This window comes from Chryseobacterium sp. AG363, assembly GCF_003610675.1.
GTDB lineage: Bacteria > Bacteroidota > Bacteroidia > Flavobacteriales > Weeksellaceae > Chryseobacterium > Chryseobacterium cucumeris.
This window is the reverse complement of sequence record NZ_RAQF01000002.1, coordinates 1851848-1909518: the sequence shown is the minus strand read 5'-3', so window position 1 is coordinate 1909518 and position 57671 is coordinate 1851848. Positions and strand designations below refer to the sequence as shown.

General features: G+C 35.7%; 58 protein-coding genes and 1 pseudogene (1 of these 59 cut by a window edge). 48 read left to right on the top strand and 11 right to left on the bottom strand.

All coding sequences use genetic code 11. From position 1 onward, the window contains the following. Positions 1-99: 99 nt before the first annotated feature. From DEU39_RS08775 to DEU39_RS08740, 8 genes are all read left to right on the top strand, one after another. Positions 100-1518 carry a TolC family protein gene (locus tag DEU39_RS08775; RefSeq protein WP_120231659.1) on the top strand — a complete coding sequence of 473 codons (1419 nt, stop codon included), beginning with the start codon at positions 100-102 and terminating at the stop codon, positions 1516-1518. 11 nt (positions 1519-1529) lie between these two features. Continuing rightward, complete coding sequence (locus tag DEU39_RS08770) at positions 1530-2486, top strand: HlyD family secretion protein (RefSeq protein WP_120231658.1); 957 nt, start codon at positions 1530-1532, stop codon at positions 2484-2486. Between the two features lie 63 nt (positions 2487-2549). Next, complete coding sequence (locus tag DEU39_RS08765) at positions 2550-3758, top strand: ABC transporter permease (protein WP_120231657.1); 1209 nt, start codon at positions 2550-2552, stop codon at positions 3756-3758. 288 nt (positions 3759-4046) lie between these two features. Continuing rightward, positions 4047-4502 (top strand): DUF1569 domain-containing protein, encoded by a 456-nt coding sequence (locus DEU39_RS08760; RefSeq protein ID WP_062671753.1) that lies wholly within the window; start codon positions 4047-4049, stop codon positions 4500-4502. Between the two features lie 10 nt (positions 4503-4512). Beyond that, positions 4513-4983 (top strand): hypothetical protein, encoded by a 471-nt coding sequence (locus DEU39_RS08755; protein WP_120231656.1) that lies wholly within the window; start codon positions 4513-4515, stop codon positions 4981-4983. A gap of 71 nt (positions 4984-5054) precedes the next feature. Further along, on the top strand, positions 5055-5426 hold the full coding sequence (locus tag DEU39_RS08750) for a VOC family protein (protein ID WP_120231655.1): 372 nt from the start codon (positions 5055-5057) through the stop codon (positions 5424-5426). A 17-nt stretch (positions 5427-5443) separates the two neighbouring features. After that, positions 5444-5992, top strand: a complete 549-nt coding sequence (locus DEU39_RS08745) for an SRPBCC family protein (RefSeq protein WP_228432203.1) — start codon at positions 5444-5446, stop codon at positions 5990-5992. Between the two features lie 31 nt (positions 5993-6023). Further along, on the top strand, positions 6024-6473 hold the full coding sequence (locus DEU39_RS08740) for a VOC family protein (RefSeq protein WP_062671761.1): 450 nt from the start codon (positions 6024-6026) through the stop codon (positions 6471-6473). A gap of 91 nt (positions 6474-6564) precedes the next feature. Here DEU39_RS08740 and DEU39_RS08735 read toward each other — a convergent pair whose 3' ends face one another. Beyond that, positions 6565-7410, bottom strand: a complete 846-nt coding sequence (locus DEU39_RS08735) for a T9SS type A sorting domain-containing protein (RefSeq protein WP_120231653.1) — start codon at positions 7408-7410, stop codon at positions 6565-6567. 316 nt (positions 7411-7726) lie between these two features. On the opposite strand from DEU39_RS08735, the gene DEU39_RS08730 reads away from it, so the two are divergent. From DEU39_RS08730 to DEU39_RS08655, 16 genes are all read left to right on the top strand, one after another. Then, positions 7727-8053, top strand: a complete 327-nt coding sequence (locus tag DEU39_RS08730) for a hypothetical protein (protein WP_062671765.1) — start codon at positions 7727-7729, stop codon at positions 8051-8053. An 18-nt stretch (positions 8054-8071) separates the two neighbouring features. Then, entirely contained in the window at positions 8072-8704 is a 633-nt protein-coding gene (locus DEU39_RS08725) for a hypothetical protein (RefSeq protein ID WP_062671767.1), read from the top strand. A 21-nt stretch (positions 8705-8725) separates the two neighbouring features. Beyond that, positions 8726-9502 carry a sensor histidine kinase gene (locus DEU39_RS08720; protein ID WP_120231652.1) on the top strand — a complete coding sequence of 259 codons (777 nt, stop codon included), beginning with the start codon at positions 8726-8728 and terminating at the stop codon, positions 9500-9502. Between the two features lie 11 nt (positions 9503-9513). Continuing rightward, on the top strand, positions 9514-10203 hold the full coding sequence (locus tag DEU39_RS08715; protein ID WP_120231651.1) for a response regulator transcription factor: 690 nt from the start codon (positions 9514-9516) through the stop codon (positions 10201-10203). Positions 10204-10344: 141 nt separating this feature from the next. After that, on the top strand, positions 10345-10737 hold the full coding sequence (locus DEU39_RS08710) for a DUF1398 domain-containing protein (protein ID WP_120231650.1): 393 nt from the start codon (positions 10345-10347) through the stop codon (positions 10735-10737). Positions 10738-10868: 131 nt separating this feature from the next. Next, complete coding sequence (locus tag DEU39_RS08705) at positions 10869-11546, top strand: DUF2490 domain-containing protein (protein ID WP_120231649.1); 678 nt, start codon at positions 10869-10871, stop codon at positions 11544-11546. Positions 11547-11623: 77 nt separating this feature from the next. Then, the gene (locus DEU39_RS08700; protein WP_062671777.1) at positions 11624-12628 is read left to right on the top strand and encodes a bestrophin family protein; all 1005 of its coding nucleotides are present in this window, start codon (positions 11624-11626) and stop codon (positions 12626-12628) included. Positions 12629-12763: 135 nt separating this feature from the next. After that, positions 12764-14377 carry a Na+/H+ antiporter gene (locus DEU39_RS08695; RefSeq protein WP_062671779.1) on the top strand — a complete coding sequence of 538 codons (1614 nt, stop codon included), beginning with the start codon at positions 12764-12766 and terminating at the stop codon, positions 14375-14377. Between the two features lie 219 nt (positions 14378-14596). After that, a complete protein-coding gene (locus tag DEU39_RS08690; RefSeq protein ID WP_120231648.1) occupies positions 14597-15022 on the top strand; it encodes an SRPBCC family protein in 426 nt (141 codons plus the stop codon). Positions 15023-15025: 3 nt separating this feature from the next. Continuing rightward, a complete protein-coding gene (locus DEU39_RS08685) occupies positions 15026-15532 on the top strand; it encodes a GNAT family N-acetyltransferase (protein ID WP_120231647.1) in 507 nt (168 codons plus the stop codon). Continuing rightward, entirely contained in the window at positions 15529-15912 is a 384-nt protein-coding gene (locus tag DEU39_RS08680; protein WP_120231646.1) for a VOC family protein, read from the top strand. The genes DEU39_RS08685 and DEU39_RS08680 overlap by 4 nt, the downstream gene beginning before the upstream one ends. 35 nt (positions 15913-15947) lie before the next feature. Continuing rightward, complete coding sequence (locus DEU39_RS08675; RefSeq protein WP_120231645.1) at positions 15948-16970, top strand: glutaminyl-peptide cyclotransferase; 1023 nt, start codon at positions 15948-15950, stop codon at positions 16968-16970. Between the two features lie 102 nt (positions 16971-17072). After that, a complete protein-coding gene (locus DEU39_RS08670; protein ID WP_120232224.1) occupies positions 17073-18098 on the top strand; it encodes a glutaminyl-peptide cyclotransferase in 1026 nt (341 codons plus the stop codon). A 143-nt stretch (positions 18099-18241) separates the two neighbouring features. Further along, a complete protein-coding gene (locus DEU39_RS08665; protein ID WP_120231644.1) occupies positions 18242-19204 on the top strand; it encodes a hypothetical protein in 963 nt (320 codons plus the stop codon). 27 nt (positions 19205-19231) lie between these two features. After that, a complete protein-coding gene (locus DEU39_RS08660) occupies positions 19232-19846 on the top strand; it encodes a deoxynucleoside kinase (RefSeq protein ID WP_002977952.1) in 615 nt (204 codons plus the stop codon). A gap of 86 nt (positions 19847-19932) precedes the next feature. Further along, the gene (locus DEU39_RS08655; protein WP_120231643.1) at positions 19933-20283 is read left to right on the top strand and encodes an arsenate reductase family protein; all 351 of its coding nucleotides are present in this window, start codon (positions 19933-19935) and stop codon (positions 20281-20283) included. A 55-nt stretch (positions 20284-20338) separates the two neighbouring features. Here DEU39_RS08655 and DEU39_RS08650 read toward each other — a convergent pair whose 3' ends face one another. The 3 genes from DEU39_RS08650 to DEU39_RS08640 form a co-directional block, all read right to left on the bottom strand. Beyond that, complete coding sequence (locus tag DEU39_RS08650) at positions 20339-20812, bottom strand: hypothetical protein (RefSeq protein ID WP_120231642.1); 474 nt, start codon at positions 20810-20812, stop codon at positions 20339-20341. A gap of 62 nt (positions 20813-20874) precedes the next feature. Beyond that, the gene (locus DEU39_RS08645; RefSeq protein WP_047433612.1) at positions 20875-21180 is read right to left on the bottom strand and encodes a DUF493 family protein; all 306 of its coding nucleotides are present in this window, start codon (positions 21178-21180) and stop codon (positions 20875-20877) included. A 40-nt stretch (positions 21181-21220) separates the two neighbouring features. After that, on the bottom strand, positions 21221-21892 hold the full coding sequence (locus tag DEU39_RS08640; protein ID WP_120231641.1) for a DUF4197 family protein: 672 nt from the start codon (positions 21890-21892) through the stop codon (positions 21221-21223). A gap of 364 nt (positions 21893-22256) precedes the next feature. Here DEU39_RS08640 and DEU39_RS08635 point away from each other — a divergent pair, with 364 nt between their 5' ends. From DEU39_RS08635 to DEU39_RS08545, 19 genes and pseudogenes are all read left to right on the top strand, one after another. Beyond that, complete coding sequence (locus tag DEU39_RS08635) at positions 22257-25106, top strand: SusC/RagA family TonB-linked outer membrane protein (RefSeq protein WP_120231640.1); 2850 nt, start codon at positions 22257-22259, stop codon at positions 25104-25106. Positions 25107-25110: 4 nt separating this feature from the next. Further along, the gene (locus DEU39_RS08630) at positions 25111-26577 is read left to right on the top strand and encodes a RagB/SusD family nutrient uptake outer membrane protein (protein ID WP_120231639.1); all 1467 of its coding nucleotides are present in this window, start codon (positions 25111-25113) and stop codon (positions 26575-26577) included. A gap of 77 nt (positions 26578-26654) precedes the next feature. Next, positions 26655-28046 carry a glucoamylase family protein gene (locus DEU39_RS08625; RefSeq protein WP_120231638.1) on the top strand — a complete coding sequence of 464 codons (1392 nt, stop codon included), beginning with the start codon at positions 26655-26657 and terminating at the stop codon, positions 28044-28046. 95 nt (positions 28047-28141) lie between these two features. Then, complete coding sequence (locus tag DEU39_RS08620) at positions 28142-28849, top strand: prolyl oligopeptidase family serine peptidase (protein WP_120231637.1); 708 nt, start codon at positions 28142-28144, stop codon at positions 28847-28849. Positions 28850-28929: 80 nt separating this feature from the next. Continuing rightward, entirely contained in the window at positions 28930-31257 is a 2328-nt protein-coding gene (gene bglX, locus DEU39_RS08615; protein ID WP_120231636.1) for a beta-glucosidase BglX, read from the top strand. Positions 31258-31351: 94 nt separating this feature from the next. Next, positions 31352-31750, top strand: coding sequence for a hypothetical protein (locus DEU39_RS08610; protein ID WP_110011040.1), 399 nt, complete (start codon positions 31352-31354; stop codon positions 31748-31750). A 113-nt stretch (positions 31751-31863) separates the two neighbouring features. Beyond that, entirely contained in the window at positions 31864-32274 is a 411-nt protein-coding gene (locus tag DEU39_RS08605; protein ID WP_120231635.1) for a hypothetical protein, read from the top strand. 787 nt (positions 32275-33061) lie between these two features. Beyond that, positions 33062-33565 carry a hypothetical protein gene (locus DEU39_RS08595; protein ID WP_120231633.1) on the top strand — a complete coding sequence of 168 codons (504 nt, stop codon included), beginning with the start codon at positions 33062-33064 and terminating at the stop codon, positions 33563-33565. A gap of 321 nt (positions 33566-33886) precedes the next feature. Continuing rightward, a pseudogene (locus DEU39_RS08590) lies at positions 33887-34422 on the top strand (RHS repeat-associated core domain-containing protein); the annotation flags it as partial. 275 nt (positions 34423-34697) lie between these two features. After that, positions 34698-35072 carry a hypothetical protein gene (locus DEU39_RS08585; RefSeq protein ID WP_120231632.1) on the top strand — a complete coding sequence of 125 codons (375 nt, stop codon included), beginning with the start codon at positions 34698-34700 and terminating at the stop codon, positions 35070-35072. Positions 35073-35506: 434 nt separating this feature from the next. Then, positions 35507-35650: a bacteriocin-like protein gene (locus DEU39_RS24340; protein WP_156121528.1), complete on the top strand. Its 144-nt coding sequence runs from the start codon at positions 35507-35509 to the stop codon at positions 35648-35650. A gap of 1511 nt (positions 35651-37161) precedes the next feature. Beyond that, positions 37162-38589 carry an adenylosuccinate lyase gene (gene purB, locus DEU39_RS08580; protein WP_047421604.1) on the top strand — a complete coding sequence of 476 codons (1428 nt, stop codon included), beginning with the start codon at positions 37162-37164 and terminating at the stop codon, positions 38587-38589. Positions 38590-38640: 51 nt separating this feature from the next. Beyond that, positions 38641-39612 carry a WG repeat-containing protein gene (locus tag DEU39_RS08575; RefSeq protein WP_228436709.1) on the top strand — a complete coding sequence of 324 codons (972 nt, stop codon included), beginning with the start codon at positions 38641-38643 and terminating at the stop codon, positions 39610-39612. Between the two features lie 199 nt (positions 39613-39811). Beyond that, positions 39812-40843 carry a YhcG family protein gene (locus DEU39_RS08570; protein WP_062671838.1) on the top strand — a complete coding sequence of 344 codons (1032 nt, stop codon included), beginning with the start codon at positions 39812-39814 and terminating at the stop codon, positions 40841-40843. Between the two features lie 26 nt (positions 40844-40869). After that, positions 40870-44565, top strand: a complete 3696-nt coding sequence (locus DEU39_RS08565; protein WP_120231630.1) for a phosphoribosylformylglycinamidine synthase — start codon at positions 40870-40872, stop codon at positions 44563-44565. Next, positions 44546-44959, top strand: coding sequence for a hypothetical protein (locus DEU39_RS08560; protein WP_062671903.1), 414 nt, complete (start codon positions 44546-44548; stop codon positions 44957-44959). Before DEU39_RS08565 ends, DEU39_RS08560 begins: the two co-directional genes overlap by 20 nt. 436 nt (positions 44960-45395) lie before the next feature. Continuing rightward, complete coding sequence (locus DEU39_RS08555; protein ID WP_082798730.1) at positions 45396-46025, top strand: SGNH/GDSL hydrolase family protein; 630 nt, start codon at positions 45396-45398, stop codon at positions 46023-46025. Then, on the top strand, positions 46025-46357 hold the full coding sequence (locus DEU39_RS08550; protein ID WP_120231629.1) for a gamma-glutamylcyclotransferase family protein: 333 nt from the start codon (positions 46025-46027) through the stop codon (positions 46355-46357). Before DEU39_RS08555 ends, DEU39_RS08550 begins: the two co-directional genes overlap by 1 nt. A gap of 266 nt (positions 46358-46623) precedes the next feature. Further along, the gene (locus tag DEU39_RS08545; RefSeq protein WP_120231628.1) at positions 46624-47082 is read left to right on the top strand and encodes a GyrI-like domain-containing protein; all 459 of its coding nucleotides are present in this window, start codon (positions 46624-46626) and stop codon (positions 47080-47082) included. 133 nt (positions 47083-47215) lie between these two features. Here DEU39_RS08545 and DEU39_RS08540 read toward each other — a convergent pair whose 3' ends face one another. Further along, positions 47216-47572 (bottom strand): diacylglycerol kinase family protein, encoded by a 357-nt coding sequence (locus DEU39_RS08540; RefSeq protein ID WP_120231627.1) that lies wholly within the window; start codon positions 47570-47572, stop codon positions 47216-47218. A 183-nt stretch (positions 47573-47755) separates the two neighbouring features. Here DEU39_RS08540 and dnaN point away from each other — a divergent pair, with 183 nt between their 5' ends. Further along, positions 47756-48886, top strand: a complete 1131-nt coding sequence (gene dnaN, locus DEU39_RS08535; RefSeq protein ID WP_034699704.1) for a DNA polymerase III subunit beta — start codon at positions 47756-47758, stop codon at positions 48884-48886. A gap of 69 nt (positions 48887-48955) precedes the next feature. On the opposite strand, the gene DEU39_RS08530 is transcribed toward dnaN, so the two are convergent. After that, positions 48956-49789, bottom strand: a complete 834-nt coding sequence (locus DEU39_RS08530; protein ID WP_120231626.1) for a GLPGLI family protein — start codon at positions 49787-49789, stop codon at positions 48956-48958. A 48-nt stretch (positions 49790-49837) separates the two neighbouring features. Then, a complete protein-coding gene (locus DEU39_RS24335) occupies positions 49838-50017 on the bottom strand; it encodes a bacteriocin-like protein (protein ID WP_120231625.1) in 180 nt (59 codons plus the stop codon). Positions 50018-50254: 237 nt separating this feature from the next. Between DEU39_RS24335 and DEU39_RS08520 the strand changes: the two genes are divergently transcribed. The 4 genes from DEU39_RS08520 (at position 50255) to DEU39_RS08505 (ending at position 55270) form a co-directional block, all read left to right on the top strand. Then, positions 50255-51085, top strand: coding sequence for an AraC family transcriptional regulator (locus DEU39_RS08520; protein WP_120231624.1), 831 nt, complete (start codon positions 50255-50257; stop codon positions 51083-51085). A gap of 63 nt (positions 51086-51148) precedes the next feature. After that, on the top strand, positions 51149-51766 hold the full coding sequence (locus DEU39_RS08515; protein ID WP_120231623.1) for a DUF417 family protein: 618 nt from the start codon (positions 51149-51151) through the stop codon (positions 51764-51766). 205 nt (positions 51767-51971) lie between these two features. Continuing rightward, positions 51972-54374 (top strand): phenylalanine--tRNA ligase subunit beta, encoded by a 2403-nt coding sequence (gene pheT, locus DEU39_RS08510; RefSeq protein ID WP_120231622.1) that lies wholly within the window; start codon positions 51972-51974, stop codon positions 54372-54374. Between the two features lie 485 nt (positions 54375-54859). After that, a complete protein-coding gene (locus tag DEU39_RS08505) occupies positions 54860-55270 on the top strand; it encodes an META domain-containing protein (RefSeq protein ID WP_062671854.1) in 411 nt (136 codons plus the stop codon). A gap of 48 nt (positions 55271-55318) precedes the next feature. Here the strand turns inward: DEU39_RS08505 and DEU39_RS08500 are convergent, their stop codons facing one another. The 4 genes in view from DEU39_RS08500 to bla-A are tightly spaced (at most 45 nt apart) and all read right to left on the bottom strand, a layout consistent with a single transcriptional unit that may run on beyond the window. Beyond that, entirely contained in the window at positions 55319-55558 is a 240-nt protein-coding gene (locus tag DEU39_RS08500) for a hypothetical protein (RefSeq protein WP_002977986.1), read from the bottom strand. A gap of 45 nt (positions 55559-55603) precedes the next feature. Then, positions 55604-56500, bottom strand: coding sequence for a 3-hydroxybutyryl-CoA dehydrogenase (locus tag DEU39_RS08495; protein ID WP_183037416.1), 897 nt, complete (start codon positions 56498-56500; stop codon positions 55604-55606). A 10-nt stretch (positions 56501-56510) separates the two neighbouring features. Further along, positions 56511-56921, bottom strand: a complete 411-nt coding sequence (locus DEU39_RS08490; RefSeq protein ID WP_062671860.1) for a hypothetical protein — start codon at positions 56919-56921, stop codon at positions 56511-56513. A gap of 31 nt (positions 56922-56952) precedes the next feature. Continuing rightward, on the bottom strand, positions 56953-57671 hold the 3' portion of the coding sequence (gene bla-A, locus DEU39_RS08485; protein ID WP_120231620.1) for a CGA/CIA family class A beta-lactamase. Its footprint extends 160 nt past the window's final position; the window shows 719 of its 879 coding nt (coding positions 161-879); the start codon falls outside the window, past its right edge; its stop codon occupies positions 56953-56955.

The following is a 57671-nucleotide window of genomic DNA, read 5'->3' as shown; positions in this document are numbered from 1 at the left end:
CTTAAACATATTTTAAACTTACTTTAAATTCACTACCTTGTTGAATTATCTTTAAGTATTTTATCTTTTTTTGCATTATATTTGTTATAAACATAAACCATGAAAAACAATTTATTGATTTTTACGTTTAGTTTTTTTGCTTTCCCCGCTTTTGGCTGGGCACAGTCTGCGCCGGATTTTAAAGAACTTCTGGATAGTGCTATGGTTCGGGACTCGAACCTTAAAATGCAGATTACCCAAAATAAGCTTACCGATCTTGACGAGCACAAACTGAAGGATATCTTTCTTCCAACCCTGGAATTGAGCGGTCAGGCCGGTTATCTTAACGGAACAGCAAGACTGACGTCCCCGGAATTCAATCTCGCTCCCTTTATCAATATTCCCGAAGGGACTTTCAACAATAATTTCAATGTATCCGGATTTTCAGGTATTGCCAAGGCAGATGCCAAAATGCTGCTGTATTCAGGAGGAAAGGTGAAGTACATGAAAAAAGCGGTGGAAGAAAAGAAAAAGTCTGAAGATATCCTTCTGGAAAAAACAAAAGATGAGGTGATTGCCACCATTTCCAAAGCCTATGATCAGTTAGCATTGATTCATCAGTCTAAAAAGGTTCTGGATGAAAGTAAAAAAAGATTGGATATCAACCGAAAAACAGCTGATAAAGCGCTTGGCTATGGTTTGATAACGCCTTATGACCATAAGAAAATTGAACTCGCCCAGGCTACTCTGGATGCTAAAATGGTAGAATATGAAGGGAAAAAAGAACTTCTTCTTACCCAGCTTTATATTTTGACAGGGATTCAAAGAGAAAGGCTCAGAATGATTGATCCTGTATTATCTCCTGTAGAATTGCTGGCTGCAGAAAAAGGAATTGAGCAGAGAGCTGAAATTAGAGCTCTGGAACATGGAATCAGTGCGGCAGACTATAAAATAAAAGCAGAAAGAACGTGGATGATTCCTAAAGTACAGCTGATGGCTTCTGCCTATTATATCGGATTGTACGGGAACAGAATAAAATCTTCGGAAAATGTAATCCCTGCTGTGCCAATTCTTGGATATGAAGGTAAAAAGCTGGATTGGAGACCCAATAATATCAATGTATTTCCATTGATTACTGCGGGGGTTGGTTTTAAATGGGAAATCTTTGATGGTAAAGAAGGAAAACATGCTGAAGAAACTGCCAAAGTAGGAAAAGAAGTATTGCAAAATCAGAAAGAAGATGCTTTGAAAAAGCTGACATTGAATCTTGCCAATAATCAAACCAATTATGATATCGCTTCTGCACAGATTACCCTGAAAGCCAAAGAAAAAGAGCTGGCTAAAAATGCACTCGTACAGGCAGAAAAAGAATTCAGATACGGAATGAGCAAATCTTCACAGCTTATTGATGCCGAAAATGATCTGGAAGTTGCGGAACTCGAATATCAGAATGCCATTTTCAACCAGAGAAGAGCGGGAATAGAACTGATGAGATCTACCCAGGAACTGGATATCACCAAATTTTATTTAATCCCTTAAAAATTTAAATGATGCATAAAAATATATCTATACTCTTCGCTGCTCTGTTTTTATTGGGGAGCTGTGACAAAAAAAACGAGAAAATCAAAGATCCGGAAGGAAAAACCAAAAAGGATGTGATCTCTTTTGCCCCTAAAGTTACCGGAAGGATTCTGAAAATATATGTTTCTGAAGGTCAGACTGTGAAAAAAGGAGATACCCTGGCTCAGCTTGATGTACCGGAAGTTTCTGCAAAAATTGCACAGGCGCAAGGAGCAGTAAGTGCGGCTACGGCTCAGGAACAGATGGCAAAAAACGGAGCGACAGCCGATCAGATGAGACAGCTTCAGGCCAAATATAAGGGATTGAAGGAACAATATGAATTTGCTCAGAAATCCTACAGAAGAGCCAATAATATGTTTCGCGACAGTTTAATGTCTCCACAGGCCCATGATGAAATCTACGCAAAGTTACAGGGCGCAAAGGCACAATATGATGCTGTAGTGGCAGAACTGGATGATGTGAAAAGAGGAACCCGTTTCGAAAAAGTAGAAATGGCAGCCGGACAGGCATCACAGGCTAAAGGCGCTTTACAGGAAGCGAATGTAGCCTATTCCGAAAGGTATATTATTGCCACCAACGATATGGAAATTGAGACCATCAGCTTAAATACGGGGGAACTGGCAACTGCTGGTTTTGCTCTGTTCAACGGATATATTCCGGAGAGTACGTATTTCAGATTTACCATTCCTGAAAGTGCTATTTCAAAGTACAAAAAAGGGCAGGAGGTTACCATGCAGGTAGTCTATAACAAAGAAAACCTGACAGGAAATATCGTATACATTAAGCAGTTGACAAAGTATGCAGATATCACTACGGCTTACCCGGACTATCAGTTACAAGACGCTATCTACGAGATCAAAGTAAAACCCAAAGACATGAATAAGGCTAAAAATATTTTAGTCAATGCCAATGTAATCCTGAAATAAATTGAAAAGAACTGATGAAGTTTCCTGAATTTCATTTCGTTCTCCACTTATAAAAATATACAGATGAAAGAATTTTTCCGTCTTTTAAAACGAGAGTTCAAACTTTTTATCGGCAATTCTACCTTAAGGACGGTGTTCTTTTTGGCACCGGTTTTCTATGCCACCTTGCTGGGGTTTGTCTACAAAAGCGGAAAAGTTGAAAATACACCTGTTTTGGTTGTTGATAGAGACAATACACCGTTATCCAACCAACTGACGGAAATGCTGGATGATAATAAAAGCATCAAAATTATCAGATATCTGCAGGAACCTCTCAGTATTAAAGATGAGGTGATCCGGCATGAGGCTGCTGCGGTAGTAATTATTCCCTCAAGATTTGAAGGAGATATGCTGCAGAAAAAATATCCGGAACTGAATGTTTATATCAATACAGGGAACGTTTTAACAGCAAATTTCGCATCGAAAGCGCTTCAGCTGACCATAGGAACATTTTCTGCCGGAGCTTCCATCAAAGCTCTTCAGAAAGCAGGAATGCCCGCTGTAAAAGCTGCAACACAATACGAACCTTTCAAAGCCAATTATATAACCCTTTTCAATACAACCGGAAACTATCTGATCTTTATGTGGCCTGCAATGCTGGCAGTAGTGTTACAGCAGGTTATTTTATTAGCAATGGCAGTGAGTTTTGCTGCAGAATTCGAAAGAGGATCTTTTGTGAAAGAATATCTGAAAATGAAAAAATGGGCCTTCCCGACCATGTTGATTAAAGTCATTCCGATCTGGGTGTTTTCTGTTCTTATTGTAGGTATTTATTACTTTATGCACATGATTTTCCATGTTCCGATGCCGGAAGGAATACTCAATTTTATTCTCCTCACAGCGGTATTTGTGGGATCGGCTTCATTTTTGGGAGTATTCATCAGTATTCTGATTCCGGATGCTTTGAAGGCGACACAAATCCTGATGGTCATTGCTTCGCCGGCTTTCATTATCAGTGGTTTTACATGGCCTTTAAATGCAATGCCTGCTTTTGTACAGTTTATCGCGAATATTATTCCGTTGACTCCCTTTTTACAGGCTTTCAAGATCTTATTGATTCAAAAAGGTTCGGTAGAGCTTACTTTCCCATATCTGAAACACTTAAGCATCCTTTTAGTAATATATGCGATCATAGGCTGGATTGCTTTAAAGATCAAACTATGGTTTATTTTCAAAAAATCTGCACCCCAGGAAATTACAACTGAGGATACTTCTCGGGAAGAGATAGAGTAGTTTTTGGTTAATTTGTTGCTGGTTTTTAAGTTAGAGGTTGATATGATGCTGGTTTGCTGGTTACTTTTGTAGTATATAGGCTGGCAGATGATCAGTATCTATACCCGACAAATTAAAGAGCAGGGAAAAATATGTAAAAAATAATCGAAAAATAGCCGAAAAACTTTCGAACTCGAATCCCGTACCCCGTAACTCGTATCTCATAACAAGCACCTCTCAATTTTTTCATTCAACAATAAAATCAAACAAAAAAACTGATATATTTGTCCATAGTAAAATAGAAATTATATGGAAAATGTATTTGATGCAAAAGATGCTCAAAACTATATAGATAGGATCAACAAATTGGTAGAAGATACTCACGGTTTGTGGGGGAAAATGACAGTAGACCAAATGCTGGCACACTGCTGTATTACCTATGAAATGATCTATGAACCGGAAAAACACAAAAAACCGGGAGCCATTGCAAAATTTATACTAAAAACTTTTGTAAAACCTAAAGTAGTGGGAGAAAAAGCATATCCAAGAGATTCTCCTACCGCTCCACAGTTTTTGATTACCACCAGAAAGAATTTTCACGAAGAAAAAACAAGGCTGATAGGGTTCATTCAAAAAACGCAGCAGCTAGGAGCGGACGCTTTCGATGGTAAAGAATCTTTTTCTTTCGGAAAACTGAATTCCCAGGAGTGGAATAATATGTTTGCCAAACATCTGAATCACCATCTTGCACAATTTGGCGTTTAAAACACACACTATGAAAAAAATTTTATTACTCCTCATTCTGACGGCTAATTTTGTATTAGGACAGATGCCGGATATCTCAAATACATGGCTGAACAATAGTAAACCTTATATAGGAACCATTGGAAATAAAGGCCAGGAACTGAAACTGAAGATCAATATTTCTGAACAGAATAAAAAGAATGATCAGGAATATTTCGTTTCAGGATATTCTCTTGTGGATACCAGTTATGCAAAATTTGAAGGGAAAATTACCATTTCAAAATATAAAGATTCCAAAAAACAGGGAACAGTATACGGAGAATATGAGCTGGCTGAAGAGAATAAAGGAAAACATTCCGGACTTTTCAAAGGGAAGTTTGTCTACAATTTCAAATGGAACAGAAAGACAGAGAAAATTGAAGAGCAGCACATCGAACTTACAGGCGATTGGAAAAGTTATGACGGAACCATTGAATTTAAGACCCATCTTAAAAATCAGTAAAACAACCTCATTATCTTCGACTTAACAATACCCCAGACCTCGGGGGCTTACTTTAAAAACTTACAAACATTATGAAACTAGGCGCATTTTCAATTAGCTTAAGCGTAAAAGATCTTCAGAAATCAAAAGACTTTTATGAGAAGCTTGGGTTTACAACTATGGCAGGAACAGAAGCACAAAACTATCTGATCATGAAAAACGGTTCTACACTGATAGGCCTTTTTCAGGCAATGTTTGATGGAAATATGCTTACCTTCAATCCGGGATGGGACGAAAATGCACAGAATCTGGAATCTTTTGATGATGTGCGTGAAATTCAGAAAAGATTAAAAGAAAACGGAGTAGAAATCGGTAGAGAAGCCGATGAAACCACCTCCGGGCCGGAACATATCTATCTGAAAGATCCGGATGGAAATATGATTCTTATAGATCAACACAGATAATAATTAAAAACACATTGATGATGAGAACATTTAAACGTATTTTTTTACTATTAGCCACATTACTAATCATTTTGCTGATTTGGGCTGCTTTTATTCCTGGTGACTGTCAATATGAAAAATCGATTTCGATTAATGCACCTGTGGAAAAAGTATGGCAGAATACCAATACCCTTAAAGCAATGGATCAATGGAGTCCATGGAATGATCTTGATCCGGGTATGAAAAAAGAGTGGACGGGAACAACCGGCCAGCACGGAGAAAAAGTTTGCTGGGATAGTAAAAATAAACAGGCAGGAAAAGGCTGCCAGGAATTGGAAAAAGTAGATGAAGCTGGTAAAAGAATAGATACGGCAATCAAATTTCTTACCCCTTATGAAAGTGAAGCAAATGCTTACGTAACAGTAGTTCCGGAAGGAAACGGTAGCAAGGCAACATGGGGATTTACTTCTGAGATTCCTTATCCGTTTACCTTGATGAAGCTGTTTATGAATATGGAGGATGCTGTTGGAAAAGATTATCAGAAAGGGCTTTCAAGATTAAAAACCTTATCTGAAAAACCTCAATAAAACAAACTCAACTTAAAAAAACAAAACAATTATGGCAACAGTAAACGTTTACCTGACATTCAACGGAAACTGCAGAGAAGCATTCGATTTTTATAAATCTGTTTTCGGGGGAGAATATCCTTATATCGGAACATTTGGAGAGATGCCGCCAATGGAAGGAAAAGAAACACCTGAAGAAGATAAAAACAAAATCATGCACGTCTCTCTTCCGATCTCTAAAGAAACGATTTTGATGGGAAGCGATACAGGAGGAGAGTGGTCTTCCAACTTCAAGGCAGGAAACAACTTCTCTATTTCTGTGAATGCAGAATCTAAAGAAGAGGCAGACAAATTATTCAGTGGTCTTTCTGCAGGCGGACAGGTAACAATGCCAATGGCTGATACCTTCTGGGGAGCTTATTTCGGAATGTTCAGCGATAAATTCGGAATCAACTGGATGGTAAATTATGACGATCCCGCTAAAATGCAGCAGCACCCATAAGATTCATATTGGAGTTCAAAATATTCAAAAACCGACAGATAGCTGTCGGTTTTTTTAATGATTGACTGTAAGTAATTTATAAGGAATTGCTTTATTTCTTTTTAATAATTTTGTAGCTTCCTGACGCTGTTGTGATGAGGTAAATTCCTTCAGGGAGTTCACTTATATCAAACTGATTTTTATCTTTTTCAGCTGCTGCAGATTTCATCAGTTTTCCAGATTGGTCGTATAATGAAACTTTTTCGTTTTTCCTTAGGTCATCCATATAGAAGATACCGGTAGTTGGATTCGGATAAATATTCTCTTTGCCTTTGAGTGAATTTTCTGAAGTTCCCAGTGTGGAAATTTTTGTCCATGTAAATGCATCAAGGCACATATAGACATATCCTCCGGTGGATTGCAGCTGGATTTCATCAATGGTAGTATTACTGTTATTCTGATTATTTAGGGTGGAAAGATCAATCAGGGTAAATCCGTTGTTGATACCTGTCGTTCCCGTAGTTGCATTAAATGTAGTGTTAAATCCGGATGTTTTTGTGGTGGTGAACTTTGTAACTCCCCCTAATTTTCCCGTAATAATAAGTGTTCCTGATGAGGTAGACTGGTTTAAAGCAGTATTGCTTAAAAATACCCAAAACTTTGACACCGTGAATGCAGAATTGCTTTTAACACTGAAAGAGGGAGAGCTGATATTGGTTGTTCCTGTATTGTCGATATAGACATTATCATTAGCTGTTCCGTTCCAGCCGGTGTTTGGATAATTGCCCTGAATTCTGAAAGTTCCGGCCTGTGATACGATATTGAAAGTATATCCGTTGCTGGTAAAGCTTGTGCTGCCGCCAGATGAAGTTTCAAAAGTCACAGTAGTTGTCTGTGCAGTGGTCATTGTAATATTGCTTAAGAAAGCAAAGATTCCAAAAAAGATAATTTTTTTCATGATACAGATTTTTTAATGTTTAAAGAAGATCATAAGCTTCCCGTACTGTTGATGTGCTCATGAGTTTTTTTCTGTAAAGGATACCACAAAGTAACCGAGAAATACAAAGTGACAACAGCGTATTAAAAACCGAATTGAAAAACAGGTAGAAATACGCAATTTCGTTGGTTTTTATTATTATAATTTTGAAAAAAGAATATTATGTTAATTAAAATGAATGTATTTCACAGTATGGTTAGTTTTTTTTCATAACTTGTAATGTGTAGCTGAAGTAACTTATTCTAAACCTATTATATAATTTAAAACGAGAAAAACTATGGAATTACCTAAACATGCAGTCTCATTAGATGATGCTAAAAAATGGATCAGCAATTGGCAGAATACAAAAATTATCGATGGAACATCTATCCGGGCTCATCTTATTCCGGCAAAGGATGTTCATGATATTTTTATTGACGACAAAGGATTTGCGAGATATCGGGGTTATAATGCCATTACCGATGAAGGCGAATTTAAATTTCTTCTGGTAGGAGTAGATGCAGATAACAATGATATTGTAAACTATGACAATGGAGATTATGTCTATGATATGACCACACCTTGTCCAAGCGTATGTTCTGCTGCAAAATGGTGGAACCTGTAATCTGAAAACTGGAGATCATTGGATCACTGGATTGAAATATTGTCGTTAATAGGAAAAGGCATTCTGCTGATTAATCTGGCAGTATACTGTATAGGCTTTTCCGGAGGAGGAAAAGCCTATACATACTTCATCAGCTATTTGGCCTGGATATTACTATGTGAAATTGTTTTCTATGTATTGAATTCACAGAAGATTAATAATCTGTTTTTTTCACATTATTATCTGATAGGCCAGTTTTTGTTACTGGGATTATTCTTTCATGAAATTGTAACGGAAAAATACCAGAAAAAAACAGCACGTACACTTTTAATTATCATTCCCGTAGTTCTTGTTATACAGTATATCATATACCCCGAAAAGTATTATGTTTTTAATCTTTTTGAAATTTTTGTCACATCTTATTCAATCATAATTCTGGCATTATTTCATTTATATAATATACTGGATACCCAAAAGAAATACAATTATATAAGCCTGGGACTTTTACTTTATCTGATAAGCAGTACTGTAATATTTTTGTCCGGAAACCTCTATACGGTGATGAATAGAAAACTGCATAAAGAGATCTGGGTTTTCAATGTTGTTATGTTTATTGTGTATCAGATTTTTATTCTGATAGATTATCTGTCTTCCCGCAAAAAAAATGTGTAATTACTGTTATGATTTTACAAAATGAATGAGAATACAATTATTTCCACTATCGTTTATACCTTTCTGGCATTTACCTTACTGGCCGTCACCCTGATCATATTTTATTATTTTTCGAATAAGAAGATAACAAGAAACCTTATTCAGAAAAAAGAACTGGAGGTGAGATATGAGAAAGATCTTACCCATGCTATCATCAGTGCTCAGGAAAAAGAAAGGTTGCGCATTGCTCAGGATCTGCATGACGATATCAGCTCAAAACTCAGTGTGGTTTCTTTAAATATCCATCTCCTGGATTTTGATAATCTGACAAGAGAAGAATACAACGATCTGAAAAATAAAATTATACATCTGGTCAACAAAACAGCAGAAAGTGCCAGACAGATCTCGCATGATCTCCTTCCTCCGATTTTAGAAAAATTTGGACTCCATGCTGCAATAGATGCATTGTGCTCAGAAATTAACCTGTCCAAAACCCTGCAGGTTACTTATTCCAACAGTTTATACTTTGCAAAAGCAGAAGAAGAAAAAAATTTACATATCTTTAGAATACTTCAGGAGCTCATTAACAATTCCATAAAACACGGAGAAAGTACGCATATTGATATAGAATTTTTTGGGAAAGACGGAAAAAATACCTGTCTCTACAAAGATGATGGTAAAGGATTTAATCTGAATGAAAATACTTTGAAAGAAGGATTAGGCTTAAGAAATATCAGAAGCCGTGTAGAACTGATCAATGGAACACTGAAAATTGAAAGTGAAAACAATAAAGGAATTACCGTAGAATTTACATTTTAAATCATTATAAAATGGAAAAGGATATAATTCGTGTCATAATTGTAGACGATGAAGCGCTCTTTCGTCAGGGAATTTCATTGTTGATACAGAGAGAAAAAGATATTGAACTGGTAAGTGATTTCAGCAATGGGAAAGAGCTGCTGGATGAGCTTGTAACCATGGAAGAACTGCCCGATATAATCCTGATGGATCTCAATATGCCTGAAATTAACGGAGTAGAGGCAACCAAACAAATCCATATCAAATATCCCCAGATTAAAATTATTGCCTTAACGAGCTATAACACGAAAGCATTTATTGTCAATATGATACAGTCAGGGGCCTGTTCCTTTCTTAAAAAAAACTCAAGTCCAGCTGAATTACTTACTGCAATCCGTGAAGTACACAGCAAAGGTTTCTTTTATAATAACGAGGTAATGGAAGCTTTACATCAAAACCTTACAGAACCTAAAAAGAAAGTTTCCAGTATTTTTGATGCCAATCATATTTCCAAAAGAGAAAAAGAAGTATTGGAACTCATCTGCAAACAATACAACACTTCTGAGATTGCTGATCAGCTTTTTATAAGTTCCAGAACCGTTGAAGGACATCGAAACAGCCTTCTGCTTAAAACCGGAGCCAAAAATACTGCAGGCTTAGTGGTATATGCCATAGAAAGTAAAATTGCAGATATGAATTATTTAAAAGATAGGTTCGAATAAATAGTCATACAGCTGTTTTCATTAAAAATTAATTGAAATTTATATTTTCTGATTAAATTAGCTTTTGTTTTGATAAACAGAACACAATGGATTGTTTATGAAAAAACAATAATTTATAGTTAAAACAGAAAATACAAAAGAATGAAATTTACAATTGAAAACATCAAAGCAGAGCACCAGAAAGTAAAAAGCGGAGCCGATTTTCCTAAATATATTCAGAATATAAAAACGTTGGGGGTTTCTCACTATAAGGCGTACGTTCAGGATGGAAACACAGAATACTTCAATCACGAAAATCAATCTGTTCATACAGGAAAAAAGTATGAGCCTCTTGCTGTTTCGGATACTTTAAATCTTGAAAATTTTAAAATAAGACTGAAACTTCATCAACAGGGAGGAACAGATTATATGACTTTCTGTAAAGAGTGTGCCGAAAACGGAATCGAAGGTTGGACGATGGATCTACAGGCGATGACCTGTACTTATTTTGACCAGAATGAAAGTGATGTTCTGACCGAACAGGTTCCAGGATAATCTTTTACAAAAAAACGGATGCAGACCATTGCATCCGTACTTCTTTCCATTAACTTATAAAATATTGTTTGCTATTATTGATTTAAAATATTAATTTTGTTAAAAACGATAGATAATAGTAATTGGTAAACATGAGAAAGGTTTTTACGAAGTTGGCATTCACTGTATTAGGTTTGGGATCCATTTTGACATTTGCTCAAAAAAATGATCTTGGAGCATGGTATATGTATTTTGGAAATAATAAGATCAGCAAGAAACTGAACTGGCACAATGAAATTCAGTACCGTAATTTCGACGCTGTTGGAGACCTGGAACAGTTACTGATCCGTACAGGAATCGGGTATGATCTTACAGAGAACAATAACAATGTTTTATTAGGATACGGTTTCATTCTCAGCCAGCCTTACGTAAACGGTGAAAAAAAAGAAAATATTGAACACCGAATCTTCCAGCAGTATATTACCAAGCAGAAATTCGGACGTTTCTATCTTCAGCACCGTTATCGTTTGGAAGAACGCTTTCTGGAAGATGATTTCAGAATGAGATTCCGTTATATGCTGGGAGTCAATATTCCGATTACTCAAAAAGAGATGCTGCCGAAAACCCTTTACGCATCAGTATACAACGAAATTTTTCTGCACTTCGATAGTCCGGTTTTCGACAGGAACAGAGTGTATGGAGCTTTAGGATATGTCATCAACAAAAATATGAGGATTGAAGCAGGGTATATGAACCAGATTCAAGAGAACAGAAACCGGGGACAGATTCAGATTGGTTTTTATAATAATATCCCATTCACTAAGAACTAATAAAACTGTTACTGAATGCTGTGAGGAAAACCATTATCTGAAAATAGATCATCATAAACATTATAAAATAAACACTTATGCATTCAGGAAAAAGATTCGGAGCCCGCGAGTTTATTATCTGGACCAGAAGAAGTATTTACGCTTTGGTCGTACTATCAGCCATTCCTACAGTCCTGTACTTTTTAGGCTGGAAGTTTCTTTCTGTTCCCTGGCAGCCGATTGCCATTATGGGAACAGCGGTTGCCTTTATCGTTGGATTTAAAAACAATGCCAGCTATAGCAGACTTTGGGAAGCAAGACAGATTTACGGAGCGATTATTAATGACAGCCGCAGCTTTGGATATATTCTGAGAGATGCATTGTTCTCAAAAGATCCCGGTAAAGTAAAAGAAATGTTTCTTCGGCATTATGCATGGCTTACTGCATTGAGATTTCAGCTCCGTGAACCGAGAGCATGGGAAAATATGGGAACAGATCAGTTTGATGAATATGCTAAAAAATATGACATTCCCGAGAGACTGGCCACACTGGATGAAGAATTGAAGAAATACCTTTCAGAATCTGAACTTCAGTATATTTTGAGCAAAAAGAACAGAGCGACTCAATTGATGGCAATGCAAAGTAAGGATTTGTCCGAAGCGTATGAAAAAGGAGAAATCAATGATTTTCAATGGACACAGATCAACCAGCAATTGGTGAAGTTTACCGATAATCAGGGAAAGGCAGAAAGAATTAAAAATTTTCCCTATCCAAGAAATTTCTCTTCCATCACCACGTATCTTTTGCTTTTATTCATTGTTTTTGTGCCTTTTGGATTATTGAAAGAGTTCGATAAATTAGGTGAAGGAACCATGGTAGAAGGCTGGACATTGTGGTTCAATATTCCATTTTCTTTACTGGTAACATGGTGCTTCCATACCTTGGACAGCGTGGGGGAGGCTTCGGTAAATCCTTTTGAAGGAAGTCCCAATGATGTTCCTATCACTCAGATCAGCCGTACCATTGAAATTGATATGAGAGATATGCTGGATGAATCTGATCTTCCGCCAGCCATTGCTCCAAAAAATAATATTGTGCTTTAGATTGATCTTTTATGATCTTAGATATAGATTAATGACAGACTTCAAATATATCTAAAACCTATAAGGTTTGGGTAATAATAAATATTTGATATCCCATACAAATAACACTTAAACTTAAAAAAAACTTACTTAAAAATGATTCACAGCTATGTTATAATATCCATTGCAGTACTGCTGTCTGTGATGATATTGGTAATGATCGGCCAGAAATTAAAAGTTGCTTATCCTATTTTCCTTGTTATTGCCGGATTGCTGATAAGCTTTGTGCCGGGCATGCCGCGTATTGAAATAGAACCTGATCTTGTCTTTCTGATTTTCCTTCCGCCTATTTTGTTCGAGGCCGCATGGTTTACTTCATGGCAGGATTTTCATAAATGGAGAAAACAGATTTTTTCGATGGCCTTCGGACTGGTGTTTTTAACATCCATAGTCGTTGCTTATCTTTCATCTTCCATTATTCCAGGGCTTACTGTAGCTATGGGCTTCTTGCTGGGAGGAGTAAATTCTCCGCCGGATGCTGTTGCAGCTACTTCGGTATTGAAGCATATGAAAATACCTAAAAAGATCACCAATATTCTGGAAGGCGAGAGTTTGATCAATGATGCTTCCAGTTTAATTGTATTTAAATTTGCTCTGGCCGCCGTTATTTCAGGACAGTTTATCTGGAGAGATGCCGTTCAGGATTTCTTTACCATGGCCATCGGTGGAATTGCTGTGGGAGTGGCAGTAGGCTTCCTGTTTGGAGCTCTATTAAAAGTTATCCCGACCAATTCCAATATAGATACCATTATTACCCTTATCGTTCCTTACATTATGTATGTGGGAGCAGAACATTTTCATTTTTCTGGAGTATTGGCAGTGGTTGCCGGAGGTCTGCTGATGTCCTATAATTCACATTGCTATTTAAGTCATACCTCCAGAATACAGTCCGGAAATGTTTGGAGTGTTTTGATATTTCTGATGAATACCATCATCTTTATCCTGATTGGTCTGGAACTTCCGATTGTAGTGGAAGGAATGAAAGAATATACCATTTCAGAAGGTATTTTCTACAGTGTAGTGATTGGCGGAGCGATTATCGGAACAAGAATTTTGTATAGTTACGCATTAATGTATTTCCCAAGAGTCTGCTCTAAAGAATTAAGATTAAAAGTTCCCAAACCGGATTGGAGAGAACCGTTTATCATCAGTTTTGCAGCAATGAGAGGAGTGGTTTCACTGGCTGCAGCCTTGTCAATTCCTGCTTTTTTACCAAACGGAGAAGCGTTTCCGCACAGGAATATTATTTTATTTGTCACTTTTGTGATCATATTGATTACCTTGGTAGGGCAAGGTTTATTGTTGGCTCCCATCTTGAAATTATTAAATATTCAGGATGCAGGAAGTGAATTACCGGAAGAAAAACAGGAAGTAATCCTTATGCGCAAACTGAAGGAAACAGCTTTGCACAAACTTGATAATGACTTTTCTGAACTAGCCGTAACCAACAGTCTGGTTCGTCATCAAAAGCACAAGTTGGAAAATGAAATGATGCTGATGGCTGATAAAGCACAGTGTATGGCTTCCACAGGAGATTATGTAACTGCTATCAATGAAAATAAAGATGTCCTCCGACAGATCATTCAGGCGCAGAGGAATGAATTGCACAGAATGAAAAGAGAAAAGATATTTGATGATCACGTGATGAGAACCATTGAAATGCAGTTGGATTTTGACGAAGCCAAAATCACAGGTTTTTCACATGGATAATTACAAAATAAGCCACAAAAGTCACAAAAGGATAAAAGTTAAAATGAACTTGCAGCAATAAAAAGTTCACAAAAGGAAAATTCTGAAATTTTGAAGGCTTACGTGTACTTCTCATGAGTAGAAATTTAAACTTAATAATTTAGTAGATAAAACTTTGTGACTTTTGTGGTTAAAGATTATAGGTAAAATGTGTACATTTAAACATATTAAACCTATAATATGAGTACATCCATCACTGTTCAGTACACCATAAATGCTCCGGCTGAAAAAGTCTGGAAAGCATTAACCGATAAAAATGAAATGAAATCCTGGTATTTTGATATCCAGGATTTTGTTTTGGAAACAGGTAAGGAATTCAACTTCTATGAACCGGGAGGTGAGAATAAATATCATCACCACGCACAGATTTTAGAAATAATACCCAATGAAAAATTAAAGCACACATGGTCCTATCCTGATTTTTCAGCCCTGAAGACCATTGTAACCTGGGAATTGTTGCCTGAGGGCGGACAAACTATGGTAAAGCTAACCCATGAAGATATTGAAAACTTTAAAGAGTTAGGAGAAGGCTTTTCAAGAGAAAACTTTACAGAAGGCTGGAACACGATTTTGGGACAGAGTTTAAAAGAATATTTAGAAAAATAGATCATGATCACATTACACCCTTTTACGATAGAAGATGCTCCACAACTGATTTCAAAGATAAAAGACGAAAGGATGCTTCTTCAGTTTGCCGGGCCCGTATACCGTTTCCCTCTCACAGAAGAACAGCTGGAAAAGGACTTATCTGATGAAAACAGAACTCTTTTTAAAATTACAGATCAGACCGGAAATACAATCGGGCATGCCCAGATATTTCTAAAAGAGAAGACATTCCTGCTGGGAAGAATTCTGATCTGGGATGAAAATAACAGAGGAAAAGGCTATGGAAAGAAGGTTATGCAAGAGCTTTTGAAATATGGGTTTAATCACTTTGATAAAGAAACAGCAGAGCTGAACGTGTACGACTGGAATACCGGAGCTATAGAATGTTACAAAAAAGTAGGTTTTGCTTTTGATCCATATGTTAAAAGCGAAGCCAGGATTGATCAGGAAACATGGGTTTCTCTGAATATGAAAATCCATAAAAATACCTTTAAATTGCAGGAATCATGACACAGTTTACCGCACTTCGCCCTGTTTTCTGGACAGAAAATCTGGATGAAACAATTACATTTTATATGAATGTTCTCGGATTTACCCTGATGGGTAGAAATGACGACTGGCAATGGGCTTCTCTTCGAAAAAATGATATATACATTATGCTCTCCCAGCCTAATGAACATGAAAACAATCTTTCCATCGGGTTTTCAGGATCATTTTACTTCAATGTAAATCAGGTGGATGATCTTTGGGAAGACCTTAAAACAAAAGCCAAAGTCTGCTATGAAATCGAAACTTTTGAATGGGGAATGAGAGAGTTTGCAATATATGACAACAATGGATACATATTACAATTTGGTGAACCCGTAGATAATATTGGTAATACGGAATAAAATTTGCTATTTTTGGAGAAATATTTAGAAATTCAATGAAAAAAAGTATAATAGCGGGTTTCGCAGCGATTTTATTATTGGCGTCTTGTAATAAGGATAAAGAAATTCTTAATACATTAAACACTTATAATACTTCAATGGAGGCGAAGGGATACCATTTCGGAGATAAGCTTGAGCTTCCGAAAGAGGTAACGGAAAATGCAGAAAGCGTAACAATCAGCTTTGGAGATAAAGAAACAGCAGATTTAACAATTGATCCTAAATTTTTCACATTAGGAGACAATGCTGTTACATTCAATATTAAAACAAAAGGAGGTGAAGTGCTAAATCAGGATGCTACCATCAATGTATTTGCAAAAAATCCTGAAAAAAATATTCCTTATCAGATTGTAGCGGAATATCCTCACGATCCTAAAAACTTTGTACAGGGTTTCCAAATTGAAGGAAATACCATTTATGAAAGTGACGGGCAGAACGGATCTTCACAGATTTTAAAATATACGCTGGGAACAACCACTCCGCTGGCTTCTACAAAACAGGCTCAGGAAGACTTTTCTGAAGGAAGTACCATCGTAGGAGACAAAGTATATCAATTGACATGGCAAAGCAAAAAAGGATATGTTTATGATAAAAGTTCATTAAAGCTGCTTTCAGAATTTGCTTATCCTAATGTATTGGGTGAAGGTTGGGGATTAACATATGACGGGAAAAGCCTGATTGCTTCTGATGGAAGTAAGCTGTTATATTTCCTTGATGTAAATGATCCTTCAAAACTGATCAAATATATTGCTGTTGCAGGAAGTTCTCAGGCATATGATCAGTTGAACGAGCTGGAATACCACAATGGATTTATCTATGCCAATGTATGGCAGAAGCCGATCATTTTAAAGATTAATCCAACCAATGGAGAAGTAGTGGGAACTTTTGATTTTACAGAAATTGCAAAACAGAATACCAAAGGAAGTGATGATGTACTGAACGGAATTGCCTTCAAAGGAGATAATATGCTGGTAACAGGAAAGAACTGGCCAAAGATTTACGAAGTTCAGATCAAATAATCTGATTCTATTGATAAAAAATAAAAATAGCGTTCCCTTGGGAGCGTTATTTTCGTTTTGAGGATTAAATTTTAGTACTTTTGGAAAATGATTAATACCTTCATGAAGCGAAATATCCATATTGGTTTGGTAGCGGCTTTATTCCTTGTCTCTTGCAGTAACAAGGAAAAAATGCTGGATTCTCTGGCGGATTACAATAACTCAAAAGAAGAAAAAGGTTATCATTTCGGTGATAAACTTGATCTTCCCAAAGAAGTGACTGAAAATACGGAAAGTATAACCATCAGCTTTGGGGATAAAGAAACAAAAGAATTAAGAATTAATCCTCAATTTTTCACATTGGGTGATAATAAAGTAGTCTTTGTGATTAAAACTAATCGCGGTGAAACTTTAAACCAGGATGCTACGATTAATGTATTTACTAAAACTCCTGAGCAGAATATTCCCTATAAAATAGTTGCCGATTATCCTCATGATCCCAAAAACTTTATTGAAGGTTTTGTGGTAGAAGGAAATACAGTGTATGAAAGTGATGGAATGAAGGGATCTTCTCAGCTTATAAAATATACTCTAGGATCTTCAGTTCCCAAAATTATGGCTAAGCAGCCCGCTGATATTTTCTCTGAAGGGTGTACGATTGTAGAAGATAAGGTGTATCAACTGACCTATCAGAATAAAATCGGTTTTATTTATGATAAAAATACTTTGAAAAAATTATCCGAATTTCCATTGCCCGGTGTAATTGGAGAAGGTTGGGGACTGACCTATGATGGGAAAAACCTGATCGCTACGGATGGTTCAAAGAATCTTTATTTTCTGGATGTTAATAATCCTTCAAAAGTAGTGAAAACAATTGCAGTTGGCGGTTATTCTACCGTTTATAATCAGCTCAACGAGCTTGAATATCACAAGGGATTTATCTATGCTAATGTTTGGCATCAACCTGTCATTCTAAAAATTAATCCTGCAAACGGAGAAGTCATAGGTAAACTTGATTTTACACAATTGACAAAGGAAAATGATAAGGGAGACAGCGAGCATGTCTTAAACGGAATTGCTTTTAAAGGGGATAATATGCTCGTGACAGGTAAAAACTGGGAGAAAATTTATGAAGCCGCTTTTCAATAAACTCATTATATCTATTGTAGAGCAGTTTTTTCATCAAGAAGATGGTCTCAATTTTGATTCACCTCAATGAAGATTCTATTGAAATAAAACCATCTTTTGAGTGAAGTTATTTTTCAGTAAATTGACCCCATTAAAAAAACAGAGTGAAGTTTTTAAACATACTATTTTTTTTTCTTTTCTGTATAGCTTCAGCGCAGAATATTCTTCCTTTGGATACATTGAAACTAAAGGAAGCTAAAGATATGCTTGCCGATGACTACGGAAATCTCTATATCTATAAAAACAAAGATTTCAGTTTTACCAAATATGATTCTTTAGGAAAACAGATTGGAAAAATGATGCTTACTGTACCCTACAAAGTTCAGAACGTTCAAAATCCTCTGAATGTACCTTTGTTTTCTGAAAATGCCCAGGAAATGAAATTTGTAGACCAGAATATGAATGAGATTCAAAGATTGGATTTTAAACAGAAATTTGGTTTTATCAGAATGGCTTATGCCGAAGATCTGCAGCAGCTGTGGCTTTTGGACGACAGTACAAAACGTCTGATACAATATAATTTCAGAAATGATACCACCATCAACTCATATCCTTTTGATATCAGTTTTGAAGATTTAATGGATATGCTGGTCTATGAAAATAAGGTCTATATCTTAACAAGAAAACATATCAGGATTTACAGCCTGAAATTTGAAAAACTTTTCGAAGCCCCTTTGGAAAACGGAAAACGTTTTCGAAGAGAGAATGATATGATCCTGGTGGTTGCCAGTAATTTCATTTCACAATATGTCCCTGAAAAAGGGATGACAACCATTTTTGAAGATCAGGAAGCACAAATTGTGGATAAAAACATCCTCTCTTATTTTGCAATCAAAGGGAACAAACTCTATCTTTACAGCCTTGAAAAAGTAAAGAAAGCCCAACAGCAAAAACAGCTCGAAGCTCAGCCGGAATCTCCTCCGCCATCTACAGAAAAACCAGTAGAAAAGATGGAAGAAAAACCAGTTGAGAATACAGCAGAGAAACCTTCAGACAATACTTTACAGAAATTGATTGAAGATATTTCCCAGGTTCAGACTGAGGCTGTCGAAAAACTTATCAACTAATCGGTAAATACAAGGAAAAAGAATATTATGCATATTGCAGTTACAGGAAACATCGGAGCCGGAAAAACAACTTTGACAACGATGCTTTCCAAGCATTACGGATGGGATGCACAATTTGAAGATGTAGATCATAATCCTTATCTGGAAGATTTTTATTCAGACATGAGCAAGTGGAGTTTCGCACTGCAGGTGTATTTCCTGGGGAGCAGATTCCGTCAGGTAAAAGAGATCAGAGAAAGCGGGAAAAACATTATTCAGGATCGTACGATCTATGAAGATGCCCATATTTTTGCGGAAAACCTGAATGATATGAACCTTCTTTCAGACAGGGATTTCAATAACTACTCATCAGTATTTGATCTCATGAAGTCTTTCGTGTCTGCTCCGGACCTTTTAATCTATTTGAAATCTGATGTTCCTAACCTGGTTAAAAAAATCTATAAAAGAGGTCGTGAATATGAAGCATCTATCAGTATTGAATATCTTTCAAAACTGAACCAGAAATATGAAAAATGGATCTCCAACTATACAGAAGGAAAATTGCTGATTGTAGAAGTGGATGACCTTGATTTCGTTGAAAAACCTGAAGATTTCGGGTTTATTCTGGAGAAGATTGAAGCAGAACTTCACGGATTGTTTTAACATATTTTTATCAGAACATTAAGACAAACTCAGGGTAAATCTTTTTAAATTTGTTAAGACCAAGTTTAATTTTTGAATAATGTATCATGGTAGTTAAAGTTTTACATAACGGAAACTGTTCAAAGTCCAATGCTGTACTGGAGTATCTTGACGAAAACGGAGTGCCTTTTGAGATCATTAATATTGTTGATGATCCGTTAAGCCCACTTGAAATAAGAACGGTGCTGAAGAAACTGAATCAGAGTGTTTTTCATATTATCCGTAAAACCGATAAGCTTTACGTTGAGAACTATGCAGATAAAAACTATTCAGAAGAAGAATGGATTAAAATTCTTTCTGAAAATCCATCTTTGATACAGAGGCCGATTCTGGTAAAAGGTTCAGTAGCAATGCTGGGAAGACCCATTGAAAATGTAAAGTTCTTTATTGAAAAATAGATGAAACTTAATAAATAAAAAAGATCCGTTCTGTTAAAGAGCGGATCTTTTTATGTTATGGGGTTTTTGTAGTAACCGGGCCGTTTATTGCCTTATATAAAGCTTCCAGTTCTTTTGGAGGACGTCCGGAATCAAATTCTGAGGAAGTATACTCTTTTCCGCCAGCGGTAATGATAATGGATGCTATCATTGCCCTGTCAGAATGCCTGCCCTCTGTAGGAGCTTTAAGATCTGATATCTTCGATAAATCAATAGTTTGAGCTAATCTGGAAACCATCTGCCATTCTGCGGGAGATATTTTAGTAGTAGTGATTTCTTCGTTAATATTGGATTCTTTTGAGGAAGGAGTGAAAACAATATCTCTGCTGAATCCTCTTGTCCTTTCTGTTAACCGGATCTGTTGAATCTTTTGTTGCTGAACTGCAGAAGAGATATTTTGGGTATTATTTTCGCTGTTATTTTTGTGCATACAGTTTGTAGCAGAGGTTGCTACAATGATATTAAACAGGATCAGTTGGATATTCATCATATTCTGTTTTTATGTATTAATAATAAAAAAACCGCTTCAACATGATGAAACGGCCTTTGTTTTTATAATAGAATAACGCCTTCTATTTTTGCTACTTCTTTATAAATATTCACTACCTGATTGGCATCCAGAACAAATGCATTGATATTGCAGGCTGTGTATTTTCCATTTTTGCTTTCGCGGTTTCCCAGTGTAAATTTAATACCATCAAAAACTCTGTAAATTTCAGTAAGTTTTGCCTGATCTGTAGGAATAATAAATTTAAATAAATAGTCCTCCGGAAAATCATGATGATCCTCCAGTTTCTCCCTCAAAGACTGATAAAAGTCTTCAGGGCTTGCGTGTTGATTTCCTTGTAATATATCCATCTGCAATTGTTAATATAATATAAATATAACGAAAAATTTCCTATTTTCCAAATGGTCCCAGCAGAGACTTGGAGTTCTGGTGTTCATAATCTTCGATGATGTTGAATAATCCATTTACCAGCTGTTCAGAAGCAAGTTTACTCAGTCCTCCTGAATTGAAAGTGTTGTTATTTCCCCCTAAAAGGCTGCCCAGAAAATTGCTGCCTGATAACGCTGTATTGATAGTTTTTACTATGCCATATTCGTTCAGTTTTTCATCTACTTTAGGAGCAATGGCAGCAATAAGCTGTTGGGATGTTTTTTCCTTCAGAATCTGTGTAGCGGTTGTTCCCTGCATAATTCGCGTTACATCCTGAGCATTAAGACTGTTGACTGCATCCTGCAAAATGGGTTTCGAGGTGTTCACGGTATAAGCTGCAGCCTGTGCTATATAATCTCTTTCTTTGGCGACCAGTGAGGGTGCAATTTTCTCCAGCGTAGAATTGATATCTCTCAATTCTTTGGGAAGAGCTTTATCAACCATATTATTCTGCAGGAACGCTTCTTTATTCCCGTAGATACCCATTCCTTTATCAATACCATTGAGCAGAATTCTTTTGATAATAGAAAGCCCCATGTCTGATGTGGCCAGTGAAGTGCAGGATTGTACACTGGTGGTAATAACAGCACCGGTCCCGATCAGAAGAGCGGCTGCAATGATATATTTTTTCATTGATCTTTATTATGTATTTCTAACATGCTTTTGTCAAAAACTGCACCAAAGGTAATTACTATTCTGTATTTAACAAAATATTAAATTGAGTACATGTTTTGGTGAATATTGTGTCAAAAAAAATAAAATTTCATTTAGAGATATGATGAATAAAGTATGTTGATTTTAAATAAAGGATTATAAAATTTGATTTTTTAGTGTTTTTCATTTAATAAAATGTGGAAAATTTTAAATATTTAAGATAGTTTAACAGTGTTGGATATTTTTTATATTTTTGGCTAATGTCTTTTTTTGAGATTTTAAATAACTCCACTATTTAGAGACAGGTACAAATTTGAATTTATTTGAATAAAATTGAAACTATATGAAACAAAGTAATTTAAAGTATTCAGGTCTCATTGCCGTTCTATACTTCGGGATGAATGTGAATGCACAGGTTACGCAGGATTCTGCTAAAGTCCAGAAAATCGACGAAGTCGTTATGATTGGATATGGTAGCCGTAAAAAAGTTGATAATACAACAGCTATCAGTTCTATCAGTGCGGAGGAAGTAACCAGAACCAAAGTATTGAATGCATCACAAGCCATTCAGGGTAAAGCCGCCGGGGTACAGGTAATTGCTTCCGATGCACCAGGATCTACTCCGACAGTGATGATCAGAGGACTTGGTACTGTATTGGGTGGAAGAACACCTTTATATGTAATTGATGGAATGTATGCCGATAACATCAACAATATCAACTCTAATGATATTCTTACTTATGATGTATTGAAAGATGCTGCAGCATTGGCAATCTATGGTAACAGAGCGGCTAACGGGGTAATTATTATTACTACGAAATCAGGTAGAGGGAAGTTAAGTGTTTCCTATGATGGATTGGTTGGATTCAGAACCCCTTTAAAAACCATTAAAATGGCTAACGGGTCTGAATTTGCAAATTATAATAATGCTGGTAAAGCAAGTACTTACCTGAACCCTAATCAGCCGTACAACACAGACTGGTTCAAAGAAATTACAAGAACAGGGATTTATAATCAACATAATGTTTCTATTTCAGGATCTTCTGAAGCTGCTAAATACTTCTTAAGTTTAAGTAACTATGATGAGCAATCTATCCTTAAAGGTACCAATTATAATAGGACTACAGTAAGAACCAATAACGAATTCAGGATTACTAAAGGTATTAGATTAGCGCAGACCTTAAGTGCTACCTTTACCAATGATACTCCTAAATCGTATGGTGCTTTTACAAATGCATATAAACAATCTCCATTAGTCCCTGTATATTATCCGAATGGAAAATATGGACAGCCTATTTATAATAAGACTACCGGAAATATCGATTATGAAGGAGGAAGATTTAATAATGTAGGCAACCCGGTAATGCAGCTTGCTTATGATAATCAAAAGGGAAAAAATTTCTTATTGCAGGGTGGTTTAAAACTGGATATTGATATTTATAAAGATTTGAAGTTTACTTCTCAGTTTAGTGGTGAGTACAATAATTATAAATATTACAATTTTGTAAACTCCAAAGCATTCTGGTTAGATAGCGATCCAATGAGGGTTGACAGTGGATATGATACTTCTTTGCCTCTGACAAGATTAACCAATAAAAGTCAAAACTATTTCAACTGGGTACTTAATAACTATTTAACCTATACCAAGAAAGTAGGAAACCATGATATTGAAATTGTAGCCGGTACAGAAGCTTCAGTTGCCAACGGTCTTGAAACCTTAACGATCAACAGAAAGAATGTACCCGTTTCACAAGACTACTGGAATCTGGATGGTGTAGATTACTATGGTAATTTATTTAGTGACAATACGACCAAAGCTATTGAATCTATAAAAGGAAACAGAAATACTACCATTTCTTATTTCGGAAGACTTCAGTATAAATTTATGAACCGTTATTTATTAAGCGGGACATTCAGAAGAGATGGATCATCTCAGTTCGCTGAGGGGCACAGATGGGGGACATTTCCATCATTTGGAGCCGGATGGATCATTTCTGAAGAAAGCTTTATGCAGGACGGATTCTTTGATCTTTTAAAATTAAGAGGAGGCTGGGGTAAATTAGGTAACCAGAAGGTTCCGCTAAATTATTTGCCACTTTCATCCGGAGCAACATATAATTATGGATTCGGTACATCGCCTGTAAGTAATGGAATAACTGTTAATCAGGGATATGACCCTAGTTTAGGATGGGAAGTAACCGAAGAAACTTCGTTAGGATTAGATTTTGCAATCCTGAATAAAAGGTTATCGGGTAGCTTTGATGTTTATAACAGAAAAACCAATAATCTTATCTTGGGGGTGGTACCTTATCTTGCAACAGGTATTTCTGAAGTGAATTTTTCACACATGGGAAGTGTTGTCAATAAAGGTGCTGAGATAAGTTTAAACTGGGCTGATAAAGTAGGTGAGGATTTTACTTATTCAATTGGTGCCAATTATTCTTACAATAAGAACAAACTTGCCAGTATTGATCTTTCCAAGCCGGTTTCTCAACTTGTGGGAGGAAATCTTGGAAACGGACAGGATACAAAAATTTTTAATGCTAAGGCAGTTGGTTACGCATTAGGAAGTTTCTATCTATGGGAAGCAGACGGTTATGATGCAAACGGTAACCTGAAGTTTAAAGACTTGAATGGTAATGGAGTTACCGGAAGTGCAGATCCGGGAGACAGACGTTTCTTTGGCTCTTACATACCAAAATCAACCTTAGGTGTTAATTTTTCAATGTCTTACAAGAATTGGGATTTTGCTTTGAGCGGTTATGGAGCTTTTGGATTCAAAGTGTATAATGGTAAAAAAGCACAAAGGAATGGTGGAGAAAATGTCGAAGCTTCTGTAGCGAATGATTTCTGGACTCCTACAAACACTAATGCAGCAAATCCTGTAAATCCTGCAAATATCCCAATTGCATCAACATTCTATTTGGAAAGTGGAGATTATTTCAGAATCAATAATATTTCAGTAGGGTATACATTTAAAAATGTAACGGATTATATGAAATCAATTAAGCTCTATGTAAGTGCGATTAATCCAATTGTATTCCAGAAATACTCAGGATATTCCTCAGAATTATCAGGATATAATCCTGCAGATCCTACAGCAGAAGGAGATCCAATTAAACGTGCAGGCGTAGAATTAGATGCTTATCCTACATTGAGATCTTTTGTATTTGGTGTTAACCTAAATTTTTAAAAAAATGAATAAGAAATATATCATAGCAGCTGCATTTTTAATTTTAGGAGCTGTTAACCAGAGTTGCAGCAATGACTTCGTTGATGTATCACCTACAGAAAAAATTCCTGAGGATGCTTTGGGTGAAATATACAATAATAATGAAGGAGCCAATAGTTTGGTAACTAGTATTTATGCAAAGTTTTTAGACTGGAATATGAGTACGTTTGCATGGATTGGAGTGACATCAATTGTTTCTGATGATGCAGATAAAGGTTCAAGTCCAAGTGATTCAGGTTCAGATAAAGACATTTTGGATGCTTTAACATTTACAGCATCAACACCATCATTCAAAGAATTGTTTGCTTCTAATTATCAGGGGATTAACAGGTGTAATCAGGCGCTAAAATATCTTCCTAAATTAGATAAAGCAGACCCGCAGTTACGTCAGAGATTAATAGGAGAGGCAAAGTTTTTAAGAGCATTTATGTACTTTACTCTGGTAAGATCTTTTGGAGGAGTTCCGCTAGTAGACCATGTTCCCGTAACAGGGGTTGAAGCTGATAAGCAAATGACGCTAACCAGAAAAAGTAAGGAAGAAATTTATGCATTCATTGAACAGGATCTTAAGGATGCCATAGCCGTTCTTCCTAATAAATCAGCCTATGGGGCAGGTAATATAGGGAGAGCATCTGTTGGTGCTGCCCATGCGCTTTTAGCAAAGGTGTATTTATATCAGAAGAAATGGCAGCTGGCTGTAGATGAGACTAATTTGGTTACAGGGTATTCATTGACACCTAATTTCCAGGATATTTATAAAGTTTCAGGAGAAAATAATGCTGAATCTGTTTTCGAAATTAACGGAACAGGAGGGACAGCAGGAAGAGCAATCCAGCAGTACAGCCAGGTTCAGGGAGCCAGAGGTACTACAGGCTGGGGCTGGGGATTCTCTACTCCTACCCAAGGTCTGTATGATGCTTATTCTGCAACAGATTCAAGAAGAGATGCTACGATTATCCACAGAGATATGACTTTATATGATGGATATTATGTAGGTCCAAATACAGAAAATAAATTTTATAATTATAAAGCTTATTCTTCCAATTATAGAGATCAGGCTTCAACAGACGTAAACATTCGTTATCTGAGATATGCCGAAGTACTATTAATCAGAGCTGAAGCAATGAATGAGCTTGGACAAACATCTGCAGCTATTCCTTTCCTGAATCAGGTAAGAAACAGAGCTAACATCGGAAACACTACTGCTTCTTCTCAGGCAGACGTAAGATTGGATATCTGGAAACAAAGAAGATTAGAGCTTGCTTTCGAACATGACAGATGGTTTGACCTTGTAAGAACCGGACAAGCGCAGGCAGCCATGGCGGCTGATGGTGGTAAAAAATTCATCGTTGGAAAACATGAACTATTCCCACTTCCACAAGACTTCATAATGGAAGCTGGTGGATTGTCGGCACAAAACCCCGGCTATTAAATTTAATCAATAAAAACTTTAGAGGAGAATGAAAGTTCTCCTCTTCTTTTAGTAAGAAACCCTAAAAAAGAGAGCTCATGAAAAGGAACGTATTATCAATAGCTATTACTTCATTATTCTTTGTGTATTCCTGTAAAAATGCGCCCGTTGCCAAACAGGAAGCTGGAAAAACTGAAGCAGTAAAAAGCAATATCACGGATGAACAACTGATGGACAGAGTGCAGAAAGATGCTTTAAAATACTTCTGGGACTATGCAGAACCTAACTCCATGTTGGGAAGAGAACGTTATCATGAAGATAATATCTATCCGGATAACGATAAGCACGTGATCACTACAGGAGGCTCAGGCTTCGGGTTGGCAACTATTCTGGTAGGGGTAGAAAGAGGATTTGTTCCAAGAAAAGAAGCGGTGAAAAGGCTTAGTCATATTATGGATTTCTTGGCTAAAGCAGACCGCCATAAAGGAGCATGGTCACATTGGATCAATGGGGAAACCGGAAAAACAGTGCCTTTCGGGAAAAAAGATAATGGTGGTGATCTTGTGGAAACAGCATTCCTTACTTCAGGAATACTGATGGTCCGTGAATATTTTAAAAACGGAAATGCAGAAGAAAAAGCCCTGGCAGCAAAATGTGATGAACTGTGGAAAGGAATCCAATGGAACTGGTACACTAAAGGAGGTGAGAAAGTTCTATACTGGCACTGGTCACCGGATTACCAATGGGAAATGAACTTTCCTCTAGAAGGATATAATGAATGCTTGATCACTTATATTTTAGCAGCATCTTCACCTTCTTACTCCATTGATGCAGAAACCTACTATAAAGGCTGGACCAGAAACGGAACTTACCTTACAGATAAAACAAAGTACGGACTACCTCTGTATGTAAAACACAACTATGCCGAAGAATACGGCGGCCCGCTTTTCTGGGCACAATATTCATATATCGGGCTTGATCCTATGGGATTATCCGATAAACTTGTCAAAAATTACTTTGACGTCAATAAAAATCAAACCCTTATTGACTATCAATATTGTGTCGAAAATCCAAAACAATGGAAAGGGTATGGCCCCAACTATTGGGGGCTTACAGCCGGATATACAAGAAATGAAGATGGAAGCACTGGATACACCGCTCACATGCCTGGCAATGATAATGGAGTGATTACTCCAACAGCTGCCTTGAGTAGTTTTCCCTATACACCAAAAGAATCAATGGCTTTCCTGAGATTCATGTATACCCAAAAACCTGAATTCATAGGATCTGCAGGACCTTATGATGCGACCTCCATTAATTATAATAATTGGTTTACCCCAAGATATCTGGCGATAGATCAGGGAACGATAGCACCCATGATCGAAAATTACAGATCAGGATTCCTGTGGAAGTTATTTATGAATGCCCCGGAAATTCAGCAGGGATTAAAAAAACTAAGCTTCCGGTCAGCTAAATATGGAATAAAATAATTCAAAAGGAACGGCCATTGTCCCGAGCTTAGTCGAAGGGTTCCTTAAATAAAAAAATCAAATCCGCTGGCTTTAACCAAAACCTAAATAACAATATGAAACTAAAACTGAAACATATTCCTCTTTTATTACTGCCGTTTTCATTACCAATGAGTGCACAGGAGATAAAAGCGGAACTCAATAAAGAAATTAAAAGACAGGAGAAAATGTCTTACATTCTGGATTACCCACAAAATGTTAAAGGAAATGTACCATTAATAATTTTCCTTCATGGTTCAGGAGAACGGGGAACTAATCTTGACCTGGTAAAGGCTCACAGTCCATTTACCTATAAAAACCTGATCAAAGAACCTGTAGCGGTTCTGGCTCCTCAATGCCCGGAAGGAACTTGGTGGGATACGGTTACCGTATATCATCTGATCAAGGAAATTCAGAAGAAATATAAAATTGATGCTTCCCGTATTTATGTTACGGGACTTTCTATGGGAGGATGGGGAACCTTAAAGCTGGCCATGGAGCATCCGGAAATGTTTGCTGCAGTGGCTTCAGTGTGTGCCCCTACAGATCAGGTCATGACCGCTAATATTCATCGGTTTAAAGATCTGAACATGAAAATTTTCCATGGCGGAATGGACGATATTGTACTACCTGCGAATGCTTTTAATTTTTATCAGAAGCTGCATCCTGTAAACCCTTCAGCAGAATTGGTTATCTTCCCGAATGATAATCATAACTCATGGGATTCGGCATACTCAAATCCCGCTTTGTATGAATGGATGCTGTCCAAAAAGAAAGAAAAGTAATCCAGGACACCAATGATTGAAAAATAAACCCATCAAATTAAAGCAAAAAATATAAAACAATAATTTAAGAAGATAGATTTATGAAAAAGTTAATTGTAATCGCCACTTTAGCATTGGCACCTGTATTTTCCGCACAGGAAATGGTAACGAAGCCCGTTCAGTCTTACCAGACAGCTCAGTATCAGGCTAAGAAGAAAGCTTTTGTAGACAATCTTTTATCTAAAATGACATTGGATGAAAAAATTGGGCAGATGAACCTTCCGACTTCCGGAGATTTCACTACAGGACAGGCACAGAGCTCTGATATCGGAAAGAAAGTAGAGCAGGGATTAGTCGGCGGATTATTCAATATAAAAGGAGCAGATAAGATCAAGGCAGTTCAGAAAGTGGCAGTAGAAAAAAGCCGTCTGAAGATTCCTATGATTTTCGGAATGGATGTTATTCATGGCTATGAAACTACTTTCCCGATTCCTCTAGGGTTGGCTGCTTCATGGGATATGAACCTTATCCAGCAGTCTGCAAAAGTAGCTGCGAGAGAAGCTGCTTCCGACGGGATCAACTGGACATTCTCTCCCATGGTAGATATTTCCCGTGAACCAAGATGGGGTAGAGTATCAGAAGGTTCTGGTGAAGACCCATATTTAGGAAGTGAAATTTCTAAAAATATGGTGTATGGCTATCAGGGGAAAGACCTTGCGAATGGAACCAATATTTTAGCATGCGTAAAACATTTTGCTTTATATGGGGCAGGTGAATCCGGAAGAGATTACAATACGGTTGACATGAGCCATGTAAGAATGTTTAATGAGTATTTTCCTCCTTATAAAGCAGCAGTGGATGCTGGTGTGGCTTCTGTAATGGCCTCTTTCAATGAAGTGGACGGAGTACCTGCGACAGGTAACAGATGGCTTCAGACTGAAGTATTAAGAAATCTATGGAAGTTCAAAGGCTTCGTAGTAACAGACTATACCGGTATCAATGAAATGGTAGACCACGGTATGGGAGATCTTCAGCAGGTATCTGCTTTGGCTTTAAAAGCTGGGGTTGATATGGATATGGTGGGAGAAGGTTTTTTAACAACATTAAAAAAATCCCTTCAGGAAGGAAAAGTTACGCAAGCTGAAATTGATATGGCAGCAAGGAGAATTCTTGAAGCAAAATATGATCTTGGTTTATTTGATAATCCATACAAACATGGAGATGCGAAGTTAGCGGCAAAAGAAGTCTATAATATGGAAAACCGTAATATAGCAAGAAATACAGCTGCTCAATCCATGGTGTTATTGAAAAATGACAATCAGGTATTGCCTTTAAAGAAATCAGGAACAGTGGCTGTAATCGGCCCATTGGTGAATAACTCAATGAATATGGCCGGAACATGGAGTGTTGCGACAAAACATGCTGCTTCAGTTTCTTTGATGCAGGGATTACAGTCAAACTATGGAAAAGAAGTTAAGTTTTTATCAGCAAAAGGAGCCAATATAGATTACGATGCCAAATTAGAAGAAATCTATGCAGCTCATGGTAAAAAAACAGACAGAGACAACCGCTCGAAAGAAGAATTGTTAAAAGAAGCTGTAGAGGTAGCCAACAAAGCAGATGTGATTGTTCTGGCTATCGGAGAATCTGCTGAAATGAGCGGAGAATCTTCTTCAAGAACAGAAATTACCATTCCTCAGTCTCAGGTTGATCTGCTAAACGAGTTAAAGAAGACGGGAAAACCAATTGCAATGGTTCTTTTCACAGGACGTCCTTTAGCTTTAACCAATGTAAAAGATACTCCGGATTCTATATTGAATGCCTGGTTTGCAGGATCTGAAGCAGGAAATGCCATTGCAGATGTTCTTTTCGGAAAAGTAAACCCGTCCGGAAAACTTCCAATGACTTTCCCAAGAAGCCTTGGACAAGTGCCAATCTATTATAATGCTAAAAATACAGGTCGCCCGTTGAGTCAGGATAAAGTAGACAAATGTACTTATGAAAGATTCCGTTCAAACTATATGGACGAATGTAATACGCCTTTATATGCTTTCGGATATGGATTGAGCTATACGAAATTCAATTATTCTGATATGGCAGTTTCCACTACTACTGCAAAAGGAAATCAGACCGTTCAGGCATCCGTTACTGTAACGAATACGGGAAATTATGACGGAGCTGAGGTTGTTCAATTGTATATCAGAGATATGGTGGGAAGTATTACAAGACCGGTAAAAGAACTGAAAGGTTTCCAGAAAATATTTTTGAAAAAAGGAGAATCTAAAAAAGTAACTTTTGATATCACTCCAGAAAGTTTGAAATTCTATAACGGAGATCTGAAATATGACTGGGAATCAGGAGAATTTGATATTATGATCGGAACCAGTTCTGACAATGTTCAGCATTCAAAGATTAACTGGACTAAGTAATATCCGGAAAAGTAATTCACCGGATTGTGTTATGCTGTTTTTTTTGGCACGATTTTTAATAATACCTCGGGTAATTATTAGTATACAAATCGACATGAAAAAAACAATTTTATTAAGCACAATGTTCCTGGGTTCTTTACTGTTTGCACAAAAAGGAACAATAAAAGGTGGAGACAAAGATGCACACGGATGTATTGGTTCTGCAGGATATACTTATTCTCAAATTAAGAAAGACTGTATAAGAACGTTTGAGCAGAAAATCAAGTTAACAGAAGTAGCTCCGAAAGACAGCTATACTTCAATAGCTGCAGTTATTTTCAGTAAAGACATGAAACAAGCTGAGGTTTTTGTAAAAGATGCCGGTGAAAGAAGCATCATCCTTACCAGAGCAGGAGGTAAAGCCAAAGCATGGAAAAAGGATGGTTATGTATTGGTTCCTTACAAAAAGCACGGATATCAGCTTAAAAAGGATAATATCGTGATCTATCAGTAAGATCCGGTTAAAAAAAACCGCTCGAAAGAGTGGTTTTTTTGTACCTTAGAGAAATTAATTAATATCACATTTCTGGGATATTGTAACCAGTCAAAAAAACAAATATTTTACCTATGAAAAAAATAATTTTACTCAGTACCATGTTCCTTGGATCATTCATTTTTGCGCAAAAAAGTACTCCTGTTCTCGGAGGTGACAGAGATGTTCACGGTTGTATTGGCTCTGCGGGATATACCTATTCCCAATTACGAAATAATTGTATACAGACTTTCAATCAGAAAATAAAACTCAAAGAAGTAAACTCAGACAAAAGCTATACTTCAATGACGGCAGTTATTTTTAATAAAAGCATGACTAAAGCCGAAGTATTCATTCCGGATGGAGCTGCAAAAAGCATTATTTTGGATAAGCAGGGAAAAGCAAAAATCTGGAAAAGCGGAGCTCATGTGAAAGACAGCTATGTTTTAACTCCCTATAAAAAGAGCTACCAGATCAAGAAGAATGATGAAGTCATTTATCAATAAGATCAGATTTTAAAAATAGAGAGCCACTCGGAAGAGTGGCTTTTTTATTATATTAGAAATTTCAAATAGACCTGATAATATTGATTGAATATGCCAATATTAATAATCATTCCCCCAAAAAAAATAAACTGGAAAATAAAATTTTATATTTTTGAACCTTTTTTAATTCAATTAAATTAATGATCAGATAAACTATGTCATCACTCAATATTCATCTTATTCTAAAACTTGTGGGGAGGTTTTTGTTTCATACATTAATCATTTTCAGTATAAATCTTTTATATTTTTTAATAATATATTATAATGTTTTTAAACTGGATAAATTTATAGATGTTTATAAAATTAAAGATAGTGTGCATGCAGCAGAGAATAGGTTGATTATTGTATACCTTATTCCTGTTTTGCTTTCATATATGTACTATGCTATTTCCATTTATCGAAAGGAGAATTTATTCTTTAAGATTATTTTTTTTGTGGTGGCATTAGTATTATCTCAACAACCGTATTCTTACTGGATAAAAAATGTATTAAATTAAATATTAATTGGTAGATAAATGAGAATAGCGTTGAAAATGTTACAATGCATAAGCATTTTTTGCGTTCTGTTTTTGTGTTTCACATTTTTAATGGTTTTAGCAAGTAGTCATACTATTCCTTTTCAAACTTCTTTACACTAGAAATCCAACAGATTTAAACGGGTGGAGACATGTAAAAGCAGGAACTGTTGTAGATTCTAAAGGTAAAACATCTTTTACTGAAGGGAATCAGAATTTGAAAAAAATTATTAGTGAATCAACAGAAGAAACAAAAAACAATATCGGTAGATAATATGAAATCAATACTATTTTTAACTTTATTTTTTTCTCAATTATTTTTTTCTCAAACTAATTTAATAAGTCATGATACTTCTATTTATCAATTAAATAATGAAATTATAGAATTGAAAACGACTTCGTTATATAATAAATATGATGAAAATCTAATAGTTTGGCTCAGCAAAAATAAAAAAGAAGATTATAAATCATATTTTTCAAAAAAAGGAGATTTTAGTTTATTGGAATGGTTAAATGATGATAATTTTTCTGACTATACAATTGATGTTTATAGTACTTTTTTGAAGGTTGTAAAGCCTAAAGAATCTTTTATTATACTATATAAAGGAAATGCTCCTGTGATAAACTACATTTGTGAAAATGAACTACCCCAATACATTAGAAAAACAATATTACGCGTAGAAAAAGATACTAATTTTAAACTATACAAATCAAATTATATATTTATAAAAGAATAGTTTTAATTTATGTAATTATTACATATAAGTTATTTTTGATTTAAATAAAATCTCTATCCGCTGGCGCGAGCGCCTCGCTCGTGCCTACGAATAAATCAGAACCTCTGCAACAGCGGAGGTTTTGATTTATTTTGCGTTAAGAAGCTCTATTGATATATAATGATCCCAGCTGTGCAAAGTCTTCAGACTTTGTGAGATTGTTAAATAAATTTATCCGGCTCACGCGAGCGTCTCACTCGTCTCTCATGGCATATAATAAAGCAATTGCAGTGCAAAATAGCAGTAGTTTTTGTGTTTATAAACAGGTTCAAATAATTATATTCCTCCATCCAATATAATTATCTAAATTTACCGGGTAAGATTACCCAAAACTCCAAAGTGATTGATTATATTTACAGAGCAGATGGAGTGAAAGTAAGAAAGGTTTTGGAACAGAAACAACTGATTATCTGGATGGCTTCCAGTATGTAAATTCTGTATTAAAGTTTTTCCCAACCGCAGAAGGATATTTTAATGTTGAAACCGGAAAGTATGTGTATAATTACACAGACCACCTTGAAAATACAAGATTAAGCTATGCTAAAAATGGAGCAGGAACGGAGATTATTGAAGAGAGTAATTATTATCCTTTTGGATTAAAGCATGAGGGGTATAATGGATTGGTAGGAAATCCTGCATATAAGTATAAGTACAACGGGAAGGAATTGCAGGAGACAGGGATGTATGATTACGGGGCGAGGATGTATATGTCGGATCTTGGAAGATGGGGGGTAGATCCTCTGGCGGAGGCATCAAGGCAATATTCTGCATACAATTATGTATTAAATAATCCCATAAGACTTATTGATCCAGATGGGAGAAGCCCTTTCGATAATGTTGATCCAATTAAAAATGGGTTTGTCATAAAAACAATTAATGATTCTGAGAGTGAAGATTTAGGGCGTTTTACTGATCGTGCCAATACCGCTAGAAAATTTTTTCAAGCTATTAATGGAGGTGATGTTACAGATGACTTAGTGACATCTTAAGATTTAGAGAAAAAATCGGCTGTTATGATGGCAAAAAAAACAACTTCTTATCAATATTATAATAAGAATGGAAAAAAATCAATAAGTCTGAATATAAAAAACTCATGGCATTAAAGGCAAAATCTTATATAGTAAAAGTAGATAAAAATGAATATTATATTGTAGACTTAAATCAAGCTCCTAAAAACGAATCATTTGAGGGTGAAAAATACAAATTAGATCATAGAATTTTATTAGAAACTTCTCTTATTCGTCAAAATTATTCAGATTATACATCATTAGATAGTCGAAAGAATGTAGTAACGTCACAAAGTGTAAAAGTTCTTAAGTTGGAATCAATAGATTTATTGGATTCTAATATCAATCAATCTTTATTGATAGAAGTGCAAAAAGCACATACTTTTAACTGTAATCAAATTAATAAAACTCATGATATCATTAAGCAATCAATGGAGTCTATGTCTAAAATTAGTGATTAAATTTATATTGCATTTTTTTACAATTCTTATATTAAATTGTATATACTTTGTGATTATCTATTATAATATTTTTAGATTGGATAAATTTATTAATGTTTATAAAATAGGAAATAGTACTGATGCAGCAATAAATATGATAAGCATTGTATATCTAATGCCAATATTGCTTTCGTATTTATATTATTTTATATTTATTTTTAGAAAAGAGAATTTTTTTTAAGATAACTTTTTTCATTTTAGCTTTAGTATTATCTCAACAGCCATATTCTTATTATATAAAAGTTTTCTTAGGTTAAAAAAGTAAAAGATAAAGATATGATTAATCCTATATATTAATGTGCTGTGTTTTTATGAAAATCTGTATATTGGTATTACCAAATTAAAGCGTAATCCGAAAAGCATATAGAGTAGGAAAAAATCAAAAAAATGTTACTATGAAAAACTTAAGAAAACTTTCAAAAAGAGAATTGAAAACAGTTCAGGGAGGTATCCCAATGTGTCTTGCAGGATACTTCTGGTGCTCACTGGAAAGAAAATGTATTCCGGTAGGGTCACCATGCGGACTTATTATCGATTAACTAAATTAAAAATAGTAAAAACAAACAGGCTGTCTCAAAAATGGGATAGCCTGTTTGTTATATGCTCTCCACCAATTGACTTAGGAATCAGTAGCGTTAAGAAAATTTGAATGTAATCTGTTAAAAAATTTCCACTGTCTGAGCATGGGACTTACTCAGAAGCGAAGCAGAACCGGATGATCCATGCGAGTTTGGAAATTTTAGGATTCCATTTAAATTTTTAGCGGATGATTCCCCATCTTGAACTTTTGCATACTTTTGTTTCAAGACAAAAGTATAAATGAAAATCATATTAAATATTTTACAAATTATTTGTTTTACTTCTTTTTTAATCTGTGTCTTTTATTTATTAATGGTATTAGCCAGTAGTCACAACATTCCTCTTCGTGTATATCTGAAAATGGTCATTGCAATTCTAATTTCTATAATCCTATATTTCTATCTGCGATATATTAAAAAGAAAAGGTTCGGCAGCTAGTCTCGCCTAGAGCATGGTTATAAATAGAACAAGAGATAGTATTAGTTTCTAGTATTAAAAATTAACATGCTACTTATTAATATCTGACTTAGGAATCAGTAGCGTTAAGAAAATTTGAATGTAATCCGTTAAAAAATTTCCACTGTCTGAGCATGGGACTTACTCAGCTCCGAAGCAGAACCGGATGATCCATGCGAGTTTGGAAATTTTAGGATTCCATTTAAATTTTTAGCGGATGATTCCAGTCTTGAACTTTTGTATACTTTTGTTTCAAGACAAAAGTATAAATGAAAATCATATTAAATATTTTACAAATTATTTGTTTTACTTATTTTTAATCTGTGTATTTTAGGCAACAGTCATTTAAAAAGTAGTATGTTACTCATTAATGCCCGACTTAGGAATCAGAAGCGTCAAGAAAATTTCAATGTAATCCGTTAAAAAATTTCCACTGTCTGAGCATGGGACTTACTCAGAACCGAAGCAGAACCACATGATCCATGCGAGTTTGGAGATTTTAGGAGTACATTCAAATTTTTAGCAGATGATTCCCGTCTTGAACTTTTGCATACTTTTGTTTCAAGACAAAAATATAAATGAAAATCATATTAAATATTTTAAAAATTATTTGTTTTACTTCTTTTTGGTCTATGTATTTTATTTATTCATGATATTAGCCACCAATCATTTAAAAAGTAGTACGTTACTCATTAATATCCGACTTAGGAATTAGAAGCGTAAAGAAAATTTTAATGTAATCTGTTAAAAAATTTCCACTGTCTGAGCATGGGACTTGCTCAGAACCGAAGCGGAACCGGATGATCCATGCGAGTTTGGAAATTTTAGGAGTACATTCCAATTTTTAGTGGATGATTCCCGTCTTGAACTTTTGCATACTTTTGTTTGACTACTTCGAATCTTCGATTTCAAGACAAAAGTATAAGTATAAATTATGAATGAAAATCATCAAATCTGGATTTTCATCTCTCACTGAAAAAACGTATTTTTGTACATCTAAAAAGTAAAAGAACGAATGAATTCCTACAAAAATCCATTGGAAGAGCGCTACTCCAGTGAAGAAATGTTATTTAACTTCTCACACAATAACAAATTCCAGAATTGGAGAAAGCTTTGGATAGCTCTTGCTGAAATCGAAAAAGACCTTGGACTTGAAATTACAGACGAGCAGATCGCTGAGTTAAAAGCTAATGCTGAAAACATCGATTATGAGAAAGCAGCAGAGTACGAAAAAAAATTCCGTCATGATGTAATGGCTCACGTTCACGCCTATGGTGATGTGGCGCCTTCAGCAAAAGGAATTATCCACCTGGGAGCTACTTCAGCTTTTGTAGGAGACAATACAGACTTAATCCAAATCCGTGACGGACTTTTAATCTTAAAGAAAAAGTTGGTGAACGTGATGAAGAACTTAGCAGACTTTGCTATTCAGTATAAAGACCTTCCAACTTTAGGATTCACACACTTCCAGCCGGCTCAGCTGACAACAGTTGGGAAAAGAGCTACGCTTTGGTTACAGAGTTTGGTTCTTGACATCGAAGAACTGGATTTCTTCCTTGAAACCCTTCGTTTTAGAGGAGTAAAAGGAACAACAGGAACAGCTGCAAGTTTCCTTGAGCTTTTCAACGGTGATTATTCAAAAGTAAAACACCTAGATAAAGAACTTTCAAAAAGATTCGGCTTCGATAAAGTTTTCGGAGTTTCCGGACAGACTTACGATAGAAAAATTGATGCGAAAGTAGTTGCTTTATTAGGAAATATTGCACAGTCTGCGCATAAATTCACAAACGATTTACGTTTACTTCAGAATCTTAAGGAAATTGAAGAACCATTCGAGAAAAACCAGATCGGTTCATCGGCGATGGCATACAAGCGTAACCCGATGAGAAGCGAAAGAATCGGAGCATTGGCAAAATATGTAATGTCTCTGACAACAAGTTCTGCAATGGTAGCTTCTACACAATGGTTTGAAAGAACATTGGATGACTCTGCCAACAAGAGATTAACCATTCCTCAGGCGTTTTTAGCCGTGGATGCTATTCTTTTGATCTGGAACAATATTCTGAACGGAATTGTAGTATATCCAAACAGAATCAACAAGCACATTATGGAAGAGCTTCCTTTCATGGCGACAGAATATATCATCATGGAAGAAGTAAAAGCCGGTGGTGACCGTCAGGAAATCCACGAAGTGATCAGAGTTCACTCTATGGAAGCTTCCAAGAAAGTGAAAGAGGAAGGAAAAGAAAACGACCTTATCGAAAGAATCCTGAATGATGATTCTTTAAAACTAGATAAATCAAAACTGAAAGAAGTTTTAGATCCTAAAAACTTTATCGGGTTCGCGCCGATTCAGACGGAGGAATTCATCAAGAACGAGGTACAGCCGATTATAGACCAAAACAAAGACTTAATAGGATTGGAAGCAGATCTTAAAGTATAAAACAATATGCAGTCTTTTCGGCTGCATATTTTATTTCCCACTCCAGATAATATGAAAAAACTACTATTAACCATTCTTTTAACACCAATCATTTCTTTTTCTCAGACTAAAGAAGATTTACATTATTTTAAATCCAAAGATTCATTAGTAGGAGTAAAAGATAAAGCAGGAAAAATAATTGTTCCTGCACAGTTCAAAGTCTTTTCATTCCTAAAAGATGGAGATCCTGTAGAAGGAGAAACCATTCTTTTTGATGGAAGCAAAGAAGGCGAAAAACCGGAGAAAAATGCATGGGGCTATGTGTATGACAGAAATGGGAAATTCCTGTATCAGCCTTTCCTTTATGACAATGGAGCAGATTATTTCTCTGAAGGAGTAAGAAGACTGGTTAAAAATGGTAAAGTAGGATTTGCAGACCGAAACGGGAATACTGTTATTGTAGCTAAGCACGATTTTGCATTTCCTTTTAATTATGGATATGCTGTATTTTGTGACGGCTGTGACTGGGAAAAAACAAATGATGAACACAGGTCTGTTGTAGGTGGTAAATGGGGAGTAATGAATGTCAAAGGAGAAACAGTTCAACCATTAACAAAACCAACAGATCAGGATGTTGAAATAGATGGTAAATATTATCCTAATCAGTTTCAGTATAATGAAAAGGAGAAGAATATCCTTCAGTTCTTTGAAAAACAGAAGAAAAAATTGTCAGATCTTTATTATGTAAATTTTTACAGTAAACTGTCTGAAAAAGAAAAGAATCTTTTTTTTGAAATCGTAGAAAGACCAAAAGAAAACTTTCCTTATTATCAGGTGAATACCTATAATTACAGGAAAAAGGACTTGGATATGCTTTACCGTTTCAAATTCCTGGTTTCAGAAGATGGAAAAACATTTTATGCCATTGAGGATTTTAATGTAAAGAAAGTTCCTTTTGAAAACTGGCTGAAAGAAGAAATAAAAAATGCAGAAGACTTTCAGAAAGAACATAAGGATAATCCGAATAAATTTATCAATAAATAATATAAAATTGGAAATTCGGCAGTTCAAATTTGAAGAACATATGACTTATTCCTTTAAATTTGTACAGAATAATGATTGGAGGGAAAATCTCTTTCAAAAATTTCCAATATAGATGGGTTTAAAGAAAGAAACTTTAACTCAGAAAAAGTAAAAAGAAAAATAAATCTAATATTAAAAATCTGACATCTAATTTTTAATAATGTTACAGAATCAAAATCATCAACAATTAATGGCCGATCTTAAGGAGCTGGTAGACAAGACAAGAAGTCAGGTCGCTGCTCAGGTAAACTCGGCAATGGTGGTTTTGTACTGGGAAATAGGAAAAAGAATAAATGAAGATGTTTTAGATAATAAGAGGGCAGAGTATGGTAAAGAAGTTATTGTACAAATCTCTCAACAACTTACGTTAGAATTTGGAAATTCATTTTCTGAAAAAAATATCCGAAAAATGATGCAGTTTGCGTCTGTTTTTAGTGATTTTAATATTGTCGCATCAGCGATGCGACAATTATCATGGACTCACTTTCTGCTTCTCATTCCTATTTCACAAGATACTAAAAGAAACTTTTATCTTGAAGTTTGTAAAATTGAAAATTGGAGTGTCAGAGTCTTAAGAGAGAAAATCAATTCTCTGCTTTTTGAACGAACAGCAATAAGCAAAAAGCCTGAGGAAATAATAGATAAAGAACTGAAAAAATGGTCTGAAAATAATATTTTAAACCCTGATTTGGTTTTTAAAGATCCCTATTTTCTTGATTTTTTGGAATTGAAAGATACATTTTCTGAAAAAGATTTAGAAGAAGCCATTATCGTGGAACTTCAAAAATTCATTTCTGAGTTGGGAAGTGATTTTGCATTTCTTTCAAGACAAAAAAGAATCACAATAGATAATAGAGACTACTACCTAGATTTGCTTTTCTATCATAGGAAACTAAAATCTTTAGTCGTTATCGAACTGAAATTAGGTGAATTTGAAGCCAGCCATAAAGGGCAGATGGAGCTTTATCTCTCATACCTTAATAAATATGAAAAAGTAGAAGGTGAAAACCCTCCCATTGGTTTAATCCTTTGTTCCGGGAAAAATTCCGAACATATAGAACTCATGAATCTGGAAGGGGATAATATAAAAGTAGCAGAATATTTACTTATCTTACCTTCAGAAAAAGTTTTGCTTGAAAAATTGCATCGTTCAATAGAGATAGCAAGAAATAAATTTGAAAATAAAAAATAAATCTAATATTAAAAATCTGACATCTAATGTCTAATAACAAAAGAATTTTCGTAGAAAAAAGAGGAATTTTCGATGTTGAAAGTCCAAAAATTTTTGATGAAGTAAAAGCGGTTGTCCCGGCAGTCCAAAGCGTGAAAGTATACAATGTATATGATATTTTCAATCTGAACGACGGAGAATTTGAAAAAGTGGTAAACAACACTTTCGTAGACCCTGTTACTGATATTTTACACACAGAAAACCCTGCAAAGGCTATTCATTTCGGGATGGAATTTTTGCCGGGACAGTATGATCAGAGAGCAGATTCTGCACAGCAGTGTATCGCTTTGCTGACTGAAAATGAAAAATCAAAAGTAAGAAGTGGAAAATTAATCGAATTTGAAGGAGTTTCTGAAGCGGATTTGGTTAAAATCAAAGACCTTTTGATCAACAAGGTAGAATCTCAGGAAAAGGACTTATCTATTCTGGATATTCCTGCAGAGGAAACCCCATCAAAAGTAATCATCCACGAAAACTTCATCAATTTCAATGATGCAGAACTTGAAAGTTTCTATAACAACCATGGTTTTGCATTAGGATTGGATGACCTGAAATTTATTCAGGAATATTTCAAAACTGAAGAGAGAAATCCTACGGAAACAGAATTAAAAGTATTAGACACCTACTGGAGTGATCACTGTCGTCACACGACATTCGAAACAGAATTGTCAGATATTCAGTTTGAAGGTCAGTTCAAACGCACATTGGAAACTATTTTCAATGATTATATCGAGAAAAGAAAATTCTTAGGCCGTGAGCTAAAGCCAATTTCCTTAATGGACCTGGCAACAGTATGCGGTAAATATTTCCATAAAACAGGGAATCTTGATAACCTTGTTATTTCTGATGAGATCAATGCATGTACCATTCAGATCGAAGCAGAATATGACGGTAAAAAAGAACCTTGGTATTTATTATTCAAAAACGAAACGCACAATCACCCTACGGAAATTGAACCTTTCGGAGGTGCTTCTACTTGTTTAGGAGGGGCAATCAGAGACCCGTTATCCGGAAGATCTTTTGTTTTCCAGGCCATGAGATTAACGGGAGCTGCAGACGTTTTGGAATCTGTTGACAAAACTTTACCAGGGAAACTCCCTCAGAAAACCATTACCAAACAGGCTGCCAACGGATATTCATCTTATGGTAACCAGATCGGTCTTGCCACTACTATGGTTTCTGAAATCTATGACGAAGGCTATAAAGCTAAAAGAATGGAAGTTGGTTTCGTTACCGGAGCTGTTCCTGTAGATTGGGTAAGACGTGAGAAGCCTGAAAACGGTGATTCAATCATTATCTTAGGAGGAGCAACAGGCCGTGACGGAGTAGGAGGAGCAAGCGGAAGTTCGAAAGAGCAGGACGAGACTTCTATCTACACGATGAGTTCTGAAGTTCAGAAAGGAAATGCTGTAGAAGAGCGTAAAATCCAGAGATTATTCAGAAATCCTGAGGTAACAAAGCTGATCAAAAAATCAAACGACTTCGGAGCAGGAGGAGTTTCTGTGGCAATTGGTGAAATTGCAGACTCTTTAGAAGTAAACCTTGATGTATTACCATTAAAATATGAAGGATTAAACGGAACCGAGCTGGCTATTTCCGAATCTCAGGAAAGAATGGCTGTTGTGGTAGATCCTCAGGATAAAGAAAAATTCATTAAATTCTGTGAAGCTGAAAACATTGTTGCGGTAGAAGTAGCAAAAGTGACAGATTCAGGAAGAATGCAGATGTTCTGGAAAGGAGATAAAATTGTAGACCTTTCAAGAGCTTTCTTAGATACCAACGGATGTTCAAAATCTCAGGAAGTGAAAATCACTCACCTTGAAGAAGTAAAAGAAGAAACAAAATCTTTCACAGCAGAAAACTTCCTGAACATCTTAAAAGATAAAAACGTAGCTTCCCAAAAAGGACTATTGGAAATGTTCGACTCTTCAATTGGAGCCACTACAGTAGCAATGCCTTTAGGTGGAAAATACCAGCAGACCCTGATGGAAGGAAGTGTGCAGACACTGCCGATCTTAGGAGCAAAAGATATAAAAACCGTTTCTCTGGCAAGCTGGGGATTCGATGCTGAAATCTCAAAACAAAACTCCCTGTTAGGATCATCTTACGCCGTAGTAGAGAGTGTAGCGAAGATTGTAGCGATGGGAGGCGATTATAAAAATATCCGACTAAGCTTCCAGGAATATTTTGAAAAATTGGGACAGAACCCTGAAAAATGGGGTAAACCTTTGGCTTCACTTTTAGGAGCTTACGATGCACAGATCAATTTAGGTCTTGCAGCGATCGGAGGAAAAGATTCCATGAGCGGAACGTATCAGGATCTGAATGTTCCGCCAACCCTGATTTCTTTTGCATGTGCTAACGGAGACAAAGAAAATATCATTTCTCCTGAATTGAAAAACGCAGGAAACAAATTATATTTCTTCAATCATATTGCTCAGGAAAACGGACTACCAAACTATAATGCTTTAAAAGAAGTTTTTGAATTCATTTTTGAAAACATCAAAGCAGGAAAAATTGTTTCTGTGAAAACAGTAAAAGAAGGAGGTTTGGCAGTAGCTTTAGCAAAAATGAGCTTCGGTAACAGATTAGGAGCTGAAATCAATGCTGATGAAGCTGTTTTATTAGCTAAAAATATCGGTAGCTTAATCATTGAAGCTAAAGAAGAATTAAGCTCAGCAGCTCTTCAATTGATCGGAGAAGTAAAAGATTCAGGTGCTGTAAAAATCAATGGTATTGAATCAAACATCACAGATCTTGTAGCTGCTAATACCAATACTTTCGAGAACCTTTTCCCGACAGTAGAAAAAGAAAAGATTACGGTTGAAATTGATGAAAAATCAAACTCAATCCATCCAAGAAATATCATCATCAAAAAACACGGAATCGCACAGCCGAAAGTATTTGCTCCGGTATTCCCGGGAACTAACTGTGAGTACGACACGCTGAATGCATTCCAGAAAGAAGGCGCTGTAGTAAGCAGTTTACCTTTAATCAATATCAATCACCAGTTATTGGATGAAAGCATTGATGCATGGGTAGAAGAGATCAGAACATCTCAGATTCTGGCATTCTCAGGAGGTTTCTCTGCGGGTGATGAACCGGATGGTTCTGCAAAATTCATCGTTAACGTTCTGAAAAACGAAAAAATGAAAAATGCAGTACACGAATTATTAGACAGAGACGGAATGATTATCGGGATCTGTAACGGATTCCAGGCATTGGTGAAATCAGGATTGTTACCTTACGGAAGAATCAAAGATCTGGATGAAAACTCTCCAACATTAGCTCATAATGCTATCAGAAGACATATCTCTCAGATGGTTACAGTACAAGTAGTGAATGACGAAAGCCCTTGGTTAAAAGGAATGAAAGGACAAACTTTCACTATTCCGATTTCCCACGGAGAAGGACGTTTCATGGCTTCAGAAGAAGAGATTAAGAAATTGTATGAAAACGGGCAGATTGCAACTCAGTACATTGATCTTGATGGAAACATTGCCCACGGAATGCCATTCAACCCTAATAATTCATTATTCGGAATTGAAGGAATTACCAGCCCATGTGGAAAGATCTATGGAAGAATGGGCCATCCGGAGCGTTTTGCAGACGGTCTCATGAAGAATATACCAACCGCGAATTATCACAACATATTCAAAAACGGTGTTGAATACTTCAAATAATAATACAAGAAAAATGATCGTCATCCATGGCGGTCATTTTTCGTCTTTAGGAGGTTTCTACGAAGAAGCTTCCAACGTTCTCATGAAGGATACAGACTGGAAAGTAGGAACACTAGATGGCTTTGATGATATTCTCTACGGAGGTTTCGGAGTGATTGAAGGCAAAGAAAAAATTGAAATCATCTGGAAAGAAGCAGAAAAGTCAAAAGAAGACTTAGGCTTTAAGGCTACCCGTGAATTCTATGAAAACAAGATCAGGCAGGGAAAACCCTTCAACACAGAGCTCATTCAGCAGAAATTAAATGAATTGACTGAAGGGAAAGGGCAGACGCTTTTTGAAATACTGGTGGAAATTATAGAATCACATACGAATATTACGCTGACATTAGAATGATGTAATGAGTAATAAGTAATTTTGTTATATCAGCTTCATCCAATCAACTTGTTGATTCATTCTTTGCTTCCTTGGATAAACATACTCACAATAAAAACCTTTGCGTCAAAAATTTAACTATTAAGAATAATAAAGATTGTAAGAAAAGTTAAGATTCATCGCCGATGAATAGGAAATTCTGCTTCATAATAACTTTAGCTGTTGCCTTAATAATTCTTTATTCCTTCAAAAATCTTAATGGTTCAAATAAGTTTATTCAACCAGGGTACAAATTGGTCTATAGCTAAGTGAAACGCCTTTGCGAACGAAAACATAAAAAGTTAAACCATGAGCGTCTTTTGCGTTAAAAATCACACAAAATTGAGGAGAATTATTTCCCTTAAACGATTTTTTCTTAATACTTTTACTTCAACAAAACAGGAAACAATAAAGTTCAATGAAGAAAATTATGTACGGGCTGTTCTTCGGTGACAGCATTACCTACGGAGAATATGACGGAGTTTTTGGCGGCTGGGTAGATATTCTGAAAAGATATGCCCTGCAGAAATTTCATGAAGGAAATGGAGATGAACTGATCCTGTTCAATCTCGGAATAGGAGGAGAAACCACAGAAGGATTGCTCAAAAGAATTCCTCATGAATTGGCTGCAAGAAATTCTGCTGATGGAAATATCGTTTTTCTAAGCTATGGAGCCAATGATCTTGCGGTAAAAGATGGAGTACAGATTGTAGATCCTGAAAAATTTAAAACCAATATCAAAGAAGCTGTCGCACATGCCAGGCAGTTTTCCAATACCATTTATCTTGTAAGCATTCTTCCTTTCTCTCAAAAAATAGATGGAGTAGTAGTCAGCTCCGGGAAGAAAAGAATCAATGAAGATGTGGTTGTTTACAATCAAATTTTGAAAAATATTGCAGCAGAAGACTCATTGGGATATATAGATTTTTATTCTGCTTTCCTGGATGATAAAGAAATTCTGCTTTCTGCAGACGGTGTGCATCCTAATGAAAAAGGCTATGGAATGATGGCCGAAATCGCAATTCCAATCATTGAAAAGTATCTGTAATGCCTAATTTATTTTCTTATGGAACCCTGCAGAAAGAGCAGGTACAGCTTGAAACTTTTGGAAGAATTTTACAAGGTGAAAAAGATATCTTATCAGGCTATAGATTAAGTATGCTTGAAATTACAGATCCTGAAGTACTTCGGAAAAGCGGTCAGAAATACCATCCTGTACTTGAATTTTCAGGGAATGATAATGATCAGGTAGAAGGAGTACTTTTTGAGGTGACAGAAGAAGAAATTCTTCAGGCAGATGAATACGAAGTGGATGATTACAAAAGAATCAAAACCGTTTTTAAATCTGGAAAAGAAGGGTTTATCTATGTCGGGAAATAGTCATTGCAAGCAACGCGAAGCAATCTCACTATCTCCTATGAAATTCCAACGGTCTCTTTGTCATTCCGAGCAAAGGAAGAAATCTAAGCTTGAGTGTTCTCTCGCAGATTTCGCTAATATGACCAATTTAATATTCAATAGAAGTGGGCTTTAGCCCACTTATCCTATAAAAATAAATTCACTGGCTTCAGCCCAAACTTAAAAAAACTGCTGACATACCCCTGTCACAACCTGTTTTTATCTTTGTGCTAACAAAAAATCAATAAATGAATAACGTAAAAATAGAACCTTTTAAGGTGATCGGGATCTCTGTAAGAACAACCAATGAAAATGGACAGGCAGGAAAAGATATTCCGGTATTATGGGAGAAAATGATCAGCGAGAATATTGTCAATTCAATTCCAAATAAAATAGACAATACCATTTATTCCATCTATACAGATTACGAAAAAGACCATACAAAACCTTATACAACGGTTCTTGGATGTAAAGTCGAAAACCTTGATAACATCCCGGAAGGAATGGTTGGCTATTCTTTTGATGGTGGAGACTATCTGAAATTTGTCCCAAAAGGAGACCTTTCAAAAGGGTTGGTTATCAACGAATGGTTAAAAATCTGGGAAATGGGTTTGAACAGAACATTTACCGCCGATTTTGAAGTGTATGGAGAAAAAGCACAAAATCCTTCAGATGCCGAAGTAGATATTTTCATCGCTGTAAAATAACAAAAAGTGAAAAAACCTGCCTTCACAACCTTTGAACTGAAGACGTGATATTCCCCTCCTTCGGAGGGGTGTCAAAAATTCTTTGAATTTTTGACGGGGTGGTTAAACAATATTTGTCAACAATTCCCTAATTTTAACTAAAAACATATTTCCCATACACCAAGACTCCGACAATCACCGCTGCAATAGCTGTCAGCAATACAGCTCCGGCAGCAATGTCCTTAATAAAGCCAATTCTTTTGTCGAAATCAGGTTGAATGATATCACAGATCTTTTCAATAGCGGTATTAAAAATTTCAGCACTTAAAACAGCGAATGAGGCAATAAGAACCAAAGCGGTGTCTGTGCTGCTCAGGTTGAAATAAAAAATAAGGAAGAGATTGACAAAAAATGCGATGAGCTCAATCTGGAAATTCCTTTCCGTTTTTATCATCATCAAAACACCCCTGAAAGCATTGAGAAAACTTTTATGAATAGGAGGTTTTTCCATAATTCTGAACTTTTCAGACAAAGATAGCCTTTGTATTTTGATAAAAAATGATTCTTCGAAGAAATATAAGCATAATATCAAGGCTCAAAACAAATTAAGGATCTTTGTTAAAAACTCCTCCATATTATTCTTTTCTTTGTTGTATGTATTTATTATATTTGTAGAAACTTATTTTATAAATCTATGAAATTTATTATTTCAAGTGGTGAACTGCAGAAGGCTTTGCAAACTGTAAGTGGCGTAATATCAAGCTCTCAATCGAGACCGATTTTAGAAAACTATCTTTTTGAATTAGACGGAAATAATGTTACCATTACAGCATCTGACGGCGAGACAACTCTTGTTACTTCCCTGGAAGTAAAGTCTGATGATACAGGTAAATTTGCTGTTCCTGCTAAAATTTTTCAGGATTTTATCAAGACATATGGTGAACAGCCTCTGACATTTGTTGTAAAAGACAATGCCGAAGGTACCGGAAGCCAGCTTGAGATTTTAGATGAAAAAGATAATTTCGCAGTAGCATTAGACAATGCTGATGACTATCCTGAATTACCGGAATTCGACGCTTCCCAAAGTGTAACGATGCCGGCAGGAGTTTTGTCTGAAGCTTTGACAAACACACTATTTGCTACAAGTAACGACTCTCTTCGTCCGGTAATGACAGGAGTGCTTTTCCAGTTTGGAGAAAATGAAACCAATTTCGTTTCTACAGACTCCCACAGATTGGTGGTGTACAAAAGAGCAGACCTGATGAATGCCGAACCGATGGAGTTTATCATGCCTAAAAAGCCTCTTAACATTTTCAAAAATATCCTGGCAAGTTCCAATGAAGACGTTACCATCGACTTCAATGAGAATATGGCTAAATTTACTTTTGGTAAGCATATCTGGATCTGTAGACTGATTGATGGTAAATATCCGAACTATACAGCGGTAATTCCAAAAGAAAATCCAAATGTATTGACCATCAACAGAAACCTGTTGCTGGGAGCAATCAAAAGAGCGTCTATCATGTCTAACAAATCTACCAACCAGGTAAGATTCAAGCTTTCCGGAAATATTCTTCACCTTCATGCAGAAGATACTGAATATGCTAACAAAGCAGACATGCAGATTCCTTGCGACTACAACGGAGAAGATATCAATATCGGATTCAGTTCCAAATTCTTAACTGAAATGCTTACGATTTTAGGATCTGATGATATTACCATGAAAATGTCTCAGCCTAACAGACCAGGAATCATTGAACCTCTTGATGGTCTTGAAGAAAATGAAAATATCTTAATGTTATCAATGCCGGTAATCGGATTATAATATTACTATAATAAATAATAGAAAGCCGGAATTTTCCGGCTTTTGTTTATGAATTAGTGTTTGGTGATTTTATTTAAAATCAATTTTTTGATTTAGCTCTATAGGATTGTTTTTTTCTCTTAAACTTTTTTGGATTTCAAAAGTTGATTCTCTGAAATTTAACTTTTTCATACCTCCATTTCCATCATCAGTCATTGCTTTATATCCTGATGTTTTTATGTATGCATAAGGATCATTATAGAAATCCTGCATAAGCTTTTTGAATACTTCCCAATTGATTTCTTTTCCACCATTTTCTTCTGATGTATATAAATTTTTATGGTCAAATTTTTGAGTTTTAATTAATCGGAATAAATAATCTTCCTTATCATCATATATTTCTATAATCAAACCAGGCAAACCATGAAATATATATGGTCCTTCGGATATTTGAATTTCGTGAGAAAACCATGCTGTCCAATATCTGTCTCCATATGTTGTTTCAGCTTTTTGACATTTTATATTTCCAATCATTCTGATATCGTCAGTTAATGTCCAATTCATGACATTAGTAATTGGAATATAAAATTTATCCCTACTTATCATTGATGTGAAATATCTGAAAAATTGATTTGATTTTAGGTTTTTTTTCAGATATATTTGCTCATTAATGTTAGGATAACCCATTCCATAGCCATTCCCATAATAGATCATAGAATCTGATTTTTTTCTTGTATCATCACGGAAAACTGATTCCTGATTTAAAATATCCAGATAATATATTTTGGATTTTGTTTTTTTATATAATGTTGAAGGTCTATAGACAAGTTCATACATAATTGTTAAACTTTGAGAAGGAACAATAATATATGCAAGGAAAAAAAGAAGTAATATGACCTTTTTAAAAGTATATTTCTTATACATTTTAAGTTTATTATAAATCCCCTCTTTTGAAAAAAGGGGATAAATTATCTACATACATCTAAAAGCTGCCCATTCTCCTACGGAATTATCTCTTCCAATGTAAAGTCCACATTCAAGTCCGTACTGAGCACAAATATCATTGTTGCCCGTACTGCACATGTCACCATAAGATGTTCCGCCTTTTAAATCTTTCAATTCGTTTCGTGATAATTTTTTTAATTTTTTCATAATGCATTTATTTTAAAATTTGTAATTTAAATTTATATATAATTTTTTATTTTTAATTGTGGGAAACCGTATTTTCTAAAAAAAATCTATTTATAAGTAAATGAATCTCTATTGGTTATGTTTTTAATTTGTAATATTCTTTAAATTACTATTATTACTTTATTTGTCACTTTTAAAGTGCCTCTTTTTTAGTAGTTTTGTTCTAACTTAAAACGTTTATTTCGATCAATTTTCATCATGAAAATAAAGATACAGTCTTACCACACTTCAGATTTTCCTTCTGAGTTCACTACAGAAAATTACAGCGTGATTCTATGGAAAGGTTCTGGAATTTTTTCTGTAGACGCTATTAACTATTCTTATAGTGGATACAATATCCTGTTTCTTTCCCCTTATCAGAAGATGAAATTGGTTTCTGAATCGGAGGAAAACATCCATGTGCTTTTCTTTCATGGAGATTATTACTGTATAGAATATCATAAAGAAGAAGTGGCCTGCAACGGGCTTCTTTTCAATAATATTTATCTGAATCCCGGGGTTGAGCTGTCAGAAGAAAACTTCAATTATATTCTTGAGCTTTTTAATCATATCAAAAAAGAAGAAAGTGAAAAGCATCCGTTTTCTGAATCCATTATCAAGACCTATATTCAGCTCATTCTTGCTATCGGAAGCAAACAGAAAAGCAGTATTGAAAACAGCATAATTTCTAATGAAAAGCTTCCCAATAAAAATGCTGCAGAATTTCAGAAACTGCTGGAAACATATTTTAAAACAGAAAAAGAACTGTCATTTTACAGCGATAAACTGAACATTACCAATAGTACATTAAGCAAAGCGGTAAAAAAAGAATTTGCCAAAACACCCACACAGCTTATCAATGAGAGAATCATTCTTGAATCTAAGAAACTGCTTCATTTAACCTATCGGTCTGTCAAGGAAATTGCTTCAGAGTTAGGATTTGCCGATGAATTTTATTTCAGCAGGTACTTTAAAAAATCGGTTGGCTGCTCACCTAAAAATTACAGAGAAAAAGTAGGAATTTCTGTGGTGGCAAAAATGTCCATGTAATGTCCCGAAATGTCTATGTTGGCGCTCTGTGCATGTGAATACCTTTGGTAAAAAATAAATCACATGAAAAACTACAGACTTTACCATAGGCTACTACAATGGGATGCTTATTTTTTCAACTTTCTCAGAATTGCGATTTTCATTGTTATGGCTTGGATTGGAGGCTTGAAAGCCTTTCATTACGAGGCTGATGGAATTGTTCCTTTCGTTGCCAACAGCCCTTTGATGAGTTTTTTCTACAAAAATGCAGACCATAAAGTTATTAAGGAAGATAAAAAACGGGTTGCAGAATACACTTTGTATAAAAATCCTGAAGGAAAAGTGGTTCAGAAAAATATTAACTGGCATCAGGAAAACGGAACATATGCCTTTTCCTACGGTTTAGGGACAATGATCGTTGTAATAGGAGTTATGGTATTACTGGGGATTTGGTTTCCTAAAATTGGAACAATTGGAGGTGCTTTAACATTTTTAATGTCATTGGTTACCCTGTCATTTCTGGTCACCACTCCTGAAGTATATGTACCGAATCTGGGGGGAGATTATGCAACTCCCCAGTATGGTTTTCCCTATCTGTCAGGAGCAGGACGTCTCGTATTGAAGGATATTATCATGATGGCCGGAGGGTTGGTATTATTTTCTGATAGCCTGAAGAAGCTGGTGAGACCATTGGACCAATAGTTTCATGAATCAGCAGCACAAAGATTAACGAAAATTTATTATCTTAAAATCGCTTCTAAATTTCTCTATTTCTCAAAAAAACACGACATTTGTAGCTCGAAAAATCATCCATGAAAATGGTGGGATTTCAAATAAAAGTTTCAAAATAGAGCAGATGAAACCATAGGACACATCTGACGAATTAAATAAGTAGATAGATTAACAAATGAAAATATCAAACAACTGGCTGAAGGACTTTGTAAAAACGGAATCAAAAACTGAAAGAATCGGTGAATTCCTTACAGATATAGGTCTTGAGGTTGAAGGGATAGATAAATTTGAAAGTGTAAGAGGCAGCCTGGAAGGAATTGTTGTAGGTAAAGTACTTACCTGCGAAAAACATCCTAATGCTGACAAACTGAAGAAGACAACAGTAGAGGTAGGAAACGGAAAAGTGTTGAACATTGTTTGCGGAGCTCCGAATGTTGAAGCAGGACAGACTGTTCCTGTAGCCGTTGTTGGAACAAAAATCTATGATAAAACAGGAAACTTTTTTGAAATTAAAGAAGCAAAAATCAGAGGAGAGGTTTCTCAGGGAATGATCTGTGCAGAAGACGAACTAGGCCTTAGCGAAGATCATGGAGGAATTATGGTGCTGGATGAAACAAAATATGAAGTAGGGAAAAACTTTGCAGACTATTTTGAGTTGACTAATGATGAGGTTTTTGAAATCGGTTTAACACCGAACAGAACAGATGCCATGTCTCACTATGGTGTTGCCAGAGATTTACACGCTTATCTTTCTACGAACCAATTGAAGTCACAATTTAATAAAGTAGCTTCTGAAGTTTTGAATAGCGAAGGAACTCATGATTTCAAACTGGAAATTGAAGATGCAGAATTGTGTCCAAGATATATCGGTGCTGTGATTGAAGACGTAAAGGTAGCAGATTCACCGTCCTGGTTGAAAGACAGACTGAGAGCGATCGGACTAAGCCCGATTAATAACGTTGTAGATATTACCAACTATATTCTTCACGGATACGGACAGCCGCTTCACGCGTTTGATGCAGATAAAATTGCAGATAAAAAAGTGAAAGTAGGTGTAGTAAAACCGGGAACGAAATTCACGACTTTAGATGGTGTTGAAAGAACATTGAATGGTTCTGAAATCATGATCAAAGACGGTAAAGATAAGCCGATGTGTATTGCCGGAGTATTCGGTGGTGAAAACTCAGGAGTATCTGATACTACAAAAACAATATTCCTTGAAAGTGCTTACTTCAACCCGATTGCAGTGAGAAAAGGAGCAAAAGCGCATAGCTTGAATACAGATGCTTCTTTCAGATTTGAGAGAGGAGTAGACCCGAATCTTACCAGAACAGCCATCACTCACGCTATTAAAATGATTCAGGAAATTGCTGAAGGTAAATTGGTAGGTGACTTATTGGAAGAATATCCTAAGAAAATAGAGGACAATTACGTGATCCTTAGATTCTCTAAAATTGAGCAGATTTTAGGAACAAAAATCCACAGAGAAAAAGTAAAGGAAATCTTAAAAGCATTGGAAATTCAGGTTTTAAATGAAATTCCAAACGGTTTCGAAATCTCAGTTCCTGCATACAGAGCAGATGTAACAAGAGAAATTGACGTCATTGAAGAGATTTTAAGAATCTACGGATACAATAAAATTGATGCTCCACAGAAGATTTCGTTTACTCCTGTTAAGCTAAGCGCTAACGATCAGGACGAACTGGAAAACAGCTGGGCAAGAACTTTACAAGGCCTTGGTTTCAATGAAGTAATGAACAACTCTTTAACTTCTGTAAAAGACGAAACAGATGCTGTAAAACTATTGAACCCTTTAAGCGGTGATCTGGCATTCATGAGAAAGTCTTTATTGGAAGGACTTCTTCAGAATACAGTATATAACATCAACAGAAAAAATCAGGATATCAAGTTCTTCGAATTAGGAAAAATTTATCACAAAAAAGATAAATACGAAGAAAGAAAACAACTGGCATTACTTGTTTCCGGAAGAGATGTTGCAGAAAACTGGCTTCAGCCAAAATCTGCGGTAAGCTTCTATAACCTTAAAGCGTATGTAAAAGTTTTATTGGAAAGATTGGCTGTAGATTACAAAGAAGTAGCTCTAACTGATGACAGATTCTCTGATGCATTGGTATATGAAGCGGATGGTAAAGCATTGGTAAGAATCGGAAAAGTAGCGCCTGCTTTATTGAAAGACTTTGATATTGATCAGGAATGTTTCTATGCAGAAATTGAACTGGAATTAGCTCAGGAATTGCGTTCTAAAAATGAATTGAAATTCAAAGATATTCCGAAGTTCAACAAAATCAGAAGAGACTTAGCTTTATTGATTGATAAAACGGTAAACTATCAGGATCTATATCAGACGGCTAAGAAGAACAAATCTCCATTCATTAAAAACATTAATCTGTTCGATGTGTATGAAGGTAAAAATCTTCCTGAAGGTAAGAAGTCTTATGCAATGAGCTTCGAACTGTTAAACGAAGAAAAAACACTGGAAGAAAAAGAGATTACCGAGGTAATGGATTCTCTGATCAAAGCTTTCCAGAAAGAATTCAACGCTGAGTTGAGATCTTAATCATTGAAAATACATATTTCAACATAATAGAAACGGACTTGTTTAAGTCCGTTTTTTTGTTTTATTGCGTTGTTGTTAGGCTTGGGCTAAATTCCGTTCCTATTGAATCATATTAGTGATATTAGTGAAAAAATTAGTGTCATTAGTGTTAAAATAGAAATCGTGTATAAAAAAAATTATCCACAGGCTTTATCATTCCTAGGAATCTCAATATATTTTATAACCCAATTATAGTATAGATTCCTTGCTTTGCTCGGAATGACAAAGACACCGAAAAATTTTATCGGAGATAAAATCTTTGAGTCTTAAACCTGCTGTATATTAAGAAATTTATGCCATTGCGTTTTCCAACTTATGACTGTATAATAAGATCTTTTGCTCTGAAAAATATTCAAAATATCAAATGTTAAAGAATAATAAAATTCACGGCAACCCGTTTAAATAATATAATTTCCGTAAATTTGGGTTAATTCAAAAAGAAAAAAATGAAAAATCTTTTTTTAAGTATATGTACAGCGGCAGTATTGGCTTCATGTGGATCCATGACAAGCCCGTCTGCATCTAAAGTAGGGAAAGCTCAGCCTGCTCTTGCCAGCACAAAATGGACACTGGCTGAAACGGTAAAAGGTAAAGTTCCGACATTAAATATTGAAGGAGAAAAGATCACTGGAAATGCAGGATGTAACAACTATTTCGGAACAGCTACAATAGATCCGTCTACAGGAAGTTTTGCAGCGGGACAGATGGGATCTACGAAAATGATGTGCAGCAACATCGGAGTAGAGCAGAACTTTATGGATATGATGGGAAAAGCTAACAAATATGTGGTTTCCGGAAATACTTTAGAATTGTACAAAGACAATCTTTTGCTATTGAAATTCACAAAATCAGAATAAAAAACAAAAGGAACTCAATTGAGTTCCTTTTTTATGTTTAGAGTGTTATTAATCTTCCTCTTCTTCGTCGTACTTAGCCAACTCTTCGTCGCACCATTTGAACGCTGCTTCTACTACTTTAGTAGCCTCGTCTGCCATCGTTTCTTCATCATCACCTTCAAGATCATCTAACCACTCAACTTCTTCTTCCTCAACGTTTAGGATAAATCTTGGATATTCTGTATGAACTACGAATAGATCCTCTGGAAATTCCGAATTATCTGCTAATAAAAACTTTGGTAATTTCATTTTTTTAATGTTTTAACTTTCTCAAAGATAAATAAAATTATTGATTTAAGATGACTTCAAAAACATTTTTGAAACTTTTTCAGCTTTTTTGCTTTCAGAATAATCGTAGAACCCTTCTCCTGATTTTACACCCAGTTTTCCGGCTGTCACCATATTCACAAGCAATGGGTTTGGAGCATACTTAGGATTTTTGAAACCGTCATACATTACGTTCAGAATGGCAAGGCATACATCAAGACCAATAAAGTCTGCCAGCTGAAGCGGACCCATCGGATGAGCCATTCCCAGTTTCATTACCGTATCAATTTCTTCTACACCAGCCACTCCGTTATAAAGGGTTTCGATAGACTCATTGATCATTGGCATTAGAATTCTGTTGGCCACAAAACCTGGATAATCATTTACCTCTACAGGAACTTTACCCAAAGTTTTACTCATTTCATAAATGGCATCAAAAGTCTCTTTGGAAGTAGAGTATCCCTTGATAATTTCTACCAGTTTCATGATAGGAACCGGATTCATAAAGTGCATTCCGATTACTTTATCAGCTCTTTTGGTAGCCGCAGCAATTTTTGTGATAGAAATAGAAGAAGTATTAGTTGCAAGGATACAGTTGGCAGGAGCCAGTTCATCCATCTGAGCAAAGATCTTTAATTTAAGATCCAGGTTTTCTGTAGCTGCCTCTACAATAAGATCTGCAGAACCTGCAGCATCATTCAATGCTGTAAAAGTAGTGATGTTACCTAATGTTTCAGCTTTTTGCTCCTCTGTAAGGTTTCCTTTTGCAATGATTCTGTCAAGATTCGTAGTAATGGTTTTTAAACCTCTGTCCAAAGCTTCCTGGGATACATCTACAAGATTTACTTTAAAACCGCTTTGTGCGAAAGTATGTGCAATACCATTCCCCATGGTTCCCGCTCCGATAACTACAATGTTTTTAATCATTTTTCCTTTATTTTTTATAGATAGTTAAATTTTTTGCGTCTGTAAGATCCGATTGTGTGACAACAGCTGTAGAGTCAAAGGTAACATTTCCTACACTCTGGCTTTTTTTACTGTTATTCTGGTTGGAAACAGTAGCCGTTAAACCTCTTATCAATCGTTTTTTCTGATTCTTTGTAAGAAAGTCGGTGCCAACATACAATGTATATTCACCTTCTCTTCCCATGCCTTTTTGGATCAGGACTTCCAGGCTTTTGATCTGGCTTTTGTTCTTAAATTCTTTCAGAAAGCTCATCACAGGCTTATCAGAGGCAGGGCCACAGCATACACTTCCGTAGCTGATCTCTAAATAATTCTGATTCTTCTGAGCGTAAAAGAATGTGAAAGCGAATAGAGCCGTTGTTATTATTATTTTTTTCATGTTAAATCGCTTTAAAAATAAGCTTAAAATTTTACTTATTAAAATATTCCCAAACCTCCCTGGAAATATCTGAAATCATCCTGCAGTTGACTGCATCCGTTTCCGTTGAATTACTGACAAATACGGCTAATGCATAATGTTCTCCATTCGGTAAAGTAATGATTCCTATTTCATTTTCCGCACCTGTCAAACCTGCTTTATTTTTCCCGGAAGCTCCCGTTTTTCTTGCCACGGGAGTGTTTTTGGGAAGTTGTTCTACCATTTTATTCAATCCTGTGGAAGTAGACCATAGTACTTGCATCAGATAATCTGTAGATTTTTTGGAAAGTATTTTCCCGTCATAGAATTTTTTAAGGATATCGACTGCTGATTTTGTAGTACTGTAATTTTCATATTGAACATTCCAGTCTTTATGCATGTCTTCTTCATTATATTTGATCTGAAAACCTTGTACCCCTTTGGAATCCATGAATTTTTGAACAGTCTGGGTTCCTCCCAATAACCTGAGAAGAATATCACAGCCGTTGTTATCACTTTTGGCAACCGTATATTCAATCACTTCACTTAACGGAACTTCTGCATTCTTCCCGGCATATTGATCACGAAGCGGCGACCATGTATTTTCGAGTAAATTTGACTGATCCAGTTTAATTTTCTGATCCAGAGAAAGCTTTCCCTGGTCTATGGCATTCAGAACCGTTGCGGCAATGTGAAACTTGAATACACTTTGCATTGGCAGCTTTTTATCTG

What these genes read in the sequence shown, in the direction of transcription:
- DEU39_RS08735 (WP_120231653.1), bottom strand. Translation starts at nt 7,410, where the DNA reads ATGAAAAAAATTATCTTTTTTGGAATCTTTGCTTTCTTAAGCAATATT.
- DEU39_RS08620 (WP_120231637.1), top strand. Translation starts at nt 28,142, where the DNA reads ATGAAACTAAAACTGAAACATATTCCTCTTTTATTACTGCCGTTTTCA.
- DEU39_RS08625 (WP_120231638.1), top strand. Translation starts at nt 26,655, where the DNA reads ATGAAAAGGAACGTATTATCAATAGCTATTACTTCATTATTCTTTGTG.
- DEU39_RS08690 (WP_120231648.1), top strand. Translation starts at nt 14,597, where the DNA reads ATGAGTACATCCATCACTGTTCAGTACACCATAAATGCTCCGGCTGAA.
- DEU39_RS08670 (WP_120232224.1), top strand. Translation starts at nt 17,073, where the DNA reads ATGAAGCGAAATATCCATATTGGTTTGGTAGCGGCTTTATTCCTTGTC.
- DEU39_RS08705 (WP_120231649.1), top strand. Translation starts at nt 10,869, where the DNA reads ATGAGAAAGGTTTTTACGAAGTTGGCATTCACTGTATTAGGTTTGGGA.
- DEU39_RS08515 (WP_120231623.1), top strand. Translation starts at nt 51,149, where the DNA reads ATGAAAAACTACAGACTTTACCATAGGCTACTACAATGGGATGCTTAT.
- DEU39_RS08575 (WP_228436709.1), top strand. Translation starts at nt 38,641, where the DNA reads ATGAAAAAACTACTATTAACCATTCTTTTAACACCAATCATTTCTTTT.
- DEU39_RS08720 (WP_120231652.1), top strand. Translation starts at nt 8,726, where the DNA reads ATGAATGAGAATACAATTATTTCCACTATCGTTTATACCTTTCTGGCA.
- DEU39_RS08655 (WP_120231643.1), top strand. Translation starts at nt 19,933, where the DNA reads ATGGTAGTTAAAGTTTTACATAACGGAAACTGTTCAAAGTCCAATGCT.
- DEU39_RS08675 (WP_120231645.1), top strand. Translation starts at nt 15,948, where the DNA reads ATGAAAAAAAGTATAATAGCGGGTTTCGCAGCGATTTTATTATTGGCG.
- DEU39_RS08505 (WP_062671854.1), top strand. Translation starts at nt 54,860, where the DNA reads ATGAAAAATCTTTTTTTAAGTATATGTACAGCGGCAGTATTGGCTTCA.
- DEU39_RS08640 (WP_120231641.1), bottom strand. Translation starts at nt 21,892, where the DNA reads ATGAAAAAATATATCATTGCAGCCGCTCTTCTGATCGGGACCGGTGCT.
- DEU39_RS08550 (WP_120231629.1), top strand. Translation starts at nt 46,025, where the DNA reads ATGCCTAATTTATTTTCTTATGGAACCCTGCAGAAAGAGCAGGTACAG.
- DEU39_RS08695 (WP_062671779.1), top strand. Translation starts at nt 12,764, where the DNA reads ATGATTCACAGCTATGTTATAATATCCATTGCAGTACTGCTGTCTGTG.
- DEU39_RS08660 (WP_002977952.1), top strand. Translation starts at nt 19,232, where the DNA reads ATGCATATTGCAGTTACAGGAAACATCGGAGCCGGAAAAACAACTTTG.
- DEU39_RS08540 (WP_120231627.1), bottom strand. Translation starts at nt 47,572, where the DNA reads ATGGAAAAACCTCCTATTCATAAAAGTTTTCTCAATGCTTTCAGGGGT.
- bglX (WP_120231636.1), top strand. Translation starts at nt 28,930, where the DNA reads ATGAAAAAGTTAATTGTAATCGCCACTTTAGCATTGGCACCTGTATTT.
- DEU39_RS08650 (WP_120231642.1), bottom strand. Translation starts at nt 20,812, where the DNA reads ATGATGAATATCCAACTGATCCTGTTTAATATCATTGTAGCAACCTCT.
- DEU39_RS08530 (WP_120231626.1), bottom strand. Translation starts at nt 49,789, where the DNA reads ATGTATAAGAAATATACTTTTAAAAAGGTCATATTACTTCTTTTTTTC.
- DEU39_RS08500 (WP_002977986.1), bottom strand. Translation starts at nt 55,558, where the DNA reads ATGAAATTACCAAAGTTTTTATTAGCAGATAATTCGGAATTTCCAGAG.
- DEU39_RS08610 (WP_110011040.1), top strand. Translation starts at nt 31,352, where the DNA reads ATGAAAAAAACAATTTTATTAAGCACAATGTTCCTGGGTTCTTTACTG.
- DEU39_RS24340 (WP_156121528.1), top strand. Translation starts at nt 35,507, where the DNA reads ATGAAAAACTTAAGAAAACTTTCAAAAAGAGAATTGAAAACAGTTCAG.
- DEU39_RS08545 (WP_120231628.1), top strand. Translation starts at nt 46,624, where the DNA reads ATGAATAACGTAAAAATAGAACCTTTTAAGGTGATCGGGATCTCTGTA.
- DEU39_RS08570 (WP_062671838.1), top strand. Translation starts at nt 39,812, where the DNA reads ATGTTACAGAATCAAAATCATCAACAATTAATGGCCGATCTTAAGGAG.
- DEU39_RS08630 (WP_120231639.1), top strand. Translation starts at nt 25,111, where the DNA reads ATGAATAAGAAATATATCATAGCAGCTGCATTTTTAATTTTAGGAGCT.
- DEU39_RS08770 (WP_120231658.1), top strand. Translation starts at nt 1,530, where the DNA reads ATGCATAAAAATATATCTATACTCTTCGCTGCTCTGTTTTTATTGGGG.
- purB (WP_047421604.1), top strand. Translation starts at nt 37,162, where the DNA reads ATGAATTCCTACAAAAATCCATTGGAAGAGCGCTACTCCAGTGAAGAA.
- DEU39_RS08645 (WP_047433612.1), bottom strand. Translation starts at nt 21,180, where the DNA reads ATGGATATATTACAAGGAAATCAACACGCAAGCCCTGAAGACTTTTAT.
- DEU39_RS08755 (WP_120231656.1), top strand. Translation starts at nt 4,513, where the DNA reads ATGAAAAAAATTTTATTACTCCTCATTCTGACGGCTAATTTTGTATTA.
- DEU39_RS24335 (WP_120231625.1), bottom strand. Translation starts at nt 50,017, where the DNA reads ATGAAAAAATTAAAAAAATTATCACGAAACGAATTGAAAGATTTAAAA.
- DEU39_RS08715 (WP_120231651.1), top strand. Translation starts at nt 9,514, where the DNA reads ATGGAAAAGGATATAATTCGTGTCATAATTGTAGACGATGAAGCGCTC.
- DEU39_RS08685 (WP_120231647.1), top strand. Translation starts at nt 15,026, where the DNA reads ATGATCACATTACACCCTTTTACGATAGAAGATGCTCCACAACTGATT.
- DEU39_RS08760 (WP_062671753.1), top strand. Translation starts at nt 4,047, where the DNA reads ATGGAAAATGTATTTGATGCAAAAGATGCTCAAAACTATATAGATAGG.
- DEU39_RS08745 (WP_228432203.1), top strand. Translation starts at nt 5,444, where the DNA reads ATGATGAGAACATTTAAACGTATTTTTTTACTATTAGCCACATTACTA.
- DEU39_RS08565 (WP_120231630.1), top strand. Translation starts at nt 40,870, where the DNA reads ATGTCTAATAACAAAAGAATTTTCGTAGAAAAAAGAGGAATTTTCGAT.
- DEU39_RS08520 (WP_120231624.1), top strand. Translation starts at nt 50,255, where the DNA reads ATGAAAATAAAGATACAGTCTTACCACACTTCAGATTTTCCTTCTGAG.
- pheT (WP_120231622.1), top strand. Translation starts at nt 51,972, where the DNA reads ATGAAAATATCAAACAACTGGCTGAAGGACTTTGTAAAAACGGAATCA.
- DEU39_RS08605 (WP_120231635.1), top strand. Translation starts at nt 31,864, where the DNA reads ATGAAAAAAATAATTTTACTCAGTACCATGTTCCTTGGATCATTCATT.
- DEU39_RS08750 (WP_120231655.1), top strand. Translation starts at nt 5,055, where the DNA reads ATGAAACTAGGCGCATTTTCAATTAGCTTAAGCGTAAAAGATCTTCAG.
- DEU39_RS08765 (WP_120231657.1), top strand. Translation starts at nt 2,550, where the DNA reads ATGAAAGAATTTTTCCGTCTTTTAAAACGAGAGTTCAAACTTTTTATC.
- DEU39_RS08700 (WP_062671777.1), top strand. Translation starts at nt 11,624, where the DNA reads ATGCATTCAGGAAAAAGATTCGGAGCCCGCGAGTTTATTATCTGGACC.
- DEU39_RS08680 (WP_120231646.1), top strand. Translation starts at nt 15,529, where the DNA reads ATGACACAGTTTACCGCACTTCGCCCTGTTTTCTGGACAGAAAATCTG.
- DEU39_RS08740 (WP_062671761.1), top strand. Translation starts at nt 6,024, where the DNA reads ATGGCAACAGTAAACGTTTACCTGACATTCAACGGAAACTGCAGAGAA.
- DEU39_RS08775 (WP_120231659.1), top strand. Translation starts at nt 100, where the DNA reads ATGAAAAACAATTTATTGATTTTTACGTTTAGTTTTTTTGCTTTCCCC.
- DEU39_RS08730 (WP_062671765.1), top strand. Translation starts at nt 7,727, where the DNA reads ATGGAATTACCTAAACATGCAGTCTCATTAGATGATGCTAAAAAATGG.
- DEU39_RS08555 (WP_082798730.1), top strand. Translation starts at nt 45,396, where the DNA reads ATGAAGAAAATTATGTACGGGCTGTTCTTCGGTGACAGCATTACCTAC.
- DEU39_RS08585 (WP_120231632.1), top strand. Translation starts at nt 34,698, where the DNA reads ATGGCATTAAAGGCAAAATCTTATATAGTAAAAGTAGATAAAAATGAA.
- dnaN (WP_034699704.1), top strand. Translation starts at nt 47,756, where the DNA reads ATGAAATTTATTATTTCAAGTGGTGAACTGCAGAAGGCTTTGCAAACT.
- DEU39_RS08635 (WP_120231640.1), top strand. Translation starts at nt 22,257, where the DNA reads ATGAAACAAAGTAATTTAAAGTATTCAGGTCTCATTGCCGTTCTATAC.
- DEU39_RS08710 (WP_120231650.1), top strand. Translation starts at nt 10,345, where the DNA reads ATGAAATTTACAATTGAAAACATCAAAGCAGAGCACCAGAAAGTAAAA.
- DEU39_RS08490 (WP_062671860.1), bottom strand. Translation starts at nt 56,921, where the DNA reads ATGAAAAAAATAATAATAACAACGGCTCTATTCGCTTTCACATTCTTT.